Here is a 57671-nt window from a genome sequence, read left to right as displayed (position 1 = left end):
ATCCCGCTTTTAGCATGGCTTTTTATCGTGTATTTTGGGTTAGCGAGCTGGTTTGATTTGCACATTAGCGCGGTTTTAGCGAGCGTTATTGTTTTTAGCTTGTGGGGTGGCGCTGAAATGATGGATTTAACCAGAGGGGTTTTAACTTCCGTAAGCAAACACCAAGTAGAAAGCGCTCTAGCTTTAGGCATGGATTCAAAAAAGGTGATTTTTAATATTATTTTCCCTCAAAGCTTTTTGTCTTTATTGCCCTCAAGCCTTAATTTATTCACGCGCATGATCAAAACCACAGCCTTAGTCTCTCTCATTGGAGCGATTGATTTGTTAAAAGTGGGCCAGCAAATCATAGAGCTTAACCTCTTACGCATGCCCAATGCGAGCTTTGTGGTTTATGGCGTTATCTTAATGTTTTATTTTAGTTTATGCTATAGTTTGAGCCTGTATAGTTCCTATTTAGAAAAAAAATTCCAACACATTAGAGGGTAAAATGAGCGTGATTTTAGAAACCAAAGGGTTAAAAAAAACCTATCAAAACCATTTGGTTTTAGACGGCATCAATTTCACTTTAAATAAGGGTGAAGTGGCAGTGATTTTAGGGCCTAGCGGGTGTGGGAAAAGCACTTTTTTAAAGTGTTTGAACGGGCTTGAAAAGATTGATGGAGGTGAAATTCTTTTTGAAAACACTAACCTTAATACGCCAGCCACTAACTGGAATCAAATGCGCCAAAAAATAGGCATGGTGTTTCAAAATTATGAATTGTTCCCGCATTTAAATGTGTTAGATAATATCTTACTCGCTCCTTTAAAAGTGCAAAAACGATCCAAAGATGAGGTCATTTCTCAAGCCGTAGAGCTTTTAAAACGAGTGGGTTTGGAGCATAAACAACAAGCTTACCCTAAAGAATTGAGCGGTGGGCAAAAACAACGAGTAGCCATTGTGCGTTCTTTATGCATGCGGCCAAAAATCATGCTTTTTGATGAAGTAACCGCCTCTTTAGACCCTGAAATGGTTAAAGAAGTTTTAGAAGTGATTTTAGAACTAGCCACAACGGGCATGAGCATGGTGATTGTAACGCATGAAATGAAATTCGCGCAAAAAATCGCTCATAAAATCGTGTTTTTTGATAGCGGTAAAATCGCTGAAGAAAACAGCGCTAAAGAATTTTTTAACCACCCGAAATCTCAAAGAGCGCAAAAATTTTTAGAAACTTTCCATTTTTTAGGGAGCTGTTAAATAAAGTTTGCTAAAAAGATGATTTTAATTTCAAAAAAAGGTGTTTTTATGAAAACGAACGGGCTTTTTAAAATGTGGGGGCTATTTTTAGTTTTAATCGCTTTAGTCTTTAGCGCATGTTCTGATAGCCATAAAGAAAAAAAGGACGCTTTAGAAGTCATTAAACAAAGAGGGGTTTTAAAAGTGGGGGTTTTTAGCGATAAGCCTCCTTTTGGATCTGTGGATTCTAAAGGGAAATATCAAGGCTATGATGTAGTCATCGCTAAACGCATGGCCCTTGATTTATTGGGCGATGAAAATAAGATTGAGTTTATTCCTGTAGAAGCTTCAGCTAGGGTGGAATTTTTAAAAGCCAATAAAGTGGATATTATCATGGCTAATTTCACGCATACTAAAGAAAGAGAAAAAGTCGTGGATTTCGCTAAGCCGTATATGAAAGTCGCTTTGGGGGTGATTTCTAAAGATGGGGTCATTAAAAATATAGAAGAGTTGAAAGATAAAGAGTTGATTGTGAATAAAGGCACGACAGCGGATTTTTATTTCACTAAAAATTACCCCGATATCAAACTTTTGAAATTTGAGCAAAACACAGAGACTTTTTTAGCCCTTTTAAATAATAAGGCTACCGCTCTAGCCCATGACAACACTTTATTGCTCGCTTGGGCGAAACAGCACCCTGAGTTTAAACTAGGCATTACAAGCCTTGGCGATAAGGATGTGATCGCTCCAGCGATTAAAAAAGGCAACCCTAAGCTTTTAGAATGGTTGAATAACGAGATGGATTCCCTCATTTCTAGCGACTTTTTAAAAGAAGCTTACAAGGAAACTTTAGAGCCTGTTTATGGCGATGGAATCAAACCGGAAGAAATTATTTTTGAATGATTTCTTTAGGCTTTGAATTCTTGACAGGGTGCGTTTTTATTGCTAAATTAGCAATTTTGTGATCTTTTTGTTTTTCATTTTGGGATATATTTGTTTGATTTTACATTGAAAGGATTTGTTGATGAGTTATTTTTATAAGCGTTGTTTGAAATTTTCATTAATTGGGTTGCTAGGGCTTTTGAGCGTTCAGCTTGACGCTAGGAGTTTTGTTGATGGGGATTTAGACATTCAAAAATTCAGTTATGAGGATTCTCTGCTTAAAAAGGGAGATCCTAATGGCGTGCATAAGGTTCAGGTGCGAGATTATAAGGGCAAAATGCAAGAAGCTGAGATCCACTCAGAAATACGCATTGCGGTTAAACCGGGGGTTAAAAAAGAAGTTAAAAAAGGCAAAATTTATAGCGCTCAAATCAATGATGGCATGTGCTATGCTTTTAGAATGCTCCAAACCGGCGATAATACCACAGGTCTTGATTCTAAAGAGTTCCCCAAGCAAAGCCGTGAAAAAAAGGGGCGAGTGATCACTTTAATCGGTAAAGATGAAGTGCCTTATCTTATTTTAGAAACCGATTGCCAAGTGGGTGATATTGCAAAGATCTCTTTGGTGGGTAATTTTGATGGCACTGGGTTTCTTACGGAATATAAATTCAAAGACGCTAAACCCATTTACTAGTCTTTATTCTTCGCTTCATTCTTAAAATCTCTTAATCTTTTGTAATTAGGGGATTTTTTTATTCATTAGCAGTGTTTTTGATCGCATCTTAAAAATTTTAAAAACCCTGTTTGTGTTTTTGCCTCAAGTTGTTAAAAAAGCTCTGTCCTCATCAAATACTGACAATTAAACCCTTTTATGGAGCACTTGCTTGATTAAAGTCAAGTTCTTTATTACTGATTTTTAAAACAAGCTAAAAGAAAGGAAAGAAGAAAGAAACCCCCCCCTTTTTTTTAGGAGTTTTCTTCTTGCTTATACCCTTTAAGCGCAAAGAAGAGAATATAAAAATAGCACAATAACGGCACACCATAAGCGTAGAGCAAATTTGATTCGGTTGCTGTTAGCATGTCTGTAACCGCGCCTTGAATGGGGGGGATTAACGCCCCTCCCACAATCGCCATGCTAATCACCCCAGAAGCCTTAGAAGTGAGATGCCCTAAATTGAGCGTAGCCAAAGAAAAGATTGTAGGGAACATGATAGAGTTGAAAAAGCCCACAAAAGTCAGAGCGAATAAAGCGATCTTGCCTCCAATGAGAATAGCCAAAGCGATAAGCACGATAGAACTTAAGGCGTTGAAAGCCAGGTATTTATTAGGGGCAATTTTATTCATCAAAACACTGCCTAAGAAACGGCCCACCATTGCGCCTCCCCAATAATACACCAAGTAATGCGCGCTTGATTGAGGGTCTAAATTCAAAAGCTTTTCAAAGCTTAGCACCAAGAATGATCCAATCGCCACTTCTCCCCCCACATAGAAAAAGATCCCCAAAGCCCCAAAAACAAAGTGTTTGTGCGAAAACAGGCTTTTTTGCGTCGTTTCTTTAGGCATTTCTTTTTCCACATCAGGCAATTTCAAAAGATACATGATGAGCGCTAAAAGAAGCGAAAACACCGCCAAGCCCAAATAAGGCATTTGAACGCTTTTAGCGTCCGCTAATTTGTCTATCAAACTTGCATTATCGCCCATTTTAGTCGTGCTAAAAATCAACAAACTCCCAAAAATAGGCCCTAAAGTCGTGCCAAGCGAATTGAACGCTTGGACTAAAACCAGGTTTCTGGCTTCTTTACCTTTAGAAAGCAAGGTTACAAAGGGATTACCGGCAGTCTGTAAGCACACAATCCCGCTCGCTAAAATAAACAACGCTCCTAAAAAAAACCCATAGGATCCAAAATGCGCCGCCGGATAAAACAACGCGCACCCCGTCGCTGTGATCACAAAGCCAAGCACCACGCCAAAAGGGTAGCCGATTTTACTGATCACATTCCCAAAAACGCCTCCCATGATGAAATACGCCCCAAAAAAGCAAAATTGAACGAGTGAAGCTTCAAAATAGGTCAAGTCAAAAATGGGTTTTAAATGCGGGATTAAAATATCGTTTAAAACCGTGATGAAACCCATTAGAAAGAATAGCGCTGTCAAACTCCCCAGCGCCAAAGTGTTAGAAGTTTTTTGCATACCTTCTCCTTTTTTATTGAGTTGATATAATAATAATGATATTACAATTATTTTAAGATAATAATCTGTCTAAATAAAGAAAAAGAGGCATGAAATGAGTAAAAAATGCAAAGCCCCTTAAAAAGAGCTTAACGAAAGATAAATACAGAAACAGAAATGATGCAGAGAATGATGATGCCTGAATTGAGCACTTTGAAGTCTTTTTGAACCAATTTGATGATACTATAAGACAAAAAGCCAAAGGCTAATCCATCGGCAATGGAGAAGGTTAAGGGCATCATCACCACGGTTAAAAAAGTGGAAACGCTAATGGCCATGTCTTTAAAATTCACCCCCTCTAACACGCTAAACATCAAAACCCCTACTACCACCAGCACCGGATAAATCGCATTGCTAGGAATAGCTTTTAAAAGAGGCAAGCAAAAGAGCGTTAAAACAAAAAATAATCCGGTAAAAACCGCTGTCAGCCCTGTGCGGCCCCCCTCTTCAACCCCACTCGCACTCTCTATAAAAGCGGTCGTGGTAGAAACGCCCACCACCGCGCTCCCTAAAGAAGCTACCGCATCCGCTTCCAAAGTCTTTTCCAATTCCTTATTTTTTTCTTCATCATTGAAAAAATCAGTCTTGTGGCCAATCCCTGCAAGCGTGCCTAAAGAATCAAACAAATCGGTTACAAAAAAAGTGATGATGACTGGCACTAACGCTAAAGTGAAAGCCCCACTCGCATCAAAAAAAATGCCCTTAAAATCTAATTGAAAGGCGATAGGGCTAATGCTAGCGGGCATGGAAAAAAACTCGCTAGGGTAAGGGGCTAGCTTTAAAATCCATGCGAGAATGGAAGTGATTAAGACCGCTATAATGAAAGAACCCCTGATTTTGAGCGTGTAGAGCGCGAAAGTTAGAATGATCCCCACAACCCCCAATAACACATGCGGATCGCCAAAATCGCCTAAGGTTACAAGCGTAGCCTTATGGGTAACGACAATATGCATTTCTTTAAGACCAATAAACGCGATAAAAGCCCCTATCCCCGCGCTCACCGCACGCCTTAAATCGCTAGGAATGCTTCGCATGACCCAACTTCTAAATTTAGTGAAAGACAAAATCACAAAAATCGCTCCCGAGAGCGCTACGATGCCTAAAGCGCTCTGCCAAGGGAGTTTTAGCCCCTGAACTAACCCAAAGCTAAAATAAGCTGACAGCCCTAAGCCCACGCTCATGGCTATTGGGGTGTTTGCCCATAACCCGTTAAACACGCTCGATAAGATAGTGATAATGGCAGTCGCGCTCAAAAGGGCTTCATAAGGCATGTTGGCGTGAGAAAGGATAAGAGCGTTTAATGGCACAATGTAAATCATGGTGATAAAAGTCGTTAAACCCGCTCTAAACTCGGTGGCAATGTTCGTGTTGTGTTCTTTAAGCTTGAAAAACCCCATGTTAGATAACTCCTTACTATTTGGTATAGATTAATTTAATAAGGGGCTTTGGGGTCATGCTAGCGCTATTTTATTTTAAATTGCCTTAAGATGCTTGATTGTGTTGTTTCAATCAAAAGAAGTGAGTAAAAAACCCTTTTTTTAAAAAAACTCCGCTAAAAAATAATCGTTTTTAATAAAAATCGCAAAAAAGCTCATCTTGTAAGGTAATTTCACTCTTTAATGGTTTTTGAGGGAGCGTTTTTTTAAATTTGAAAAGATTGTTGCAAAACAAACGCCCCATAAGAGCGATTATGGGGATAAATTCTAAAAAGGAGTTTGCCATGGAAAACTAAAAACGAAAAATAAAAATGGCACAAACATTATACCTTAAAATTTCTTTTTTTAGGTTTAATAACTATTTTTTTGAAAATTTTTAGCTTTAGAGGTTTTTTAGAAGTTTAACCCCCCCTTTTTTTAAAAAGAGAGTTTTTAATACGCAAACACATAATTGAGATACACGCTATAAAGCCTCCGGTATTCTAGTTTAGCGCCTAAAAAAGAATAATAATTCGTGTTAATGGTAGGGATTTTCACGCCCAATTCCATGCCATGTTGAGCTGCATGATGGCTATCTTTTTTCTTAGGTCTAGCGAGATTGGTTCTCAAGCCCAAATTGAATAAAAATTGGAAGTTAGCCGTATTCACTTTAGCGCTATAGACATTGCTGATGGTTTTTAAATTCACGAATTGAGAATTAAGCCATGAAGTCCCTGCTAAGGCGATTCCTCCAAAAAGCCCAAAAGAAATCTGGTTATTTTTACCTAAAAAGTTGGTGTTTTTATCGTTGATGAAATTAAACAACAAATCACTACCCACCCCATAAGTCCACACATCAGAAGCCGAGTTAAAGAAATTGGATTTGATATAGGCGTGGTTGTAATCAAAGAAACCATAATACCTTAACCCCCATCTTTTCTTTTCTCCAAAAAATTGCTTATAACCCACTTGCACCCCAAGGCCGTTCATCGCCCCGTTATTGGTTTGAGAGCTAATGATGCCCACTCGTTTGAAAGGGTTATGACCGAGTTCTTGAACAATAGTGTTGGCTAGGTTTTGCGCTTGATTGATTTGAGGCGTTTGGCTAGAAAAAGAAGCGTTGCTACTTTCTAGCGAAGTTAGAGTTTGTTTCACGCCCGCGCAACCTTTCCCCCAAGTGGTATTAGAAACGCTTTCACTTGAAGCATTCGCGCTGCATTCTTCTATATAGTTTTTAAGAACTCCTGTAGAAATTCTATTGAAATCGCTCCCCACTTGATTGGCTAGTTTTAAAACCGCTGCTTGAGATTGAGCGTTTTTGAGCATGCTTTGAGCCAAAGCAACACTATTAGGGGAGTTAAGGTTAAAGTTATTGGGTTGCGCGATGCTTTTTAGTGGGGTAGTATTAAGCTGTTGGGTTTCTTGAACGATGTTTTGAGCGTTACTAATCATGTCTGAAATAGCGCTAAATTCCGTGCCAAAAACGCTGCACGAATTTTGGTTAGCGCCTGTTTGCCATGAAGGGGTGTTTGCGTTATTAGTTCCACCACTAGCACTATCACTGCTTTTCCCTTTCAACATCGGGCAATTGTCTTGAAGGGTGTTGATGATGGTTTGCGCTTGGGTTAAAAGGTTTTGCGCATCGTTAATATAAGTATTCTTTGTTTCAATTGTAGCATCAGCAGCATTGTTGTTGTTATTATTGACATTAATGTTTTTAGCGTTGGTTGCTGTTTTAATGGTTACTTCCACCGTTTTTTTTGTATCGCTTAAAGCAGGGAGACCTTGTTTCAAAGCGGCTTGGATGATTTGATACGCTTTGTTGAGCGTTGCAAATTGTTCAATGGACAGATGAGAATTTTTGCCCGCTTTAAGAGTCCCTAAACTATTGCTACCGCAAGTGATCGAATTTGAATTTTGTCCTGGTTGGTTGTAAAAAGTTTCCGTGGTGTTGTGATTGGGTTTATCCGTATAGCCTCCGCATATAACCGCATAGGCTATGCTATTCCATAACCCCACCGTGGATTTTAGCGCTAAAAGCGTGGCTTGATAGGCAGGGGAATTGGTTGTTGTATCAACTAAATTTTGCGCGCTTTTATTTAAATGGTCAATCGCTTGATTAATGGCCGAAGCGCTGTTTGTATTAATCGCTTCTGGATTGGAGTGGCTGTGATTAGCCAAAAGCTTGTTCAAGTTTTCATAAGCGTCTGAAAGTTTTTGCACCTTGTCGGCGTTTTTCACTTTTTGAACCGCTTCACCGATTTGATAACCCACGCTTAAAAAAACGCCGTTGTCTTCAGCGTGCAGTAATGATGCCGCAAGAGTTAGAGAAAGCAGAATCGTTTTTTTCGTTTTTTTCATAAGATGTTCCTTAAAGTAATGTTTTATTGCAAAAATGTATCAAAATGAGAATTTATTTACAATACATTTAATTTTACCACAAATTTATTGGATTTCAAAAAAAGTTTTAGGGTGTTTTGATGCACTCAATCAAGCTTTTAAGAGTGTTTTTATTTGATTGGGATTTGGTTTTAGAAAGATTGTTGTAAAATAAACACCCCCATAAGTGCAATTATGGGGATAAATCCATAAAAGGAGTTTGTCATGGCTACCAAACATGGCAAAAACTCTTGGAAAACATTATACCTTGAAATTTCATTTTTGGGGTGTAAAGTTGTTGTTTTATTGAAGCGATAGTTTTGTAAAACGAAGTTTCTGTAAAACGATAGCTTTAGTTTTTCCAAAGTTCCCTTAAGGCTTTTAGCTTCAAGGGTTTTCCTTTAAAGCTTATCCTTAACTTATGGGGGCAACAAAAAAGGCTAACTCATCATCTCTAAAGCCAGAGTGATCATGTTATCAAAGCTTTCTACCCTTTCTTTAGGGCTTAAGGCTTTTTTAGTGATCAAGTGATCCGAAACCGAGCATAAGCATAAAGCCTTAGCGTTTAGTTCCATCGCCGTGGCGTATAACCCTGCCGCTTCCATTTCAATAGCCAAATGGTTGTATTGGGCCATCAAATCAAAAGCATGCGTTTCAAACGAATAGAAAAAATCGCTTGAAAAAACATTACCCACTTTCAAATCAATACCCAAACGCTTTGCTGTTTGATACGCTCTTAAACTCAATTCAAAATCAGGCGTTGCACTCAAATCGTGGTTTAAAAAACGCACCCGATTGGTTTTAGAATCCGTTGAAGCTCCAGTGGCCATGATAATGTCTTTCAAGCCAACTTTTGGACTAATCGCCCCGCAAGTGCCAATCCTTAAAAGCTCTTTAACCTGATAGGTTTTAATGAGCTCCGTTACATAAATCGTGCATGACGCAATGCCCATGCCATGCCCCATTAAAGAAATCCCCTTACCCTTATACTTCCCGCTAAAGCCTAGCATGTTACGCACATTCGTGATCTCTTTGGCGTCTTGTAAAAATTTTTTTGCAATGTAGCTCACCCTTAAAGGATCGCCGCATAAAAGGCATTGAGGATAAAAATCGCCGACTTTGGCGTTGATGTGAGGGGTCATGGTTGTCCTTTAAAGTTTAATAAGTTTTTGCCATAATCTAAGGGGCTTAATCCCAAAAAATAAGCGATACTTTGCCCAATATCCGCAAACGAATCGCTCTTGCCTAAAAAGGCTGGTTGTAAATCTTTATGATAGAACAAAACAGGAATGTATTCTCGTGTGTGATCGGTGCCTTTAAAGCTGGGATCGCACCCATGATCGGCGCAAAGAATGAGCAAATCGTTTTCTTTTAAATTGTCTAAAATCTCTTTTAAACGCGCATCAAAATACTCTAAAGCGTTAGCATACCCGCTAATATCGCGCCTATGCCCATAATCGCTATCAAAATGCACAAAATTCGTAAAAATCAAGCTGTTGTTTTTAGCGTTTTTGACTTGCTCTAAAGTAACATCGCATAACTCCATCAAACTACCGGCTTTGAACTTTTGAGTGATCCCCACATGAGCGTAAATATCAGCGATTTTTCCAATGCTAATGACTTCGCCCTGCTTTTCTTCAATGAATGTTTCAAAAAGCAATTTTTTATGGGGCTTTATCGCATAGTCTTTGCGATTAGCGGTGCGTTTGAAACTCTCTCTATTGGCGCCAATAAAAGGCCTTGCGATCACTCTAGCGATCTTTAAAGGCTCTAGAATTTGAAACACTTCTTCACAAAGAGCGTATAAGTTATCCAGCCCAAACTTTTCTTCATGTGCAGCGATTTGAAACACCGAATCCGCTGAAGTGTAAAAAATGGGGTATAAAGTTTCTAAATGCTTTTCGCCTAAATCTTTAATGATTTCTGTCCCTGATGCGTGGCAATTCCCTAAATAGCCTTTAATCTTAGTTTTACGCACAATTTCATCTAAAATCTCTTTAGGAAACGAATGGGTTTTGTCTTTAAAATACCCCCATTCAAAAAGAACGGGCGCGCCCATCATCTCCCAATGTCCAGAAATCGTATCCTTAGCGCTAGAAAGTTCTTGTGCATAAGTGTAAGCCCCTATTAAATTGGGTTGGGATTGAAAGCCTAAGGGCAATTTATTTGTGGCTTTTAGAGCGCTCAAGCCTAAACCCAAACTCTCTAAATAAGGCAGTTTCAAAGCCCCCTTACGATCGTTAGAATCAGCTAGGTTGTTGAAACAAGCCTTAGCGATATTGCCTAAAGTGTTCGCCCCTAAATCGCCAAAATCTCTAGCGTCTTCACTAGCCCCTATACCAAAAGAATCCAATAATAAGATTACCACTCTTTTTTGCATGCCTTATCCTTTTAATTGGCGCTTAACCCTATGAATAACCCGGCGATAGTCGCGCTCATGAAATTAGAAAGCGTGCCTACAAGCACCGCTTTTAAAGCAAGCCTGGCAATGAAATCTTTCTTTTTAGGCACTAAACTGCCAAGCCCCCCAATGAGCATAGCGACTGAACTTAAGTTAGCAAACCCGCACAACGCAAAAGTGATGATCGCTTTAGTTTTCTCGCTCAAGATTAAAGGAGGGTTATCGCCCAAATAAGGCAAAAATTGCATATAGCCCACAAATTCATTGAGCGCGATTTTAATGCCTATGATTTCCCCGGCAATCCCGGCCTGACTCCACGGAATGCCTAGCATAAAAGCTAATGGCTTTAAGAGCGTGCCTAAAATCAACCCTAAAGACAAATGTTCCATGCCTAAAAACCCCCCTACAACCCCTAAAAGCCCGTTAATGAGCGCGAGCATCCCCACAAAGGCTAAAAGCATCGCCCCCACATGCAAGGCTAAATGAAGCCCTGTGCTTGCCCCATTAGCGATAGCTTCTATAATATTGACATGCTCTTCTGCAGAAATATCTGCATGGCTAGAAATGGTTTCGTTTTGCGGGTAAATGATTTTAGCGAACAACAACCCCCCAGGAGCGGACATAAACGAAGCGGCGATTAAATAAGGCAAAGGAATGCCCATGCTCGCATACCCGGCTAACACAGGCCCCGCAACGCTAGCCATGCCCACGCACATGACCGCAAAAATCTCTGAATCGCTCATGCTTTTCAAATAAGGTTTAATGACTAAGGGCGCTTCGGTGTGCGCTACAAAAATATTAGCCGCTGCACTCATGCTTTCTGCTTTAGAAGTGCCTAAGCATTTTTGCAACGCCCCACCGATGAGATTGATAAATAAAGGCATGATTTTTAAATAATATAGAAGTGAAATCAAGCTAGCAAAAAAGATAATGATCGCTAAAACATTGATCGCAAAAATAAACCCTCCTATCCCTTGATCGCCCTTAGCGTTTGGAGCGAGATTGCCAAATAAAAAACGCACCCCCTCATAGCCGTAAGAAATCACGCTTTGTATGCCGCTGGCTAAGCCTTGCAACATTTCCCTACCCAAAGGCACATATAAAGCCAACGCCCCTAAAGCCACTTGAATCACAAAGGCGCTGACAATCGTGCGATAATTTATAGCCCTTTTATTGCCAGAAAACACCCAAGCAATAAGAAAAAGCACCGCCATCCCTACAACACTAAAAAGAGAGCTAAAAATCATCGTCAAATCCCTAAAGAAATTAAAAGATGCAACGCTATTGTAGTTTAGGTTTGCTAAAAAAAAGATTAAACGGATATTAAATGAAGTTTAAATCAAAATCATGGTGTCAAGAGGGGGACTTGAACCCCCGACCTCCGGCTTATGAGACCAGCGCTCTAAACCAGCTGAGCTACCTTGACAAAAAAAATAAAAGAATAAGATTATACAAAAAATTTTCTTAAAAATCCATTAAAATTACATTAAACTTTTATTATCAATCCTACTTCCTCAAATTGATGACAAAAGTTGGGCATTTTCTTGTAAAATAACCCGCATGTTTAAGAAAATTTTTCCATTAGCGTTAGTGTCGTCGTTGCGGTTTTTGGGGCTTTTTATTGTTTTGCCGGTCATTAGTTTGTATGCGGATAGTTTCCATTCAAGCAGTCCCTTGCTTATAGGTTTGGCGGTGGGCGGAGCGTATCTCACACAAATCATTTTTCAAACCCCCATGGGCATTCTTAGCGATAAGATAGGCCGTAAAGTGGTGGTTATGGTGTGCTTGTTGTTGTTTTTAGCTGGCTCGTTAGTGTGCTTTATAGCGAATGATATTGTTTGGCTCGTTATTGGGCGCTTCATTCAAGGCATGGGGGCTTTAGGGGGAGTTGTTAGCGCGATGGTGGCTGATGAAGTGAAAGAAGAAGAGCGTACCAAAGCGATGGCCATCATGGGGGCGTTTATTTTCATTAGCTTCACCATAAGCATGGCCATAGGCCCTGGGGTTGTGGCGTTTTTGGGGGGGGCAAAATGGCTCTTCTTGCTCACGGCGATCTTAACCTTATTGAGTTTGTTGATGCTTTTAAAAGTCAAAGACGCCCCTAAAATTTCTTACCAGATCAAAAACATAAAAGCTTATCAACCCAACTCTAAAGCCTTGTATCTTTTGTATCTAAGCTCTTTTTTTGAAAAAGCGTTCATGACGCTTATTTTTGTGCTGATCCCTTTAGCCTTAGTGAATGAATTCCATAAAGATGAAAGTTTTTTGATTTTAGTGTATGTGCCTGGAGCCTTATTAGGGGTTTTAAGCATGGGAATAGCGAGCGTTATGGCTGAAAAATACAATAAGCCTAAGGGGGTGATGCTTTCTGGCGTATTGTTGTTTATTGTGAGTTATATGTGCTTGTTTTTAGCCGACTCTAGCTTTTTAGGGAAATATTTATGGCTTTTTATTGTTGGGGTGGCGTTTTTCTTTATTGGCTTTGCCACCTTAGAGCCTATCATGCAATCTTTAGCGTCTAAATTCGCCAGAGCAAACGAAAAAGGCAAGGTTTTAGGGCAATTCACTACTTTTGGCTATTTAGGGAGCTTTGTTGGGGGCGTGAGCGGGGGGTTGAGTTATCATCATTTAGGCGTTTCTAACACAAGCTTAATTATTGTAGCTTTAGGGTTTATTTGGGGACTATCACTCTTTTTACTCCATAACCCTTCCAAGCAAAAAAATGTCTATTTCCCCTTAGACGCTTATAATGAGGAACAATTTGAAACTTTAGGGGACAAAATCATTGAATGGTATGTTAATATTAGCGAAGAAATCATTATTGTGAAATATAATTCCGATCACATTAGCGAAGAAGAAATCATTCGCTTAGCACGAAACTTTAGAAAATAAACATAATTAAGGATCAAAAATGGCCTATGAAATTTCTAAAAAAGTCTTGCACATTGTAGGCAAGACAAACGCCACTTACAAACTCATAGAAGAAGGCGATAAAGTCTTATTAGGATTGAGCGGGGGCAAAGATTCTATCATGCTTGCGTGCATCTTAGCCAGGATGCAAAAACATGCCCCTTTCAAATTTGATTTTAAAGCGGTTACCGTGCATTATGGTTTGGGCGAAGATTTGAAATGGTTGAGCGATTTGTGCCAAGAGCAAGGCATTGAGCATGAGATCATTTACACCCAAATCGCTGCCACGATCAACGAAAAACGCCGTGAAAAAAGCTCGTTTTGTTCGTTTTGCTCTCGTTTGAGGCGAGGGACTTTGTATTCTAAAGCCTTAGAAGAAGGCTATAATAAAGTCGCTATCGCACACCATTTAGACGATGCGGTGGAGAGCTTTTTTATGAACTTCACTTATAACGGGAGTTTGAGGAGCATGCCCCCCATTTATAGGGCTGAAAACGGCTTGTTGGTGATCCGCCCTTTGATTAAGGTTCGAGAAGCCAGTAGTATCCATTTTGTCACTTCTCAAAATATTCCGGTTGCTCCTGATTGCAACTGCCCAGCCAAGCAGCCCACCTCTGATAAGCCCCCTATCGCGCGATTAGCCACCAAAAATTTCTTAAAAGAAATGCAAAACTTACACCCTCATTTCTTTGACAGCTTAGAAAATGCGTTTAATAATGTTCAAGCGAACAGCTTTAGCGACGCTAAGTATTTAGACGCTTAAAGCTTTAAGCTTTTTTGTTGAGTATTTTGATCGCAATGGTGAATAACACCCCTTCAAAAATAGCCGCCATGAGCAATGCGTAGTAGGTGTTTTGTGAGATCGCTTGCGCTTTTAAGCCTACCGCCGCGGTGGTTACTAAAAAAGTTAAAGGCATAGAAGCCCCTAAAGCGAATGAAAATAAATGCTTGGCTTCTTTAAAGTATTTGCGCCACAATAAGGTTGAAGTGATCAAGTGCAAACTCAACATCGCTATGACAATCAATATCCCTTGAAGGATCAAATGCGGGTTTAAAAACACTAATTTTAAGTCTAAAGTAGAGCCTACATGGATGAAAAACAAAGGCACAAAAAACCCAAAACCCACATCATTGAGCTTGTGGATCAATTCTGATTTATGAGGGAAAAAAGTAGAAACGACTAACCCTGCTAGAAACGCCCCTAAAACCATTTCTATTTTGAGCCACACCACGATCGCAACCAAGGAAAAAAAGAGCATGAGCGAAAAACGCACATCTTGGTTAAACTGACTGCTTTTAGGCATCACAAAAAGCTTTAAATGCGGGAACCACCAAAACAAAGTCTTAAAGATTTGAAACGCCACGATAATTAAAATTAAAAAAACAATGAGAATGCCTAAATCTTTAATCAAATCCATGCCCAAACCATGCGAATACACCCCATCCACGACCACCAAACCAAAAATGCTTAACAATTCCCCAATAACGCCCACTTTCAAAACCAAATCAAGCCACAAAATCTCTTTACGATAATCTTTGACTAAAGTCATGATCATACCCAAACTGATAATAGGGAAAATCACCATAAAAATAGGTTCTAAATTAAGGCTAAAAGTAAGAATGAACGAAAGCGTGTATAAAATCAACAGATAAGCAAAAATGCGTTTTAAAAGAGAAACCCCTAATTTTTTAAACAAATAAATCTCCACTTCCAAACCGCATAAAAACATTAAAAATAAAAAGCCAATTTCGGACATGATTTCAAAGCCTTTAGTTGGCTCAATAAAACCCACATACGCCCCAACAGACCCAAATAAAATCTCCACGACCGTGATGGGCAAACGAGAGATTCTAGACATATAGGGAGCTATTACGATTAAAAGCATAATGAGCGCGAAAGTGAAAAATTCTGCATGCATGTCTTAATTTTACCTTATTTATTGGTTAAGTTTTCAAAGCGATAGGGTTTTTCTCTTTATAAGTGGTGAAAACCCCTTTTTTGATTTCGTAATAAGTTACCCCTAACGCTACTAAAAACGCTAAAAATTGCGCGATAGGGTAAGTTACCCAAACGCCATTAATCCCATAGAAATGACTTAGTATGGGCAGTAAAATAACCATAAACCCCAGCGTGTGCGAAAGGGTGATAATAAACGAACTTTTGGTGCGTTGGATGGATTGGAAAAACACCGCGCACAACAAAGTCATGCCTAAAAAAACATAGCCAACATAATAAATATTCATCGCTCTTTTAGTCTCTTGCATAAAAAGGGGGTCTTGTTCGCTTGGCTGCAAATAAAGCTTGATTAAAAATTCATCTAAAAAGTAATAAACGCTATAAAAAAGAATCCCCACACAAAACGCCGCTTTCAAACCAAAAACAAACACCTCTTTCACGCGCTCTAAATTTCTAGCCCCATAGCTAAAGCTCGCGATCGGTTGGATGCCTTGAGAAATCGCAAACAAAGTCGTAAAAAAGATAATCGCATTATACATAACGATCCCATACATGCTCACAAACCTTTCCCCAGCCGTGTGCATGATAGCGGTATTAAACAACAAAATCATAATAGAAGCGCTAAATTCCGCCGTGCTTTGAGGCACGCCGCTTTTAGCTGAAGAAATGACCGAAGACAAGGAAAATCGTTTGATGAAATACAACTGCCCTTTTTTGCGCCAAAAATGCTGCATTAAGACTAAAACCCCTATCGCATGCCCTATCACGGTGGCTATCGCGCTGCCTTGAACCCCCACTTCCAACACAAAAATAAACCAATAGTTGAAAAAGATATTCGCTAACGAGCCAATCAGCATCGCCACCATCGCTAAAATGGGGCGTTTGTCATTCACCACAAAAACATCCGCCAAAGGGTGCAAAACCATAAAAACCGCGCCCATTAAAATGATTTCAATGTAGCGTTTGGACATGCTCAATAAAGCGTCATTGCTCCCAAAAAAACGCGCGATATTTTCGCTAAAAGGCAATAACGCCATGCTCAAAATAAGGGCGCTTAGAGCGACAAAATAAAACACGCTGCTAAACACAAGCCTAGCCCTATGGGTTTTATTTTGACCTAAAAAATACCCCACAATACTCGCTGCCCCAAAACCAAAAAGCAATTCATACGCAATGAGTCCTGGAAAAATAGGCCATGCGATATTGACCGCAGCGATAGCTTCTTTACCCAGTTTCTTGCCCACAAACATGCCATCTATCATAGAGTAAGTGGAAAGTGAGATCATAGAAAAAGCTAAAGGGATAAAATAATAAAAAAAGAGCTTTCTTATCGAATCTTTATGCAAATCAATCTTTTTTTTGAGCATTTAAACCACACACCGCTTAAAATTTATGACAAATTTTTCTATTTTAACATAAAAAAAGAGGCAATCTGTCCGTTAGCGCAGTTGGATTCAAGCCGTATCATTAAATTTTAAAAATGGTTTTTAACGCGAAAGGGATTTTCCTTATATTAGGTTAATCCTTTTAACGCTCTTTATGTTTTTTTAAACTTTATCGTAATGAATCTAAGCCAAAACAGCGCCAACAAACCTAATGCCCCACCCACAAAGCCAATATACCCTAGCCCTAATTGGTGGATCACGATACTGCCAAACAGCGCTCCTGATCCAATCCCTACATTATAGCTCCCCGAAAAAATCGCGCTCGCGACATCTGTGGCATCCGGGGCGAGCTGCAACACCCTCATTTGCAACGCAATGGTGAGTGAAGTGATCCCTATTCCCCACAAGAAAATCTGCAAAAAGATCACCCACTCTAAGTTTTTAAACACAAAAAGCAAGAGTTGCGGGCAAATGACTAAAACCATTGCAAAAGCGATGAATTTTCTTGAATTTTTCGCGTACAAACGACCGAATAAAAAACTCCCCGCCACGCCCGCTAACCCAAAAACAAACAGCATTAGCGTCGTAATGTCAGGAGAAAATTGGCTGATTTGAATGATAAAAGGCTCAATATAACTATAAGTGGTGAAATGCCCAGAAATAACCATGATTACAAGCAAATAAATCCCCACTAAAAGCGGGCGTTTCATTAATATAGGGACACTTGCGAGCGTGCCGGCGTTTCTACTGGGTAAATGCGGGAGCAATTTCCACATAAGTAGCATTATAAGAGTCGCAACGCCCCCAATCACGCCAAAAGTGGATCGCCAATCTAGAATTTGCCCAATGATCCTCCCAAGCGGCAACCCTAAAATCATCGCTAACGAACTCCCTAACGCTAACAGCCCTAAGGCCTGTTGTTTTTTATTTCTTGGAGCGACACGAATGACTAAAGAAGCCGTGATGGACCAAAAAATAGAGTGGGCAAAAGCGATACCCATACGAGAAAGGAGTAGCACCCAAAAATCCCATGCTAACGCTGAAAGGATATGGCTGAGAATAAAAAGGGCAAAAAGAAAAAGCAATAAGCGTTTCCTTTCAATCTTAGCGCTAAGCAGCATCAAGGGCAATGAGCCAAGAGACACCACCCACGCATAAGCAGTGATCATAAGCCCCACTGTTGCGCTCTCCATTTCAAAACTTTTCGCAATATCTGATAAGAGCGCGACAGGGACAAACTCCGTGGTGTTAAAAATAAACGCCGAAAGCGAAAACACAAAAACCCGCATTAAGGCGAACTTTTGATACGATTGTTTGGTTATCATCATTTAAATCTTAAGGGGTTAAATTTTATTCCATTTGAAAACTTGAAGTATAAGACAAAAATTTTAACCGCTTGTAAATTGGGAACTGGTTAAAACAAATATTTCGCTCCATAGGTGCATTAATTCAATGGAGTTGTTACCATATAAAACAGAATTTAAAATCATTTCCAACTTTTAACCAATCTGTTTTTTGTAACTGCGGTCATTGTTGATTAAGCGCTAGAATTAATTGCTTATTAATATTTTAGAATTTTAGAATAAAGGATAATTAGAATGAAAAAAACTTTTTTGATCGCTTTAGCGTTAACCACTTCTCTTATAGGCGCTGAAAACACCAAATGGGATTATAAAAATAAAGAAAATGGCCCGCACCGCTGGGACAAATTGCACAAAGATTTTGAAGTGTGTAAAAGCGGCAAAAGCCAATCGCCCATTAACATTGAGCATTACTACCACACGCAAGATAAAACCGATTTGCAATTCAAATACGCCGCTTCCAAACCTAAAGCGGTCTTTTTCACTCATCATACTTTAAAAGCTTCGTTTGAGCCGACTAACCACATCAATTATAGAGGGCATGACTATGTGTTGGATAATGTGCATTTCCACGCCCCTATGGAGTTTTTAATCAACAATAAAACCAGGCCTTTGAGCGCGCATTTCGTGCATAAAGACGCTAAAGGGCGCTTATTAGTCTTAGCGATTGGGTTTGAAGAAGGGAAAGAAAACCCCAACCTTAACCCTATTTTAGAAGGCATTCAAAAGAAACAAGGTTTTAAGGAGGTGGCTTTAGACGCTTTCTTGCCTAAAAGCATCAATTACTACCATTTTAACGGCTCTCTCACCGCTCCCCCTTGCACAGAAGGGGTGGCATGGTTTGTCATAGAAGAGCCTTTGGAAGTTTCTGCCAAACAATTGGCTGAAATCAAAAAACGCATGAAAAACTCGCCCAACCAACGCCCCGTCCAGCCTGACTACAACACCGTGATCATTAAAAGCTCAGCTGAGACCCGCTAAAGACCCGCTAAAATGAAAACCCTCTCTTTATAAAGAGAGGGATATAAAAATCATTCTTCATGAAACACCGCATAAAAATTGCAACCGCTTGTATTTTGTAAAACGCTCAAACGCTAAAGACGATTGGGATTCCTACTAAGGAGTTTAAAAAAGGCTCTGTTCTAATTGGGTAATATAGAGTCTTTAAAATACCATAAATAAGCTAAAACGATTTTATGGTGTTTTCTTATGCCTACATCCTTTTACTATAACCATAACCCACTTTTTCTGCTTTCTTTTCAGTATTAACAGATGCTTCTATTTCTTTATTAACATCAGCAAATATTTTTTGAACGAACAAAAGGCTTTGAGAGGTTGAAAGGTGGGCTTGTGGGTCTGGTTTTAAACTCCTCATTTCAAGCATTTTAGCTTGAGCTTTAGAGCGTATTTTTAGATTTTCTTTTTGCCATTCTTCTGTAACGTTAAAATCTCTAGGATCTAGTTCTAAATAAGCGATAGAACTTGGTTTATAAAAATCCACTTGTTTAGCGATAGCTTTTTGTGAATAGGGCAGAGATTCCAGCTCTTTTTGCAAATAAGTTATAAGCTCTTGCGCTTTTGATCCTCTTTGAGAGCGGGGTTGTTTAGAGTTTGGGAGGTGTTTTGGCTGGATAGGGGTTTGATTGGTTTTTGTGGGTTTAGGGGTTTTGCATTCAGCTTCTATTTCTATAGCAATACCACCCTTAATTCCTACTTTTTTAATAAAGAATTGATTATGATTTTCTTGGCAATTTTGTTCTGCGTATTTAATGAAATCTTTCTGTGTATTAATTGTCTTTTGTTTTTCTTGTTCTGTCTTTTGTTGTTCTTGTTCTACTTTTATTTGATTGTTAGTCTCTATATTGCTTGTCTTTTGTTTTTCTTGTTCTACTTTTATTTGGTTATTAGTCTCTATATTGCTTGTCTTTTGTTTTTCTTGTTCTACTTTTATTTGGTTATTAGTCTCTATATTGCTTGTCTTTTGTTTTTCTTGTTCCAGTTCTATCCCACTCTTGTTTGCTCTATCCCTAGCATTTTCAGCTTCCTTTTGAGTTTCAGCCACTTCCTTTTTGGATTGGTCATCAGCAAAACACACATTCATAAGCATGGCTGTTATCGTTGTTACACCTATTGCTGAATTAAACCATGAGTTAGGATGCGTTTTTAAATAATCATCCGCAGTCTTAACATTCCCGCATATCCAATTGCTTTTTTTAATTTGTTTTTTTATCGAGTCTTTTATCGCCTCCCAAAAAGCAATCCCCATTATAGACACTCCCACATTCTTAAAAACTTTCTTTTCTTTTGCCGTTTTTACTAATTTCATCATCATTGTTGCAAGCATTACTAAAACCCTTATAATAGGCATTTAAATCCTTTCAAAAAAACAATCTCACTTTTCAAAATCTTATTATTGTAGTATATATAGCCATATTTAATCGCTATTAAACAATTGGTTTGAAAAATTGTGAGGGTCAATCCAATCAGATTTTTCTAATCCATTCCAACAAAACTTGATACAAGTTTTCCTTATACCTTAAACTCATACCCTTTTAAATGGAATAATAGGCAATAACTCGCTAGTTAAACATTCACTCTCTGCTTGAGTGTAAGCCTTTATCATTCCTTTTGACCTACCAAATATTAGCATTTCTCTCAATCAAGCCTTGAGAAATTCAATTACACCCTTGTTTAACATCGCAAGCCTAGTAACTTAAAGCTCTTTTTTAGAGATTGGGCTAGATTGATCCTTATCCTTAATTCAAGCGCATGCGCATTCATCTTTGTTATCTTTGAATAAACTCAAGCGTTCTTAATGTAATGCATGGCGATTTTGAGCGCGTTGGTGGCTGCCCCCACTCTTAATTGATCCGCCACGCAAAAGCCGTGCAAGGTTTTCTTATCAAACAAATCCTTCCTCAAGCGCCCTATAAAGACGCTATCCGTGTGGCTCGCTTTTAGGGGCGTGGGGTAAAGATTATAACTGGGATCATCGCAAACAACCACGCTAGGGGCGTTTTTTAAAACTTCATAGACTTCTTTGAGATCGAATTCTTTTTCAAAAGCGATACTCAAACTCTCGCTATGGCTCCTTAATACCGGCACGCGCACGCAAGTCGCGCTAATAGGGAAATCCACGCCCATGATTTTGTGGGTTTCATGCACCATTTTTAGCTCTTCTTTCGTGTAGCCATTCTCCTTAAAAACATCAATATGAGCGATCGCATTGAAAGCGATCGGGTAAGGGAAAGCCCCGGCTTGCAAGACCTGGTTTAAATCAATGGCGGGGTCTTTTTCCAAGCATTCTAAAGCGGTTTTTAACTCTCTTTTCAAGCTCTCTATCCCCTTATTCCCTGCCCCGCTTACGGCTTGATAAGTGCTAACCACCACGCTTTTTATCTTAAAATGAAGGTGCAAGGGGTTTAAGATTTGCGTCATTTGAATGGTGGAGCAATTGGGGTTAGCGATGATGTTTAAGGGAGCGTTAAAAATTTCTTTGGCGTTGATTTCAGGCACGACTAAAGGCACTTTTTTATCCAGTCTAAAAAAACTCGTGTTATCAATCACTAAAGAAGTTTTTGAAGCGCTTGTAGCGAACTCTTCGCTCACGCTCCCCCCAGCGCTAAAAAAGGCGATGTCTATTGCTTCTTTTTCAAAAACTTCATGCGTGGTTTCTAAAATTTCATGATCTTTATTGAACGCTTTGATCTTTTTACCAGCGCTTCTAGCGCTAGCGAGCGGGACAAACTTTTTAATAGGAAAAGAAGAATGTTCTAAACCCTTAATCAACTCTTGCCCTACCGCCCCACTGGCCCCGACAATAGCGACATTATAAGTCTTCATCGTTTTCTCCAATGATTTCAAGGGCTTTTAAAAAGCTCAAACAATTCAACTGCATGCCTGAATGCATGTTTTTTAAGCTTAAAGTTTCGCTTTTAAATTCTTCTTCGCCAATGATAGCCACAAACTCATGCCCCTTATGATTGGCGTAAGAAAAGGGTTTTTTGATTTTTTGGGCTTCTGGATAGACTTCGCTAAAAACACCGCTTTGCCTTAAAGACTCGGCTAAGCGGTTGGCGTAAGAAAAATATTCTTCATGCATGCAAGCGATTAGCACTTTAGCTTGGGTGGAACGCTCGTCTAATAATTGCATTTCGCTTAAAGCCACGATCAATCTATCAATCCCAATAGAAGCCCCTACCCCTTGCAAATTTTCTTTAGAAAAATTTTTAGTCAAATGATCGTAACGACCCCCTGAACACACGCTCCCTAAAGACTTCATGTCATTAAGCGTGGTTTCATACACAATCCCTGTATAATACCCTAATCCCCTAGCGATAGAAAAATCAATTTTATACAGGTTTTGAGAAATTTGCAAATCCCCTAGCCACTGGTATAGCTTTTCTAAATCCTGTATGCCCTGTTTTAGATTTTCATTATAGTCTTTCAAATAAGCAATTTTTTCAAAAAATTCCGCATGGCTTGAATCGTTTTGTTTGATTTGAATTAATTCTAAAAGCTCTTTAATGGTGTTTGAATTTAGATCGCACTCTTTTTTTAATTCTTCTTCAACCCCATTTAAGCCAATCTTTTCTAGTTTATCCACAATGCGCAGCACTTCATTCACTTGAGAAATCCCAAAATATTCGCATATCCCGTTCAAAATTTTTCTGTGGTTGATAGAGACGCAAAAATCTTCTAAATCCAAGGCTTTTAAAGAAGCGATAATCACTTGAATGATCTCAGCATCGCACACCAAGCTCTCGCTCCCTATAAAATCAAAATCGCATTGCGTAAATTCTCTATAACGCCCTTTTTGCGCCCTTTCACCCCTAAAGACATTGCCTATAGCGTAGCGTTTAAAGGGCATGCCTAGCGTTTGGTGGTGCAAAGAAACAAAGCGCGCTAATGGCACGGTCAAATCAAACCTTAACGCCACATCTCTATCCCCATGATCTTTAAAACGATAGATTTCTTTTTGAATATCACTGCTCGCATCAGGTAGTAGCGTTTCAGCGTATTCCAAATGGGGGGTTTCAATCGGCACAAAACCAAAACTTTGAAACACGACTGAAACTTTAGCGAGCAACTGGGCTTTTTGTATCGCATCTTTAGGCAAGCGGTCTTTAAACCCGCTCAACACTTTAGGGGTAATCATTCCATTTCCTTGTATTTGTATGTTAAAATTTTAGCTTAAAATCTTTAAAAAAGGGCTATTGATGAGCATGATCACACCCAAACGCATGCGTATTTTATTGCGTTTGCCTAATTGGTTAGGCGATGGGGTGATGGCAAGCTCGCTTTTTTACACCCTTAAAAACCACTACCCTAACGCGCGTTTTGTCTTGGTGGGCCCACAAATCACTTGCGAACTTTTCCAAAAAGATGAGAAAATAGAAGCCGTTTTCATAGATGACACCAAAAAATCCTTTTTCAGGCTGCTAGCCACTTACAAACTCGCTCAAAAAATAGGGCGTTGCGATATGGCGATCGCTTTAAACAACCATTTTTATTCCGCTTTTTTGCTCTATGCAACAAAAACGCCCGTTCGCATCGGTTTTGCTCAATTTTTTCGCTCTTTTTTCCTAAGCCATGCGATAACTGCTGCCCCCAAAGAGTATCATCAAGTGGAAAAATATTGCTTTTTGTTTTCGCAATTTTTAAAAAAAGAATTGGATCAAAAAAGCGTTTTACCCTTAAAACTGGCCTTTAACCTCCCCGCTCACACCCCAAACACCCCTAAAAAAATCGGCTTTAACCCTAGTGCAAGCTACGGGAGCGCTAAAAGATGGCCAGCTTCTTATTACGCTGAAGCCGCTGCTGTTTTGTTAGAAAAAGGGCATGAAATTTATTTTTTTGGGGCTAAAGAAGACGCTATCGTTTCTGAAGAAATTTTAAAATCCGTTAAAGGTTTGTTGAAAAACCCCTTATTATTTCATAACGCTTATAATCTGTGCGGGAAAACCAGCATTGAAGAATTGATAGAGTGCATCGCTACTTTAGATTTATTCATCACTAACGATAGCGGTCCTATGCATGTGGCTGCTAGCGTGCAAACCCCCTTAATCGCTCTTTTTGGTCCCACTGATGAAAAAGAGACTAGCCCTTATAAAGCCCAAAAAGCCATTGTATTAAACCACCATTTAAGCTGTTCGCCTTGCAAGAAACGAGTCTGCCCCTTAAAGAATGAAAAAAACCATTTGTGCATGAAATCCATCACGCCCCTTGAAGTTATTCAAGCCGCTCACACTCTTTTAGAAGAGCCTTAACGCCCTTTATGTGCTTTTTAAAAAACACAGCTATATTTATTGAAAAAATTGAAAAATCTGCATGCGAAAATTTAAAGAGTGGTAAAAAGTGATAGGATAATATCCAAAAAAGCGTTTTTAAAAACGCTTTTTTGAGTCAAAGCCATTAGGCCACTGAGTTTTTAGGTTTTTTAGCGTCTTTTTTATCTTTGTGAGCCACGACTAATTCTGTGCTAAATTTAGGTTTTTTAGCGTCTTTTTTATCTTTGTGAGCCACGACTAATTCTGTGCTAAATTTAGGTTTTTTGGCGTCTTTTTTGTCGTTTTGAGCGTATGCAGAACTCACTGCCAAAACTGATAATAAAACACCTGTCAAGATTTGCTTTTTCATACGAAAACTCCTTGTGATGATCTTAAAAGCGAGAGAATTATATTTCTCAAAAGTAAACGAATAGAAACCAATCAAATTTTTGATTGGTTTGGTGGTTTTGCTGCCTTAAAAAAGCTACAATACAAAAAACTTGATAAATTATCTTTGGTTTTAGAAAGTTTGACAAAAATTAAGATTGCTGTTATACTAAAAAACAATATGAAATCAAGGAGTTTGTATGCAACAGCGTCATTTAGGCCCTTTAAAAGTGAGCACATTAGCTCTAGGGTGCATGGGTATGACTTATGGGTATGGGGAAGTCCATGATAAAAAGCAGATGGTTAAACTTATCCATAAGGCTTTGGAATTGGGTATTAACTTTTTTGACACTGCAGAGGCTTATGGGGAAGATAATGAAAAGCTTTTAGGCGAAGCGATCAAGCCTTTTAAAGACAAGGTTGTGGTAGCGAGCAAGTTTGGGATTTACTACGCAGATCCTAATGACAAATACGCAACCATGTTTTTAGACTCCAGTCCTAACCGCATTAAGAGTGCCATTGAAGGGAGTTTGAAACGCTTAAAAGTAGAATGCATTGATTTATACTACCAACACCGCGTTGGATACTAACACGCCCATAGAAGAAGTGGCAGAAGTTATGCAAGCTCTTATTAAAGAAGGAAAAATTAAAGCTTGGGGGATGAGTGAGGCAGGGTTATCTAGCATCCAAAAAGCCCATCAAATTTGCCCTTTAAGCGCGTTGCAGAGCGAATATTCCTTGTGGTGGCACGAACCTGAAAAAGAGATTTTAGGTTTTTTAGAAAAAGAAAAAATTGGCTTTGTCGCTTTTTCGCCTTTGGGTAAGGGGTTTTTAGGTGCGAAATTTGAAAAAAATGCCACTTTCGCTAGTGGGGATTTTAGAAGCGTTTGTCCTAGGTTTAATCAAGAAAATCTAGCCAAAAATTACGCCTTGGTGGAATTAATCCAAGATCATGCACACGCTAAAGGCATTACACCAGCCCAACTGGCTCTCTCATGGATTTTGCACACGCAAAAAATCATTGTCCCTCTCTTTGGCACCACCAAAGAATCTAGGCTCATAGAAAATATAGGGGCTTTGCAGGTTTCTTGGAGTCAAAAAGAATTGGAGATTTTCCAAAAAGAATTGACTGCAATCAAAATAGAAGGGGCCCGCTACCCTGAAAGAATCAATAAAATGGTGAATCAATAAAAGTATTGGGTATTTATAATTGCATTGGCTCTTTTAAAAGAGATGCATTGGCTCTTTTAAAAGAGATTGAGCGTTATTTTCTGTTTGTCAGTGTGTTTTTATCCCCCTAACAAACTTTTTAAGGCATTTTAGCAAGGCTTTGTTTTAATAAAAAATTGATTATAAAAATTTGAAAAATACCAAAAAGCGTTTTTTAAGATTGAATACAAAAGAGCTTGTTATTAGTCAAGCGGAATTTCTTGTAAGGCGGTCTATGAATTAGGGGATTTTTAAAGAGCATTGCTACAAAACACCCCCTAACCCCTTAAGAAAACGAATTCCACCATGAAATAAAATCTAAAACGATTAAACAAAGTAACCAAAACCCCATTTTTTAAAAAATTAAAAAATTTTAGTTACTCCTATTTGACAAGAATAGAGTCAAAAAATAATTTTATAGCAAACTAAAAAAGGTCATTAAAAGAGATAAAAACACTCAAGAAGTCTTTTTAAATCCAAAAGAAAAAAGTTTAAATAGTGCCTATAACACCCCCTAAAATAAGAGAGCGTTATAATCAAATCAGCCTTTGCGCTTTTCTACAATTTCCTTAGCGATATTGCTAGGCACTTCGCCATAATGATCAAACTCCATAGAGTAAGTCCCACGCCCTTGAGTGGCTGATCGTAAATCCGTAGAATAACCAAACATTTCCACCAACGGCACAAAAGCGTTCACGATTTTCAAACCTAATCGGTCGTCCATAGAATTGATTTGCCCTCTTCTTCTATTCAAATCGCCAATCACATCGCCCATGTATTCTTCAGGGACTTCCACTTCCACTTTCATCATAGGCTCTAGTAAAACCGGGTTAGCCGCGCGACTCGCTTCTTTAAACGCCATAGAGCCAGCGATTTTAAACGCCATTTCTGAAGAATCCACATCATGGTAGCTCCCATCATAAAGGGTAACCTTAAAATCCACCACCGGATAGCCTGCCAAAACGCCATTTTGCATCGCTTCTTGGATACCTTTATCCACCGCAGGGATATATTCTTTAGGGATCACGCCCCCAGAAATTTCATTCACAAATTCATACCCACTGCCAGGCTCTTTAGGCTCAAGCTTGATAAACACATGCCCGTATTGCCCACGACCACCGCTTTGCTTAGCGTATTTATGTTCTTTGCTTACGCTGGAACGGATAGTCTCTCTAAAAGCGACTTGCGGCTGACCGATTTCAGCTTCCACCTTAAATTCTCTCTTCAATCTATCCACGATGATTTCTAGGTGCAATTCACCCATGCCACCGATGAGGGTTTGCCCGGTTTCTTCTTGAGTCATCACCCTAAAACTTGGATCTTCTTCAGCGAGCTTGCCTAACGCCACGCCCATTTTTTCTTGGTCTGCTTTCGTTTTAGGCTCCACAGCGATATGAATGACTGGCTCAGGAAATTCCATCCTCTCTAAAACGACCGCATTCTTTTCATCGCAAAGCGTGTCCCCAGTTAGCGTGTCTTTTAAGCCCACAAACGCGCAAATCTCACCCGCATAAACTTCTTTAATGTCTTCCCTCTTATTGGAGTGCATTTTAAGCAGTCTTCCCACGCGCTCTTTTTTGTCTTTGGTGGAGTTATACACATAGCTACCGGACTCTAGCTTGCCACGATACACGCGCACAAAAGTGAGTTGGCCCACAAAAGGATCCGTCATGATTTTAAACGCCAAACCGGCAAACTCGCCATCATCGCTGGATTTCACAAAAACTTCTTCTTCGGTTTTTGGATCAATCCCCTTAATATCCACAACCTCTGTGGGCGCTGGCAAGTAATCAATGACCGCATCCAATAAAGTCTGCACGCCTTTATTTTTAAAAGAAGAACCACAAAGCATAGGGATAAGGCTCATGTTCAAACAACCTGTTTTAATGCCTTTTTTGATTTCTTCAACGCTTAATTCCTCACCGCCCAAATACTTTTCCATTAAGGCTTCATCTTGCTCGGCTACGGCTTCTACAAGCTTTTCTCGGTATTGTTTAGCCTTTTCTAACAAATCGCTAGGGATTTCTTCCACATCGTATTTGGCTCCCATGGTTTCATTATTCCAAACGATCGCTTTCATTTGGACTAAATCAATCACGCCAATGAAAGTGTCTTCAGCCCCAATAGGGATATTAATAGGCACAGGATTAGCTTTCAAGCGAAGCTTAATCTGGTTTTCTACATTATAGAAATTCGCCCCAATCCTATCCATTTTATTGACAAAAACAATCCTAGGCACGCCGTATTTATTCGCTTGACGCCACACGGTCTCGCTTTGAGGCTGCACGCCCCCAACCGAGCAAAACACCGAAACCGCGCCATCTAGCACGCGCATGGATCGTTCCACTTCAATAGTGAAATCCACATGCCCTGGAGTGTCAATCAAATTGATTTGGTGATCCTTCCAAAAGCAAGTCGTTGCCGCAGAAGTGATAGTGATCCCTCTTTCTTTTTCTTGCTCCATCCAATCCATTGTCGCCGCACCGTCATGCACTTCGCCAATCTTATGGCTCACGCCTGTATAGAATAAAATCCTTTCGGAAGTGGTGGTTTTCCCAGCATCAATGTGAGCGGCGATACCGATATTCCTGATCCTGTTTAATGGGGTTTTTCTAGCCATTCTAACTCCAATTACCAGCGGTAGTGCGCAAACGCTTTATTCGCTTCTGCCATTTTATGCACATCTTCTTTTTTCTTAAAAGCCGCGCCTTTATCGCTAGCCGCATCCATAAGCTCGTTAGCCAATCTATCCACCATCATTCTTTCATTGCGTTTTCTGGTCGCTTCTAAAATCCAACGGATAGATAGCGACTGCTGGCGGCTCGCCCTCACTTCTACCGGCACTTGATAGGTAGCCCCACCCACTCTTCTGCTGCGCACTTCCACTAAAGGACGCACTCTTTCTAGGGCTTTTTCAAACACTTCAATCCCTTTTTCACCGCTTTTTTCTTCAATCTTATTAAAAGCTTTGTAGATGATTTTTTCCGCTACGCTTTTCTTGCCGTCGAACATCATCTTATTGATAAACTTAGTAACCACTTTGTTCCCATAAACAGGATCGCCCAAAACCTCCCTAACGGGTGCTTTTCTTCTTCTCATGTTTTTGTTTTCCTCTTATTTTTTCTTGTTGTCTGTTGCTTTCTTGTCGGTCGCTTTAGCTTTTTTAGTCCCGTATTTAGAGCGTGAAACCGTTCTTTTATTGACCCCTGCAGTGTCTAAAGCACCACGAACGATGTGGTATTTCACACCGGGTAAATCCTTAACCCTACCCCCACGCACTAACACAATGGAGTGTTCTTGCAAGTTATGCCCTTCACCAGGGATATAACTGATCACTTCAAATTTACTGGTCAAACGGACCTTAGCGACCTTTCTTAAAGCCGAGTTAGGCTTTTTAGGGGTAGTCGTATAAACCCTAGTACAAACCCCTCTTCTTTGAGGGCATTCCACTAATGCAGGCGATTTGGTTTTTTTAACCACCTTTTTCCTTTCTTTTCTAATCAACTGATTGATAGTAGGCACTATTTTTCCTTATTCTAAAAATTTAAAACTAAAAGTTCCCCCATTTTACCCTAATTTTTCTTTTAAAAATCTTAACCGATTTCTTATATCAAAATTTAGAGTTATCCTCAAGCGCTCTTAACACGATTTTTTTATTCTTATACATGCCCGTTCCCACAGGGATCATCCTTCCTAACACCACATTTTCTTTCAAGTCTTCTAAAAAGTCTTTTTTCATAGCGATACTGGCTTCTGTTAAAACTTTAGTCGTTTCTTGAAAAGAGGCCGCTGAAATGATGCTATCGCTCCCAATAGCCGCTCTGGTGATCCCTAAAAGCACCGGTTCAGCAATCGCTGGCTCGCCTTTTAAAGCGATCACACGAGCGTTTTCTTCTTTGAAGAGTTTTTTACTGACTAAATCCCCTTCAATAAACTTGCTATCCCCGCTGTCTAAAATGCGCACTTGCCTTAGCATTTGAGAGACAATGATTTCAATGTGCTTGTCGGCAATGCTTACCCCCTGCCTGCGATACACTTGCTGGACTTCGCTCACAATGTATTTATAAAGCTCTTTTTCGCCACTGATCCTTAAAATATCATGGCTTGAAATTACTCCATCCGTCATCGCCTCTCCTGCATGCACAAATTCATCGGCATGCACTAAAATTTGCTTGCCTTTATCCACAAAATAATCCATGGAACGGCCATCTTTAGAAGTTACGATGATGTGTTCTTTATTGCGAATGGGTTTGCCAAAACTCACAATCCCATCAACTTCAGAAAGGATCGCCACATCTTTAGGCTTGGGTTTTCTCGCTTCAAAGAGTTCAGAAACCCTTGGGAGACCCCCGGTAATATCTCTAGATTTAACGGTCGCTTTAGGGATTTTCGCTAACACTTCAGCCTGCTCCACGCTAGAGCCATCGCTAATGGCGATAGAAGTTTTTGGCTCTAGGAAATAACGCACCTCTTCGCCATTAGCCCCCTCTAAAAACAAGCTTGGTTTGTATCCGCTTGGAATGTAATCATTCACCACTAGGCTTGTGATACCGGTATTTTCGTCTTCTTTTTCAGCGACCGTAACCCCTGCGATAATATCCACAAAACTCACCTTGCCCTTAAAGTCCGCAATGATAGGGGTGTTGTAAGGATCCCATGTGGCAATCGTTTTGAAAGTGTTAGTCGTGGGTTTAGAAATAAGGCTATTAGCGCTCACTTCACTATTATCATCAATCAAGATCTCAGAACCCCTAGCGATATAATGGCGAGCGGCTTCCCTACCATTATCATCAGCTACCACCGCAAACAAGCCTTTTTCGCTCACCATATCGCCCTTTTTAATCCCATGGGTGCGCTCTAAATGGTTAGCCTCTAAAACATAGTATTTGATCACGCCTTTTTCTTTTGCATACACATCTTGCGCGATAGGGTCATTATCCTTGACTAGCAATTCGCTCGCGTAAGGGATGCGATTAGGCACATTCCAGCCCTCTTGGATAATATCAGCGATACTTCCTCCCTTATGCACCTTATGCCCACTAGCATAAGGCAAATACACTTTCCCCTCAATCTTACCGCCAACGCCGGCTAATTCGCTCGGCTTGACAATATCGCTTCTTCTTAAAACGAACTTAGCTTCTTGATCGCCATTTTTCACGCTCACAACGACTTCTTCATAGACCGTTTCAATGCGTAATTCCCCATCAAAAGGCGCTTTAATCTTAGGCTCTACCACTAAAATAGAAGCGTTACGGCGGTTAGCGATAATGTTTTTACCCTCTTTATTCGTGTAAGTCCTAAGATTATAAAAACGCACAAAACCTTCTTTGCTCGCTACGATTTCGCGCTCATCCTGACTCCTGCTCGCTGTCCCGCCCACATGGAAAGTCCTTAAAGTGAGTTGCGTTCCAGGCTCCCCGATAGATTGCGCGGCTACCACGCCCACCGCTTCACCCGGATAGCTCATCTTGCCTTCGCCTAAATTCAAGCCATAGCATTTCGCGCACACGCCCTTTGGTGCTTTACAAGTTACTGGGGTGCGGATCGTAATGGATTTAATCCCGGCTTCAACCACCTTTTTAGCGCCCTCTTCATCAATCAAAGTGTCTGCATAAAGCAAGATTTCATTCGTAATGGGATCGATCACATCTTCTAATAAAACGCGCCCAAAAATACGCTCTTCTAAAGGTTCAATCAGCTCACTCCCCACCGCAATATCCGTGATTTCAATCCCTTCATGCGTGCCGCAATCATCAGACACCACCTTGACATTTTGCGAAACATCAATGAGTTTTCTTGTCAAATACCCCGCATTGGCGGTTTTTAGCGCTGTATCCGCTAAGCCCTTTCTAGCACCATGCGTGGAGTTAAAGTATTCTAAGACATTCAACCCCTCTTTAAAGTTAGAAATAATGGGCGTTTCAATGATACTGCCGTCCGGCTTTGTCATAAGACCCCTCATCGCTGAAAGCTGACGGATTTGCGCCGCGCTACCCCTTGCGCCGCTATCTGCCATCATATAAATAGAGTTAAAGCCCTCTTTATCTTTTGCGATAGCGCTCATCATTTCCTTACTCATTCTGTCATTGACTTCAGTCCAAGTGTCAATGATTTTATTGTAACGCTCTTGGTCAGTAAGCAACCCTTGATCGTATTGTTGCTGGATTTTTTTAACCTCTACTTTGGCTTTTTCCACCATTTTTTGCTTGTCTTTTGGCGTGATAATATCTTCCATAGAGATAGAAATACCAGCCTTAGTCGCATACCTAAAGCCAAGCGTTTTTAAATTATCCAAAAAGGTTGCAGTAATACCGATACCGCCGACTTTATGCACATAATCCACAAGCACGCCAATATCTTTTTTCTTCATGGGTCTGTTCCACAAATCCGTAGGGATAAAATCAGGCAAAATGGACTTAATGATCATGCGTCCTGCGCTCGTAGCGATAATATTCCCTTGATCTAAAACCCTAATCTTTGCGTGGATGTCTAATTCTTTCGTGTCAATAGCGGTGATGATTTCATTCACGCTAGAGAAAAGCTTATGTTCGCCCTTGACCCCGCTCTTTTCTAAAGAAAGATAATAAAGCCCTAAAACCATATCCTGGCTAGGAATGGCTACGGCTTTACCGCTAGCGGGTAAAAGGATATTCATAGAGCTTAGCATAAGCACCTTGCATTCAGCGATCGCTTCCTGGCTTAAAGGCACATGCACCGCCATTTGATCCCCGTCAAAATCGGCGTTGAACGCTGAACACACTAACGGGTGCAATTGGATCGCTTTACCATCAATAAGCTTTGGATGGAACGCTTGAATGGATTGCTTGTGCAAGGTAGGAGCGCGGTTGAGTAGCACCGGATACCCCTCTGTGATTTCTTGCAAGCACTCCCACACTTCATTGCTTTTTTGTTCAATCATGCGTTTAGCTTGTTTGAGCGTGGTGGCATAGCCTCTTTCTTCAAGCTTGGATAACAAATGCGGTTTGAAGAGTTCCAACGCCATGTTTTTAGGCAACCCGCATTCATCCATTTTAAGATTGGGCCCAACGACAATCACGCTCCTGCCTGAAAAATCCACGCGCTTACCTAAAAGGTTTTGCCTGAAACGCCCTTGCTTGCCTTTAATGATCTCGCTGAGCGATTTTAAAGGGCGCTTGTTAGCTCCTTTAACCGCATTGGTGCTGCGGCCGTTATCAAAAAGCACATCCACCGCCTCTTGTAGCATCCTTTTTTCATTGCGCACAATGATTTCTGGCGCCCCAAGCTCCATCAAGCGTTTCAAGCGTTGGTTGCGATTGATGACACGACGATACAATTCATTCACATCGCTGACTGCAAATTTCCCCCCATCTAGAGCGACTAACGGCCTTAAATCCGGTGGCAATACCGGTAAAACCGTGAGCATCATCCATTCAGGCCTGTTACCAGAATTTAAAAAGCTTTCTACCACCTTCAAACGCTTGATGAGTTTTTTCTTTTTGGCGTCTGAATTAGTGTCTTTCACTTCTTCTTTCAAACTTTGCAATAAAGCGATCAAATCAATTTCTTCTAATAAATCCTTGATCGCTTCGCCGCCCATTTGCGCTACAAAGCCCCTGTCTTCGTATCTTCGTGAGATATTTTGATACTGCTCTTCGTTCAAAATATCATACTTCATTACAAGTTTAGTGCCTTCATTGTCATAAGCGGCTTCGCCTGGCTCTTTAACGATATAAGATTCATAATAAAGCACGCGCTCCAAGTCTTTCATTTTAACGCCTAAAAGCGTGCCGATACGGCTAGGCAAGGAATTGACATACCAGATATGCGCTACAGGAGTGGCCAATTCAATATGCCCCATTCTAAAACGCCTGACTTTAGAGTGCGTGATCGCTACGCCGCATTTTTCGCATGTGCCAATATCTTTGAAGCGAGGCTTTTTGTATTTACCGCACAAGCATTCATAATCTTTAGTAGGACCAAAGATTTTCATGCAAAACAAGCCGTCTCGTTCGGGTTTTAGGGTGCGATAATTGATCGTTTCTGGCTTTTTCACTTCCCCATAGCTCCACGAATGGATTTTTTCAGGGCTGGCTAGAGTGAGCTGGAAAGCGCTAAAGTCTTTGGGTCTGTCATCTTCTTTAATGACAATGGGTTTAGGCATCCCGTCTTCATCCATTTCATCTCCAAAGATATTAATGTCTAAAGCGAGCGATTGCAATTCTTTAGTCAAAACATAGAAAGTCTCAGGGATTTCGCTCTCGCCCACTTGCTCACCTTTAGCGATAGCCCTATAAGCGTTCTCTCTGCCTCTAATATCATCGGATTTAATGGTAAGCATTTCTTTTAGAGTATGTGCTGCGCCATAAGCTTCCAAGGCCCATACTTCCATTTCCCCAAACCTTTGACCCCCAAAGAGCGCTTTACCCCCAACAGGTTGGTGCGTTACTAGGCTATAAGGGCCTGTGCTTCTGGCATGGACTTTTTCATCCACTAAATGGTGGAGCTTGATCATATACATATAGCCCACATTCACGCGCTCTCTCATTTTCTCGCCTGTGCGCCCGTCATACAGATCCATTTTGCCATCCATGGCGATCTTGGCTAATTCAAACAGCTTGTAAAATTTTTCTTGCGAGATGCCTTCAAACACAGGGATAGCCATCTTAACGCCCTTGCTCCAATCTTTAGCGTATTCCAAAAGTTCTTCATCAGAGCAACTCTCAAGCACATGGATTGTCAAGGGGTCTTTTTCATTAATGGCGTTAGCGATTTCTAGCATTTTAGCGCGCAATTCTTTGGCAAAATCTTTGGTTTTATCCTCTAGCATGTTAGCGATTTGTTTCCCAAATTCTTTCCCCACTAAGCCTAAATGCATTTCTAAAATCTGCCCGATGTTCATGCGGCTTGGCACGCCTAAAGGGTTTAAGACAATATCCACAGGCTCGCCATCAGCGGTATAAGGCATATCCGCAACCGGCACGATATTAGACACAATCCCTTTATTCCCATGCCTTCCTGCCATTTTATCGCCCACTTTAAGCTTTCGTTTTGTAGCGATATAAAGCTTGACTTTTTTGATCACGCCATTAGGCAAAATATCGTCTTTTTCTAAAATAGAGAGCTTTTCTTCATGCTCTTCACCCAAAACTTTCTTTTGCTCTAAGAAATTATTTTTAGTGATTTCATAGTGGTTTTGCACTTCTTTAGAATACTTTTTCGCCAAACTAGCCAAAGTGAAGCGGTTGATTGAAGCGATTTCTTCTTTAGGGATTTGATCGCCTTCTTTATAATCCTTGCCGTTATGGCTGAAAGGCTCTTCTAAAATCGCTTGAGAAAGGAGCGAACTGACGCGCAACAATTCTTCTCTATTGAGCATGGTCAAGCGGTCAAAATGCTCCATATCAAGCTTGGCTTTTTCTTCTTCATACGCGCTCAAAACCCGCGCGTCTTTCTCATAGCCTTTTTTAGTGAAGACTTTCACATCAATCACCGTGCCTTCCAAACTGGGGGGACAATACAAACTCTTATTGACCACATGCCCGGCTTTATCCCCAAAAATAGCCCTTAAAAGCCGCTCTTCAGGCGTGCTTTTAATCTCGCCTTTAGGAGAAGTCTTGCCCACTAAAATCATGCCAGCGCTCACATAAGTGCCGACTTTAACGATCCCGCTTTCATCAAGATGCGCGAGTGCTTCTTCTTTCACATCAGGAATATCAGCGGTAAATTCTTCCGCGCCATGCTTAAGCTCCCTAGCGTCCACTTCTTTTTCATAAATGTGGGTGGAAGTGAAAACATCATCTTTAGTGATGCGCTCACTCACCACGATCGCGTCTTCAAAATTGTAGCCATTCCAAGGCATGAACGCCACGCGCACATTTTTCCCTAACGCCAACTCGCCTCTATCCATGCTAGGGCCATCAGCGATGATTTGCCCGGCTTCCACTTTATCGCCCACTTTAACGATAGGGACTTGATTGAAACTGGTGTTTTGGTTGGTGCGCAAGTTTTTTTGCAAAGAATACGCATCAATATAGGCTTCTTCTTTGCCTTCGCCTAAAATATAAATGTTTTTAGAATCAATTTTTTCTACAACGCCTGCGCGATTAGCCTTGATCGCTCCCCAAGAATCCCTAGCGATAATTTTTTCAATCCCCGTGCCTACAATGGGAGCGTCGCTTCTTAACAAAGGCACGGCTTGGCGCTGCATGTTAGTCCCCATTAAGGCGCGGTTGGCGTCATCATGCTCTAAGAAAGGAATGAGCGATGCGGCGACCCCTACTAGCATGCTAGAGCTTAAATCCATTAAGGTAACTTTGCTTTTTTCGTTTAAAACGATTTCGCCTTCCACGCGCGTTTCAATCAAATCGCCCAAAATATTACCCTCTTCATCAATGGGGGTGCTTGCGGGAGCGATGATGTGGCTGTCTTCTTGAATAGCGGTCAAATAAATCGTCTCGCCCACCACTTTGCCATCCACAACCTTTTTATAAGGGGCTTCAATAAATCCTAAATCATTCACTCTTGTGAAAGTGGAAAGGGTGTTGATCAGACCGATATTTTGACCTTCTGGGGTTTCAATGGGACAAATTCGGCCATAATGCGTGGGGTGCACATCCCTGGCTTCAAACCCCACCCTATCTTTCACCAATCCCCCTTCACCGAGTGCTGAAAGGCGTCGTTTGTGCGTAACCTCACTCAAGGGGTTAGTTTGATCCATAAATTGCGAGAGCTGACCGCCCATGAAAAATTCCATGATGGTGCTGGTGATCATTTTAGAATTAACCAAGTCATGGGGCATGAGCGAATCAAAAGCCCCACTCATGGTAGTGAGCTTGTCTTTAATGGTCTTTTGCATTTTCACCAAGCCTGAATGCAATTCATTGGCTAGTAATTCCCCTACCGCTCTGATCCTACGATTGCCCAAGTGATCCCTATCATCAATCTTGCCCTGATTGTTTTTGATTTTCATGAGGTATTTAACGGTGGTGATAATATCTTCATGCGTTAAAGTCGTAATGTAATCAGGCACATGCAAGCCTAACTTGTGATTCATTTTCATGCGCCCCACCATGGTCAAATCATAGCGTTCAGGGTCAAAGAAAAGTTTTTTGACAAACTGCTTAGCCACTTCAGTCGTAACAGGATCGCCTGGTTTCATAACCTTATGGATACGAATCGCTGCTAGAGCGTTTTCATCATCAATTTTTTCCGTTTGCTTGAGCAATTTCAAAGACTCATAATCGGCCAAAAAAGAATGGATAATGGAAGCGTCATGCCCTAACGCTAGATCGTTGATGATCACAAATTCTTGCACGCCTAAATCGTGGATTTTTTCTAATTTGTTTTTATCTAGCTGAGTGAGCATGTCCAATAAGACTTCTTTCCCCACCATAACAGGCTCAGCTAAATGACGATTGAGTAAAATATCCATAGGGTATTCCACCCATTCTAGATGGTTTTCTTTAAGCTCTTTAATCTTTCTTGAAGTGAGCTTTTTTCCTGCTAAAAGAATAACCTTGCCTTGAGGATCTTTCAAGTCAAATTCCATTCTTTGATTGGCGTCTAATGAAGCAAATGGGATCAAATATTTATCGTTTTCATAACGCACTTTCACAAGCGGGTAGAACATTTTAATAATGTCTTGTTTTTGATAATCCATTGCCCTGAATAAAATAGTAACAGGCACTTTACGGCGTTTGTTGATACGAGCGTATAAAACATCTTTAGAATCGTATTCAAAATACAGCCACGAACCCCTATCAGGGATGATTTGCCCTGTGTAAATGAGCTTGTTTAAAGAAGTGCTGGATTCTTCTTCTTTGAAAATCACACCGGGGCTTCTGTGGAGTTGATTGACCACCACGCGCTCCACCCCATTAATGATAAACGAAGTGCGTTCTGTCATTAAAGGGATCTCACGAATGAAAATGCTTTGCTCTTTAATATCCTTAATGCCGTTCTTTTCGCCACTTTTGGTGTCTTTTTCCCACAAAATCAAGCGCACTTTAATTTTGAGCGGGATAGAATAGGTAATGCCTCTCTCCATCGCCTCTCTAACGGTGTATTTAGACTTGCCAAATTCGCAACCCGCGTATTCTAAAGTGATGCGGTTATGCTCATCTTGGATAGGGAAAATGGATTTAAAAACCTTTTCAATCCCACTCTCTTTACCATCTTTAGAATACAAGAAAGAATCGTAGCTGTCTCGTTGCAATAATAATAAATTAGGAACTTCTAAATCTGTTGGGGTTTTTGTAAAATCAGCTCTCAAGCGGTTTTTTAGGGGAATTTTTTTTGACATATTTCAAGCCTTTGATCAAAAATTTTGAGTTATTAATGCATTAATTCAAGTAAGCATTGCAAAAGGATCTTTAAACTTTAGAACCATCCATGATAAAAATACCAAACCCACCTGCAATACTAACCACTTTAGGCCACACGCTCACAAACAAAATCATGGAGCAAAATCATCTGCCACACTAGAGCAGAGAAAGGCACAAAAGGCCTTTCTATTGTTTAAGTCTTACTTGACTTCAACCTTAGCGCCTACTTCTTCAAGTTTCTTCTTGATGGTTTCAGCTTCTTCTTTATTCACGCCCTCTTTAAGCACATGAGGGGTTTTTTCGGTAGCGTCTTTAGCTTCTTTTAGGCCAAGCCCGGTGATTTCACGAACCACTTTAATCACCTTGATTTTTTCAGCACCGCTATCGGCCAAAATCACATTAAATTCGGTTTTTTCTTCACTCTCAGCCGCTGCACCGCCAGCTACAGCCGCACCCGCTACGACCGTTGGAGTCGCGCTCACGCCAAATTTTTCCTCAAACATTTTAACCAATTCAGAAAGCTCTAAAACGCTCAATGAACCAATATACTCTAACACTTCTTCTTTTGAAATTGCCATAATCCAATCCTTCAAATTTTTTTTAAATTAAGCCGTAAGGCTCTTAGTTTTCTTCTTTCGCTTTACGCAAATTGTCTAAACCGGTCACAAAATAGCGTGCTGGAGCCGTCCAAACAGAAAGCAACATTCCCATAAGCTCTTCTTTGCTCGGGAGTTTTGAAACCGCTTCCACATGAGCTACGCTAACGCTTTCTTTATCAAACAAGCCCGCTTTCAACACAAAGTGATCTTTATGCTCTTTTTGGAAATCAAACACGAGTTTAGAGAGAGCGATTTGATCATCGCCCCACAAAAACACATTGGTTTCTTTCAAATCCAAATCAGTGCAACCCGCTTCTTTCATGGCAATATGAGCAAGCGTGTTTTTAATCACTTGCACTTTAATGCCTTGAATGCGAGCCTTATTCCTTAAAGCTTCCAACTTTTTCACGCTAAGACCCTTGTAATCGCAAATCAAAAGGGCTTTGGCATCTACAAATTGCGACTTTAAGTTAGCGACTAGCTCTACTTTATGCTGCCTTTGATGTTGTTTTTGCATCTTTTCCTCCTTTCTAGACTAGACCTCTGCAAGATTATCTTTTTAAAAAAGAAATTTTAAGCTTTTTAGCTCTTACGATCTTCAGCCTAAGATTAAAAACTCCCCTAACGCTATTTAATATCCATCAATTCTTGTGCGTCCAAATTCACTGAAGGCGACATGGTGAGCGAAAGAGCGGCGTTTCTAATATACTTGCCTTTTGCGCTACTGGGTTTTAGGCGGTTGATCGTTTTAACCAACTCAAGCATGTTTTCTTTGATTTTTTCTTCAGGAAAACTCGCTTTGCCAATAGGGGCATGAACATTGCCCTTTTTATCCACCCTGAAATTCACTTGACCGCTTTTAGCGTTACTGACCGCTTTAGCAATATCCATCGTAACGGTTCCGGTTTTAGGGTTTGGCATCAAACCTTTAGGGCCTAAAATCCTACCCACTTTACCGACAACCGCCATCATATCAGGCGTTGCGATCACCATGTCAAAATCAATGCGGCCATTTTTGATTTCTTCAGCCAAATCGTCTCCGCCAACGACATCAGCCCCAGCGTTTTTGGCTTCATCTTGTTTAATGTCTTTTGCAAAAACGGCCACCCTCACTTTTTTCCCTGTTCCATGAGGAAGCACCACCGCACCGCGCACCATTTGGTCCGCATGCCTTGGATCAACCCCTAGTCTTAACGCTACTTCCACGGTTTCATCAAATTTGGCTGAAGCGAGAGATTTAACCACCTCTACGCCTTGCTCTACGCCATACGCTTTATCGTTTTGAATTTTAGAAAAAAGTTTTTCCAATCTTTTAAATACTTTTTTTGCCACGATTCTAATCCTTAAAAATTTCTTTCAATTCCAACAAAACCCAATCAATCCACAACTTCTACGCCCATGCTCCTAGCGCTGCCCATAACGATTTTTTTGGCCGCTTCCATGGTGCTTGTATTTAAATCTTCCATTTTCAATTGCGCGATCTCTTCCACTTGCTTGTGGGTGAGCTTTGCGATCTTATTTTTGAGCGGGTTGTCAGAACCTTTTTCAACCCCAGAAGCTTTTTTGATCAAATCCGTTACCGGAGGCTTTTTAGTGATAAAAGTGAAACTCTTATCTTGATAAACCGTGATAATGACCGGGATATTAAAACTCCCCATGTCTTTAGTTCTCTCATTAAAAGCCTTACAAAATTCCATGATATTAACCCCTCTTTGACCCAACGCTGGCCCTACGGGAGGTGAAGGGTTTGCCTTACCGGCAGGGATTTGAAGTTTGATTTCTCCGACTACTTTTTTAGCCATGTTGTCTCCTTAAAAAGTTATATAATTTTTTCCACTTGCGAATGCAAAATCTCTATTGGAGTGTTCCTACCAAAAATAGAAACATTGAGCTTGAGTTTGCGGTGTTCCACATCATACTCTTCCACCGTAGCGGTAAAGTTTGCAAAAGGGCCTTCCACCACGCGCACCACTTCGCCTTGCTCAAAAAAGATTTTGGGCTTGGGGGCTGCCCGGTTATTCATTTTTTCTAAAATATGCCCAATATCCGCTTCACTCAATGGGGTTGGCTTTTTGTTTTCTCCAATAAAACGGCTCACTCTTGGCAAAGATTGTATCTTATGCCACAAAACCGTATCTAAATCCACCTTAATAAACACATATCCAGGATAAAGGCTTCGTTCCGTTACCTTTGTCTTGCTTTTTTTAGAAACCTCTATAATATCTTCAGTAGGTACAATGATCTCTTGTATCCTATCTCTTATATCATGGTCATTCGCTAAATTCTCAATCGCTTTCTTAACGGACTGCTCGCTCCCTGAATAAGTTTGTATGGCATACCAATCCATTATCATTCTCCTTAATTTAAAGCCACCAACCTATAAAACACTAGAGACAAAAGCCCCTAGAGAAAAATCCAACAAAGCTAAAAATAGCGTGATAGCACTCACCACCACTAAAACAGAAACAAGCGCGTTGCGTATCTGCTCTTTAATGGGAAATATCACTTTAGAAAGCTCTTCTCTAGCCAATCTGTATTGCATGAGCCATTTATCCATAGTCTCTTGTTGCCCTCACTTAAACTTAATACATTTAATTAAAAGAATTTTCAATTTTATCCAAAATAGCTTAAACTAAAATTAAAAAACTTAAAAAACAACCCAATTGAAACAAAAATTTGATAGAATAAATTAGTAGATGGCAGGCCAGGAGGGACTCGAACCCCCAACAACCGGTTTTGGAGACCGACGCTCTACCATTGGAGCTACTGACCTAACCTCCCCTCCCTTTAAATTGCAACGCAAAAGAAAGAGCTAACTCTTCAATTTGATTTCTTTATGAAGAGTGTGCTTATTTTCCCTTGGGCAGAACTTTTTAAGCTCCAGTTTTTCAGTGTTAGTCTTGGCGTTCTTAGTGGTGCTGTAATTGATGTCTTCACAATCAGAACACTTCAACCCTATTTTAACTTTCATGATAACCCTTTATTAGCGACCTTTATGGTAACTTTTTACTTCCATATGAGTAAGATTATTCAATAATATTGCTCACAACACCAGCACCAACGGTCCTACCGCCTTCACGAATCGCAAATTTGGTTCCTAACTCTAACGCAACAGGGCTAATCAACTCCACGGTGATTTTCACATTATCGCCAGGCATAACCATCTCCACGCCTTCAGGAAGAGTGATAGAGCCAGTCACATCAGTCGTGCGCACATAGAACTGTGGGCGATAGTTGGTAAAGAATGGTGTGTGTCTCCCGCCTTCTTCTTTAGAAAGAACATAAATTTCCCCTTCAAATTTCTTGTGCGGAGTGATAGAACCTGGTTTGCACAGAACCATACCGCGTTCTACTTCTTCTTTTTTAGTTCCTCTCAAAAGCACGCCCACATTATCGCCGGCTTCACCTTTTTCCAACTCTTTCCTAAACATTTCTACACCGGTTACAGTCGTTTTTTGTGTAGGTCTGATACCAACGATTTCCACTTCATCGCCTACTTTCACCACGCCTCTTTCAATCCTGCCTGTAACCACAGTCCCTCTACCCGCAATAGAGAACACATCTTCAACCGGCATCAAGAAAGTTTTTTCAGTGTCTCTTTCTGGAGTAGGGATATAGGCATCCACTTCAGCCATGAGCTTAAGCACTTTTTCACCCCATTCACCCACATTGCCAGCCTTCGCTTCTTCTAAAGCTCTTAAAGCCGAACCCGCTATAATAGGAGTGTCATCACCAGGGAATTCATACGCACTCAACAATTCGCGCACTTCCATTTCTACAAGCTCTAACAATTCTTGGTCATCTACCATGTCTTGTTTGTTTAAGAAAACAACAATGTGAGGCACGCCTACTTGACGAGACAATAAGATATGCTCTCTGGTTTGAGGCATAGGGCCATCAGCTGCAGAAACAACCAAAATCGCTCCGTCCATTTGCGCCGCACCGGTGATCATGTTTTTTACATAGTCAGCGTGTCCTGGGCAATCCACATGTGCGTAGTGTCTGTTTTCAGTCTCATATTCAATGTGAGAAGTAGCGATAGTGATCCCTCTTTCTTTTTCTTCAGGGGCGTTATCAATATTATCATAGTCTTTCATTTCTGCAAGACCTTTCAAAGAAAGCACCGCTGAAATCGCTGCACTCAAAGTCGTTTTACCATGGTCTACATGCCCAATGGTTCCAATATTAACATGCGGCTTAGTTCTGTTAAACTTTTCTTTTGCCATTTGTATTTCTCCTTAATTTTATTGAAATGGATTTTAGAATTATACTAAACAAAATCCTAAGTATTCCTAAATGCTACCACAAAATTTAAGACATTTTTGTCTTATCGCCATTCAAGAGATTATAAACTGGAGCCTATAAGCGGAATTGAACCGCCGACCTCTTCCTTACCAAGGAAGTGCTCTGCCTCTGAGCTATATAGGCGTCTCAAAACTAAAATGTTATCCTAAAAATGGAGCGGGAAACGGGACTCGAACCCGCGACCCTCAGCTTGGAAGGCTGATGCTCTAGCCAACTGAGCTATTCCCGCATCTAAAAAAACAAAATGGTGGTGAGACGTGGATTCGAACCACGGAAGACATAGTCAGCAGATTTACAGTCTGCCCTCGTTGGCCACTTGAGTATCTCACCAAAAACTTTACAAAATAACATTTTAACTGGAGCTGGCTAAGGGACTTGAACCCCCGACCTGCTGCTTACAAGGCAGCTGCTCTACCAACTGAGCTAAGCCAGCAACTAAAATAATCAAAGACTTGGGATTATAGCAGTTTTATACTTGACTTGTCAAGAAATGATGACAGAAAGCTAAATTATTCGTATGGCACAGAGCATGGTTAAAATTAGCTATAATCTAGCTCAATTTGGCTTAACACAGCTCAAAGCTCATTACATATAAAAGAATTTATGGACACTTAAATTATGGCGAAAAAAAAACATAAAATTTCTACTTTAAAATACTTTTTGCGTTCTTTAAAGCAAATCTACATGCTCATCACTTTCAAGGAAAAAATGGTTTTTTTCTTGCTTGTGCTGATGGCGGTTTTTTCTTCTTTTGTGGAAGTGATGTCCCTAACCCTCTTAATGCCTTTTATCACTCTCGCTTCCGATCCTAGCAGGGCTTTAGACGATAAAGATTGGAAAATGGTCTATGATTTTTTCCATTTTTCATCTCCCGTTCGCCTTATGTATTTCTTTAGTTTTTGCTTAGTAGGGATTTATTTGTTCAGGATGTTTTATGGGGTGTCTTTCACTTATTTGAAAGGGCGTTTTTCCAATAAGAAAGCTTATCAAATCAAGCAACAACTTTTTTTACAGCACATTAAAAGCAACTACCTCTCCCACCTTAACCACAACTTGGATTCTTTAAGAGATATTATCAATAATAAAGCGGATGGCATGTTTATGAGCTTTAACGCTTTTTTGAATCTACTCACTGAATTAACCGTGATCGTTTTTTTCTATTCCACGCTATTAATCACTAACTGGAAGTTAACGCTTATATTCACTCTAATCATCTCTATACAAATTTTTATCATCACTAAAAAAATCACCGTTCTTATTCAAAAAAAGGGCGAGATAGCGGCAAAATCTAGGGCGCAAACGCTTAAAGTTTTTTCCAAATTTTTCAGCAATTTCAAAATCACTAAACTCAAAGACAACCACGAAGAAGCCCACAAGCTTTTTGGAGAAAATAGCCGTAAAGCCCATGACACCGAGATTATTTATTCTACTTTGCAAGTAGTCCCCAGGTATTCATTAGAAACGGTGGGCTTTAGCTTGTTGATTTTAGCGGTCGCTTACATTTTATTCAAATACGGCGAAGCTAAAATGGTGCTCCCTACCATTTCTATGTATGCTCTAGCGCTTTATCGCACGCTCCCTTCTGTTACTGGCGTTTTGAATCAATACAATGAAATCGCTTACAACCAGCTTGCGACTAACATTGTTTTTAAAAGCCTTACTAAAACCATCGTTGAAGAGGATTTAGTCCCTTTAGACTTTAATAAAAAAATCACTCTCCAAAACATCTCATTCGCTTATAAGTCAAAACACCCGGTTTTAAAGAATTTTAATCTCACCATTCAAAAAGGTCAAAAAGTCGCTCTCATAGGCCATAGCGGGTGCGGAAAATCCACGCTGGCGGATATTATTATGGGGCTTACCTACCCTAAAAGTGGGGAAATTTTTATTGATAACACCCTTTTAACCAACGAAAACAGGCGCTCATGGCGTAAAAAAATAGGCTATATCCCCCAAAATATTTACCTTTTTGATGGCACTGTGGTGGATAATATCGCTTTTGGAAGCGCCATAGATGAAAAACGCTTGATTAAGGCGTGCAAAATGGCTCATATTTATGATTTTTTATGCGAGCATGAGGGCCTTAAAACCCAAGTGGGCGAAGGGGGCGCTAAGCTTAGCGGCGGTCAAAAACAGCGCATAGGCATCGCGAGAGCCTTATACGATAACCCTGAAATTTTGGTTTTAGATGAAGCCACTTCAGCCCTAGACAATGAAACCGAGAGTAAAATCATGGATGAAATCTATCAAATCGCTAAAAATAAAACCCTAATCGTTATCGCCCACCGCTTAAGCACGATTGAACGCTGTGAAGTCATCATTGACATGAGCCAACACAAAGACAATCTCGGCTAAAGCTGGCTTTACTCTTGTTTGAAGTTTTGCAAATCAAACCCCTTAAAGCTCTCCAAATACTTCCCTTGATAGCCATCTTGCCCCACTAAATTTTTCAAAACCTTGCTGTTGTAACCCAAAAACGCCACTTCATTAGCCTGAGCGCTTTCATGATCATTGACGCTATCGCCTATCATTAGCATGCGGCTTGGGTTATAGGCATATTTTTGAATGATATTAGCGATGATCTTGGGTTTATTAGGCGGACTCCCTTCAACGCTCCTAAAATACTTAGTAATCCCTAAAAACTCGCACAACACTTGCAATTCGCTATGCAAGGCCGCTGAAGCGATATGGAAAATGTAATTTTGATAATGCTTATCAATAAACGCCATCACTTCGCTATTCAAATGCTCCCTATCAAAAAGCTTTTGTTCTATAATAGCGCCAAACTCTAGGGCTAATGCATCCACTTCTTCTTGAGCGATAGGGGTTTTTAAAATCTCGTTATAAAAATATTGGATTTTTTCATTCCTTGAAATCCCCCCACTTTGATAATGATAAACTTCAAATTGTTTCAAACTCTCTTTACTATCGTTGCCATGCTTTTGAAACAACGCTTTAAACCCTTCATTTTTTAAATGCATGCTGTCAAAAATCACGCCATCAAAATCCCATAGAACCACTTCAAGCGCCATGATTTCCCCTTTTTTATAGGCTTATTTGGTTTCATTTTACCTTATTCAAGCGGTATTTAAGCGATTATTTTTATCATTATTGGAGTATCTTGGATTGGTTTTAATCAAATACCGCCCGCTAAAGCCTTATTTAAAACTCTAACGCTCTTTAGACTTTTAACTTAAAGCTCTTTTTTAAAGGTTGGGTTGTTTTGACTCTTATTTGATAAGAACATGCAAACATTCTTTGGTGTGTGCGGCTTTATGGACGCGTTTGTTATCCGCTTTAAAACGCATGTAAGTTGTGGTAGTTAAGGAGTAAGCGCCGTATTTTTTTAAGATATTTTTAATCTCTGTCTCGCTCATAAGCCCTTCATTGTTATAGCTTAAAAAGATATATTTGAATCGCGCTTTTTTGATTAAATTTTCAAAAGCGTTTAAGATTTGAGAACGAGAGCAAAAAGAGGATTTCTGGTAACTGGGCAAGCCGGTTTTGCCTTTTGGAGCAAAGGGCGTATAAGCAGCAATCGTGTTCAATAAATGGTAATTCGCCCCGTATTGTCTCGCATTGTAAGGAGGGTCTAAATACAAAATATCCCCTGAAATCTTTCCAATCAAATCATTAGAATCCTGCTGATACACTTCATTAGCGTTTAAACTCACATCAAAATGAGCGCCTTTTAAGATGAGTTCTTTTTGAGCGCTTTTTTTAAGGCGTTTTAAAAAAGCCCCATAAACTGAAGCGGTGTTAGCCACCTTGTCCGCGCTCTCTAATAACGATGCGAGCAAAAAATAATACGCGCAATTATCAATGTTTTGAGAAAGTTTAAGCTCTTCAATTTTTAAACGCACCGCATCAATTTTTTGAGCGTTTGTTTCGCTAAAATACTGCCTTGAACTCCCCCCTAAAGAATAATGCGAATAAATAAAGCCTTTTTTTAAAGCAACGCTATTAAGCCTATCAATAAGCTCTTCTTTATTGGGGATTTCTTGAATGTTGCCGATATAATTTTGATTCAAAACAAAGCTATAATATTCCAAATCATTAGAAATAACCTTATTAACGGCTTTTTTAAACGCACGCCCCACAATGCCCGTCCCAGCGAACAGATCACAAAAAATCGCGCCAGAGAGATTATTACCTGCAACCGCATGGATATTTTCCTTAATAAAGGGAATGAGCTTGTATTTAGAGCCGATGTAGTTCATTGCAACCGCTATAAAGTAGTTTTTTGATGGTATCCATTTTGATACCCTTCATTGTATATCCTATCATTACAAGTTTTCCTGTATTGTATGGGGTCATATTGATAGCAACCCACACAGCCGTCATATTCAGCCTCCCCTTCATAAAAAGGATAATGATTGCCAGGAATTTTTGTTGCGTCAAATCTATAGCCAGTCTCTTTGCATTCTTTACAAATCTGGCGTTTCTTATCATTACAAGCTTTGCATAAAGCCTGAAAATCATCAAAAGCTTGTGTGCTTAAATCAGAAACTCTTGAATCATCCTTGCGGCCGTCTTTATGATCCACTTCTATTTGAGTGTTTTCAGAGTTGCCACGCACACCACACATCGTGCAACATTGTTGCTTATAGTGGTTTTTAATGTCTTGACAGATACTTTGGTTAAAAACACATTCGGTATTGTAGCCATTCAAGCGTATTCTATCAATAAAATTCCCTAGAGTTTGCCCTTTATCAAACTCCAAATTAAATTCTTTAGCTAAAGATGAGTTATTCCTACCAACTCCCCCCATTACCTAGCTGTAATCCTTGGTATTTTCCTACAAATTCTCTAACGCTTACCCAACGACTCACCCTGTTTTATCAGGTTGTGCGAGTTCCAAAAATAACTCTTTTTTACTTTTATTCATCTTTAAAATTCTCTCTATAAAAAATTCTAATCAATTTACCTCAAAATAACCCGCATGGTGCAAACTCCAACCGCTTATTTAAAATTAACGATCTTTTGTGATGGTTTTGGCTTTAGCGCCTACAGCCGTAGAACCCGTGGGTAAATCTGAAAGCACCACCGCATTAGCCCCAATCCTCACATCATCGCCCACGCAAATCGCACCCAAGACCTTAGCCCCTGCCCCCACTACCACTCGGTTGCCTAAAGTAGGGTGGCGCTTGCCCTTGAACTTGCCCGTGCCCCCTAGGGTTACGCCATGATAAATAGTAACATCATCCCCAATCTCTGTGGTCTCGCCAATCACCACACCCATGCCATGATCAATAAAAAGCCCCCTCCCAATCTTAGCGCCCGGGTGGATTTCTATCCCAGTGATAAAACGCGCCAACTGAGAAAACGCGCGTGCAATAAAATAAAACCCTTTCTTGTGCAACGCATGCGCTAGGCGGTAACAAAGCAGTGCATGAATGCCCGGATAAAGCAAGAGCACCTCCCACTTATTCCTAGCTGCCGGGTCTTCTTGCAAGACACGCTCCAGGCTATAAGACAAATCCAGCATGATAGAGTCTCCGGTTAAAATATATTTGGATCAACATGACTTAAGCAGATTTTTCTCATCCATTCTAATAAAATTTGATGCAAATTTTTCTTGCCATTATACCCAAACTCACACTCCTTTTAATGGAGTAAAATCAATAGAGTAAAACGCTCTCTTTTTTAATTTTTTTAAATTCTCTTAACAATCCTTTAAAAAAGGCTTAAAAAACCCACTAATCCACATTGATTTGGCATTTATTTGGGATAAAACTATTTTAAACGAAAAAATTTTAAACGAAAAAGATAAAAAGCAGATTGAAAAAAATTACTAGTAGTGGTGCCGAAGGTCGGACTCGAACCGACACGGGATTGCTCCCACCAGATTTTGAGTCTAGCGTGTCTACCAATTCCACCACTTCGGCACATCATATAGAGCAAAGAGTGAGATTATACCCACTTATTCCTTAAAAAAACTTAATGGTGCACTGGGCGAGACTCGAACTCGCACGAGATTGCTCCCACCACCCCCTCAAGATGGCGTGTCTACCAATTCCACCACCAGTGCTAAAAATTTAAAATAAACGAATATTATAGCTAAATCATGCTTTTTAAGCAATGATTTAGCCCAACAAAACCCTTAACTTAAGAATGGGTTACTATAAATAGCGATAATAGCAAACACTAGAGTATAAATCACTTGCGCTTCAATCATCGCCATGGCTACGAACATGGTGGTGAGCAATTTACCGCCCACTCCTGGGTTTCTCGCTGTGCCTGTAATGGTCGCTGCGGCCGCATTCCCCATGCCGATCGCCCCACCAAAAGCGGCAATCCCTAAACCGATCATTGCCCCTAAGATAGAATAAGATTTAATCATATCCATCCCACCCATTCCACCATCATGAGCGAAAGCAACGCCCACTAAAGCCAGAAAAAATAACGCTAAAAATTTCATTTTCGCACTCCGTTTCAAAAATTGGGCTTGATTTTCATTTCGAATCGTTCCTCTACTTTCAAAAATACAAGCAAGGATTTATTTTAATACAAACTAGCTTAAAAACGCTTTTAAAAAACGCTTTTAAAAAACGCTTTTTAAAATTTTAAGCCAAATCCAAGGCGATTTTACCCTTATTGAAACTAATCACCCTACACCTAATACTATCGCCTTCTTTTAAAACCACTTGACACCTCTCCATGTTTTGTTTTCTTAACAAGCCTTCGCCTCCCTTAGGCAAGCTTAAAAACGCCCCAAAATCCACGATTCGTTTCACTTGAGCTTCTAGCACCTCATCAATAGCGTATTGCTCCAATTCTTGATCTAAAGAATGCAAGTAGTTTAAAATAAATTCCTTAGTTTTAAAAACGCGCTCTTTATTCCCCATGATTTTCACTTCACCGCTTGGTTTATTCAAATCAATTTTAACCTCAAACTTTTCCACTATCTCTTTAATCACACGCCCCCCTTGACCGATAATTTCTACAATTTTATCTGGCACGACATTAAAAATTTCAGTCGTGGGCAAATGGGAAAAATTGATCACGATCTTTTCTTTCGCTTCATGCATGATTTTTAAAATGTGTTTGCGTGCTCTTTTGGCTTGGAGTAAAGCTTGGTATAAAACCTCTAATTGGATACCGCTCATTTTGGTATCCATTTGCATAGCCGTAATGCCTTCTACATTCCCGGCAATCTTAAAATCCATATCGCCTTCGGCGTCTTCTAAACCGCTAATATCGCTTAAAATGGCGTGATCTTGCCCTTCGCTCACCATGCCCATAGCCACCCCAGCGACTAAATCGTAAATTTCCACACCGCTTGCATAAAGGGCTAAAGACCCTGCACACACGCTCGCCATTGAGCTTGAACCATTGCTTTCTAAAATCTCAGAAACCAATCGTATCACCTGCTCTTTATTTTTAATACTCGTTTCTAAGGCTCTTTTAGCCAAATTCCCATGCCCTAATTCGCGCCTTGAAGTCGCGCCAATAGAGCTCGCTTCGCCCACGCAAAAAGGAGGGAAATTATAATGGAACATGAAGCGCTCTTTGATAGGGGCTTTATGCTCCAAACTCTCATGGGTTTGAGCGTCATTATCCGTGCCTAAAACCCCTACCACTAAGCTTTGAGTTTGCCCCCTAGTGAATAAAATGGAGCTATGCGCCATAGGGAGCAAATCGCTCTCTATCAAAATGGGCCGCACTTCTTCTAACGCGCGCTTATCCGGGCGGATTTTATCTTGAATAATCATGCGCCTTATCTCAGTTTTTTTCACTTTTTCTAAAGACAATTCAATCTCTTCTAAACTGAATTCTGAGTGGGCTTCGCTGATTTTTTTAGCAATTTCATTGAAAACATTTTCTCGCTCGCTCAAAGCAGAACTTTCAATGCCTTTAATGATTTCATCAAAATACTGATTTTTCAATAAATCTAACAGCCTTTCATTAAAAATTATTCCTTGACTTTCTTTGAAAAGCAGCTCGTTTTGGTGAGGTGTGAAAACCTCTTCATAAAGCGTGCAAGTTTCTTTCAAACTTTTTTGAGCAAATTCTAAAGCTTTTAGCATTAAAGGCTCTTCTAAAGCGTTTAATTTTTGCCCCAAAGAGCGCATTTCTATCATGTTCAAACTCTCTTTCGTTCCAGACACGAACAAATCCAAACTGGATTGATTCAAAAGGCTTGTGTTAGGGTTGATGAGAAATTCGTTATCCACCCTAGCGATCCTGCAAGCGCTCACGCTTTTAATGGGAGCGATATGGGCCAAAAAGAGAGCGGCTGAAGCAGCGTTTAAAGCAGAAACTTGCAAGTCATTTTCAATATCATGGCTTAAAACCATTAAAGTGATTTGGGTAGGGTAGCGGTAGTCTTTAGGGAATAAAGGGCGTAAAGTCCTGTCTATGAGCCTAGAAGTTAAGATTTCAAAATCTTGCGCTCTGCCTTCTCTTTTAACAAAACCGCCCGGGATCTTTCCGGCTGCATAAGATTTTTCTAAAAACTGCACCACTAAAGGCAGAAAATCTTCACTCACAGGCTCTCTTTCTATGCACACGCTCGCTAAAATGATGGTTTTCCCTAAGCGATATAAAAGAGAGCTAGTGGCTTGTTTGGCCACTTGTTTGAGAGCGAATTCTTCGGTTTTGTTACTGGAATTGATGGTGATAAAATCCATATTTAATGTTCCTTTTTTAAATTAGGCGCGTTGTTAGCGCCCAAGTATTTTTCAATTTCTTCATTGCTTAATCGCTTGAGTTCTTTATAATGATGCTCCACAGAGACAAAACATTCAGGGCGGTACACGCTAATCACCCCATCGCACAAACTTTCTAAGCCTTGAGCGACATTTTGCGCGAGAATGGGGGTTAAAATATAAATGTCTTGGCATTCTTTTTTCAAGCAAGTTTGCACGCCTAACCCTGCTCTAAACCCGGTTTCAATCCCCCTATCTACGATAAAAATATTTTTATCTTTTAAGCTTTTGATCGCATTGCCTTTGCGATACTGATAAATGTGAGACAAAATGTCTTCTTCATAAGCTCGCTTGGCTTCCCCATAAACATAGTCTAAAGTGATGTCAAAGGAATTAATCAAGCTTTCATGCATCACTATATCCATGCTTTCACTCACTAAAGCGATCTCGCATTTTGAGTTTAAAGGGGCTAGGATAGGTTCTAAAAAAAGTATATCATAAGTCGCTCCAAATTTTTGCGCTAAAGCGTGAGCTAAATACAGAGCGTTAAAACTCAAAGCGAGCATGATGGAATCTTTTAAATCAATGTGGCGCGTGTGGATTTCATTAATCAATTTGTTTAAAGCGTCTTCTTCATTAATAAAACGCATGCCCTCTATATCGGTGATATGGCTAAAGTCCGTATTCAAATCTATTCCTTTTTTACTTACGCTGTAAAGAGCGGTAAGTTACATTGGTTTTAGTGATCGGTGAAAAGTCTAATTCTAGCTTAACATAGTTATTTTCAAACACTCTTATAGGTTGGTTGGGATCGCCAGTAAGGATAGGGCGTCGTTGGTTGACGAATTGAAAGCCAATCCCAAAACAACGGATTTTTTTATAAATCCCCACATTCCAATTTAAAACCACATTGTTTCTAATATCATAACCCACATCCGCGCTCATGGAAAAATAGCCAAAGTCGTTGCTAAAACCCGCCTTTAAATAATCCGCAGGATTTTCTACAATGCTATTAATCCCACTGCTAAAATTGTTTCTTAAAAAATAAGAGAGGTTAAAGCTTAAAAACTTGCGTTGGTAATTGGCGTTCACAGAGATTTCTTCTAAGCGGTTTTGATAAAACGAATAAAAGACATTCCCAAAGATATTCAATCCTGTTAAGGGCGAAAACCCGATCTTGCTCTCTAATGGCATTCTAAAGGGCGAAACTTTATCGTCAAGATTGATGAGTTGCGATATTTTAAAATACAACAATTCTTGCCCTCTTAAGCCATAAAGGTATTGCGTTAGGGTTAAATCCACCGTCTTATTGCTCGCATTGATAGGTAAAATACTGCTAGGATTCCACACCGAGTCATACAAACGCCCTTGATAATCATAATCTCTCAATAAAGGCGAAGTGTAGCTGTTTAGAGCTTGCGCGCTTAAAGCATACATGTTTTGAGAAAACAAGCCGTTTTTAAAGGTGTAATAAGGGATGTTGAAAATCGCTTCTAGTTGGATCGTGTGGAAAAGCTTGTTGTATTCTCTGGCTAAATCCGTATTGACATACATGGAAAAATTTGAAGACACAAAGTTCCCAAATTCCCTTGATTCATTAGGGATCGTAGGCACGAAAGAATTTTTAGATTGCATTAAAGCCACATTAGATAGTTGGAGATCGTTCCAAAGCCCTAAAGATAAATACTTTTTAAACAAAGAAAATTGCAAGCCCACCGGCACATTCAAAGCGTTTTGCACATAGCCATAGCCGATCTCTCTTGCGGTGTTTCTAAACTGATAATCCACCGAATACAACAAATTTTTAAAATACAAAGAATTTAAATATTTATGGTATTGCAAATTAGGGACAGATTGGAAAGTGCGGTTATTGTTGATTTTATTCAGGTTTAAAAAATACTTGATATTCAAGCCGTAATAATTGTTTTCTGTTTGCAAATAGTAATTCGCCCTAGACATGTGCGTGGCGTCTGTGATGCGCTTATTGACCTTTTCAAAACGCACATAGTCCAAATCGTTCATGTATAAAAAGTCAATGTAATGCCCGTTGTCAATATTAGACTTAAGATGGAAGTATTTTTGTAAAGTGTCCCTGCTAGAGCTTAAAAATTCAAACCCGTAGATATTTTGATTCCTCAAATCATAGCGTTTGACGTATTGGGTGTAATTCCTAAAATAGCGCGTATTGAATAAAAACCTGTCGTCTTTAGAGTTGATGTAGCGCGCTTCAAAATTCAAGCCAAAACCCCTTTTATAGCGGATTTGTGGGGTAAAGGTCATATCCCATGAGTTTTTGGGGGCTAAATAAAAGGGTTGCAAATAAATAAAGCCGTCTAAATTGGAAGTGCCAAACTCAGGGTATAAAAACCCGGTGGTGCGCTTGTTGCTCGTGGACATGAAAATATAAGGCAAATACAATACAGGAATATCGCCGATATAGATCTTAGGATTCCACATTGACAAATGCGATTTTTGCATGTTGAATGAGCCTGAAGTCGCATTGACATGCCAAATGGGGTTATCAATGCTGCACCCTGAAGCGCTCATGTTTTTAACCTTATATTTTTGATCCTTCCCGCTAGCAATATCCGCGCTCACCCAAATCCCGCTCACGCTGTCTTGGACATAAAAGGGGAAAATGATTTCATATTTTTCATTCAAGCTCAATTTCACATAATCGGTTTTAACGAGCAAACCCTCGCCCCTATAAACCTTGATATTCCCCTCTAATAACGCTTCTTTGGTTTTAGTGTCATAACGCACCTTATCCGCTAGAATATACACATCATAATTCAATAGAATCGCATTCCCTGAGGCGGTTATCACATTGTCTTTAGCGCTCACTTTATCCGCAAGGATTTCAAAAATCTTATGGTTTTGTTTGTCAAATCGTTGCATAGCGATTTCTTTAGCGTCTAATGCGCCCAACAAAAAAAAGACCGCCAAATACAACCAATAAATCATGATTAAAACAACACCAAAAGACTTTTGCTTTTTTCTTCATGCCACGCCCTATGATAGGGGTTTTTAAACGCAACAAGCCATAAAAAGGGGCATAGAAAAACCACGATCTTTAACCCTAAACGCTTCAATAAAATAGCCCTACTGGGGCAATCTGCCAAATAAATATCAATAATTTTAATCCTAAAAACCAATTTAGCCAAACTCATCTTGCACAAACACACAAAAAAGATTTCATAAACGCCATACAAGACGATAAAACCCATCGCAACAAACGCGCCATGATAAATGGGGTTAGTCAGCCAATATAAAGAATGCAAGAAATCGCACGCGCCTAAAAGATCGCTCAATAAAAACGCTACCAACAAACCATCAATTAAAAACGCTAAGATGCGCCAATACAAGGGGCATAAACGCATTTTTTCACGCATAAGGAGTGTTTCTATGATTTCAGTTTCTTCTTTTTCTAAATTTGGAGAGCGCATTCAAAAACAAACAAGACAAACCCCCTTCATTTGTCTTAAACTTTAACCTTTAAGAATATTCTTTCAAATCTAACACCTTAAAACCAATATCCTTGCGATAAAACATGCCTTCAAAATGCACCTTTTGAGCGATCTCGTAAGCATGGTTTCTGGCTTCTAATAAGGATTTTCCCCTACCAATGGCAAAGATCACCCTCCCCCCACTGCTTTCAAACACGCCATTATCCTGCTCCACCTCCCCTAAAATCAAATGACCCTTTTTTTCATCAACCGGATCAATATAAAGGGTTTGCTTGGGCGAAGAGCTAGTGGGGTAATTCCTAGAAACAAGCGCGACACTCATCACAAATTCTTTAGAAAACACCAATTCAAGAGAATGCAATTCCCCTTTGGCTGTGGCTAAAAACAAATCTAATAGCGGATTTTCTACAAGGGGTAAAATCGTCTGGCATTCAATGTCTTTAAAACGCACGCTAAAATCCAATAAATACGGCTCTAAAACGCCCTTTTCTTCTATGATTACAATTTCAGCGAGTAAAACCCCTTTAAAAGGCGTGTTGTCAGCTTGAAGTTTCTCTAAAGTGGGTTTAAAAATATGATTTTTTATCTTCTCTTCTAATTCATTAGAGAAAAAGTTTGCAGGAGCGATGGCCCCCATACCTCCTGTATTGACCCCGTTATCCCCCTCTAATAAGCGTTTGTAGTTTTGGCAAAAGGGCAACAAGATAAAATCATCATTGGCTATGAGCGCTGTAACTGAAAGCTCAAACCCCTCTAAAAAAGGCTCTATGATCACAGGCTCATTGCTTTGTTTGAAAGCGTCTTCAAGGATTTTTAACGCTTCTTCTTGATGATGGACAATGCTTGTGTTTTTATTCAACGCTTTAATGACTAAGGGGAAGGAAGCGTTTTGAATGTAATTGAGGGCCTCTTTTAAGTCGTTTGTTTCAAAGTAAGACGCGCTTTTGATACCGCACTCTTTAACAAAAGCTTTCATGTAGCTTTTGGAAGCCTCTAATTTCGCCGCTTCTTTAGAAGCCCCAAACACTAAAATACCCGCTTTTTCTAGCATCTCTGTAAGCCCTAAAATCAAAGGCTCTTCTTCTGAAATGATAGCTAAATGGATCTGTTTTTTCAGGGCCAATTCCACGATATGCTCGTAATGTTCGCATTCCAGATTCTCGCCTAAATCTTGAGTGCCACCATTACCCAAACAAAAATACAAAGCATTCACTCGCTCATCTTGCTGAAGCCTTTGAGCCAAAGCATACTCTCGCCCCTTATTCCCCACAATTAAAACATTATAGTTATTGTTATCTTTCATGTCTTCCCTAAAATGTGGTTGTTTTTCAACCCAGATGACCGCTACTTTTACATGCGCATAAGTTCAACAAACCTACACTATTAAGGCTAGGAGGATCTTCTTAGGGGCAGATTTAAAAAATGCCATCACACAAAAACCACTACCTTAGCCTAACTTATTTTTTCAACGAACTTGCCATCAATAAGAAACACGAATCATCCAGGCGATGTTTACAATTATACTTAAATTTTAAAGAAATTCCATGCAAAACTATACAGCATAAAAAACACAATCAAAAGATAGAAAACGAGAGAAGTTATAGTCGTGGGTATGGGCGGTAAGGTTTCAATTGCGTTCGAATTTCTAATTTTTTGCTCTTAATCTTTTAGAAAAAATTCAAATTCTAAGGATCTATCTTTTCGTTAGGGTTATTGGAGCGATTGGTTTTATCGCATTTAAATGAAAAATTTTTGCCGTCAAACGCTCTAAGGACAAGACCTGATTGTTTGCACAATTCCAATGCTTTGTTAAGCTTTTGATTTCTTATCTCTTCCAATTGTTTAATATTCGTATCAAGATAGGCTTCATAGGTTTCTTCTGTCATTATAATTACTCCAAATGTTAAAATCATATAGCCTTTATCTTGATGATAGGCTTTAAGCCTAACAAAGATCACTAAAGCATAAACACCTAAAAGCGCCAATAACCAAAGAGTTATTTTGCTTGTTATGTATAATGCTTTTTTCACTTCAATGCCTAAACATAGGATTATCAAAATAATCAAACATTTTAGTATTGTTTTGTGGCTGTGTATTTTGATGATTGGAGTTAAGAATGTTGTTTGTAGGGTTTTCTAAGGGCTTTTTTGTAGCCGGTTCATCGCATTCAAACGAAAAATTGGTGTTATCAAATTTTTTAAGAACACGATTTTGTTGTTTGCAAAATTCTAAAAACTTTTGAAAATTCTCTTGAGATTTTTTCTTGCTCTTCTTTTTGCCTACGCTGTTCTTTAAGTATTTTTCTCTTAAAAGTTCTGTATGCCATCTTGAGATTTCAGTATCTCTT

At 39.9% G+C, this 57671-nt stretch carries 45 protein-coding genes, 8 tRNA genes and 3 pseudogenes (1 of these 56 running past the window's edge); 10 read left to right on the top strand and 46 right to left on the bottom strand.

The window, feature by feature from the left end:
- The 4 genes from QT76_RS04675 to QT76_RS04660 all read left to right on the top strand — a co-directional run.
- Positions 1 to 486, top strand: partial view of an amino acid ABC transporter permease gene (locus tag QT76_RS04675; RefSeq protein ID WP_033616783.1) — the 3' portion only. The gene continues 186 nt to the left of window position 1, outside the view; 486 of the gene's 672 nt are visible here — the last part of the coding sequence; its start codon lies off the left edge, out of view; the stop codon is at positions 484 to 486.
- A 1-nt stretch (position 487) separates the two neighbouring features.
- On the top strand, positions 488 to 1234 hold the full coding sequence (locus tag QT76_RS04670; RefSeq protein ID WP_033616782.1) for an amino acid ABC transporter ATP-binding protein: 747 nt from the start codon (positions 488 to 490) through the stop codon (positions 1232 to 1234).
- Between the two features lie 48 nt (positions 1235 to 1282).
- On the top strand, positions 1283 to 2116 hold the full coding sequence (locus QT76_RS04665; protein ID WP_033616809.1) for a transporter substrate-binding domain-containing protein: 834 nt from the start codon (positions 1283 to 1285) through the stop codon (positions 2114 to 2116).
- A gap of 121 nt (positions 2117 to 2237) precedes the next feature.
- Positions 2238 to 2789: a hypothetical protein gene (locus QT76_RS04660; protein ID WP_000120141.1), complete on the top strand. Its 552-nt coding sequence runs from the start codon at positions 2238 to 2240 to the stop codon at positions 2787 to 2789.
- A gap of 272 nt (positions 2790 to 3061) precedes the next feature.
- Here the strand turns inward: QT76_RS04660 and QT76_RS04655 are convergent, their stop codons facing one another.
- The 8 genes from QT76_RS04655 to QT76_RS04625 all read right to left on the bottom strand — a co-directional run bounded on the left by QT76_RS04655 (position 3062) and on the right by QT76_RS04625 (position 11945).
- Positions 3062 to 4285, bottom strand: a complete 1224-nt coding sequence (locus QT76_RS04655) for a sugar MFS transporter (RefSeq protein ID WP_033616781.1) — start codon at positions 4283 to 4285, stop codon at positions 3062 to 3064.
- A 128-nt stretch (positions 4286 to 4413) separates the two neighbouring features.
- Positions 4414 to 5721 (bottom strand): NCS2 family permease, encoded by a 1308-nt coding sequence (locus tag QT76_RS04650; RefSeq protein ID WP_033616780.1) that lies wholly within the window; start codon positions 5719 to 5721, stop codon positions 4414 to 4416.
- Positions 5722 to 6192: 471 nt separating this feature from the next.
- The gene (gene sabA, locus QT76_RS04645) at positions 6193 to 8100 is read right to left on the bottom strand and encodes a Hop family adhesin SabA/HopD (RefSeq protein ID WP_033616779.1); all 1908 of its coding nucleotides are present in this window, start codon (positions 8098 to 8100) and stop codon (positions 6193 to 6195) included.
- A gap of 170 nt (positions 8101 to 8270) precedes the next feature.
- Positions 8271 to 8483 carry a hypothetical protein gene (locus QT76_RS08665; protein WP_001869126.1) on the bottom strand — a complete coding sequence of 71 codons (213 nt, stop codon included), beginning with the start codon at positions 8481 to 8483 and terminating at the stop codon, positions 8271 to 8273.
- Between the two features lie 75 nt (positions 8484 to 8558).
- Positions 8559 to 9260, bottom strand: coding sequence for a purine-nucleoside phosphorylase (gene deoD, locus QT76_RS04640; protein WP_033616778.1), 702 nt, complete (start codon positions 9258 to 9260; stop codon positions 8559 to 8561).
- Complete coding sequence (locus tag QT76_RS04635) at positions 9257 to 10498, bottom strand: phosphopentomutase (RefSeq protein ID WP_033616777.1); 1242 nt, start codon at positions 10496 to 10498, stop codon at positions 9257 to 9259. Before QT76_RS04635 ends, deoD begins: the two co-directional genes overlap by 4 nt.
- An 11-nt stretch (positions 10499 to 10509) precedes the next feature.
- On the bottom strand, positions 10510 to 11766 hold the full coding sequence (locus QT76_RS04630; RefSeq protein ID WP_033616776.1) for a NupC/NupG family nucleoside CNT transporter: 1257 nt from the start codon (positions 11764 to 11766) through the stop codon (positions 10510 to 10512).
- Positions 11767 to 11867: 101 nt separating this feature from the next.
- A tRNA-Met gene (locus QT76_RS04625) sits at positions 11868 to 11945 on the bottom strand.
- A gap of 173 nt (positions 11946 to 12118) precedes the next feature.
- Here QT76_RS04625 and QT76_RS04620 point away from each other — a divergent pair.
- A complete protein-coding gene (locus QT76_RS04620; protein ID WP_324286863.1) occupies positions 12119 to 13411 on the top strand; it encodes an MFS transporter in 1293 nt (430 codons plus the stop codon).
- A gap of 19 nt (positions 13412 to 13430) precedes the next feature.
- Entirely contained in the window at positions 13431 to 14192 is a 762-nt protein-coding gene (locus QT76_RS04615; RefSeq protein WP_000312892.1) for a tRNA 2-thiocytidine(32) synthetase TtcA, read from the top strand.
- Positions 14193 to 14196: 4 nt separating this feature from the next.
- Here QT76_RS04615 and QT76_RS04610 read toward each other — a convergent pair whose 3' ends face one another.
- The 3 genes from QT76_RS04610 to QT76_RS04600 all read right to left on the bottom strand — a co-directional run bounded on the left by QT76_RS04610 (position 14197) and on the right by QT76_RS04600 (position 18099).
- A complete protein-coding gene (locus tag QT76_RS04610; RefSeq protein ID WP_000542826.1) occupies positions 14197 to 15348 on the bottom strand; it encodes a cation:proton antiporter in 1152 nt (383 codons plus the stop codon).
- 25 nt (positions 15349 to 15373) lie between these two features.
- Positions 15374 to 16753: an HP1184 family multidrug efflux MATE transporter gene (locus QT76_RS04605; protein ID WP_033616774.1), complete on the bottom strand. Its 1380-nt coding sequence runs from the start codon at positions 16751 to 16753 to the stop codon at positions 15374 to 15376.
- Between the two features lie 170 nt (positions 16754 to 16923).
- The gene (locus QT76_RS04600; protein ID WP_033616772.1) at positions 16924 to 18099 is read right to left on the bottom strand and encodes a sugar transporter; all 1176 of its coding nucleotides are present in this window, start codon (positions 18097 to 18099) and stop codon (positions 16924 to 16926) included.
- A gap of 270 nt (positions 18100 to 18369) precedes the next feature.
- Here QT76_RS04600 and QT76_RS04595 point away from each other — a divergent pair, with 270 nt between their 5' ends.
- Entirely contained in the window at positions 18370 to 19113 is a 744-nt protein-coding gene (locus QT76_RS04595) for a carbonic anhydrase (protein ID WP_033616771.1), read from the top strand.
- A 232-nt stretch (positions 19114 to 19345) separates the two neighbouring features.
- Here QT76_RS04595 and QT76_RS04590 read toward each other — a convergent pair whose 3' ends face one another.
- The 3 genes from QT76_RS04590 to hisS all read right to left on the bottom strand — a co-directional run bounded on the left by QT76_RS04590 (position 19346) and on the right by hisS (position 23290).
- Positions 19346 to 20500 carry a DUF874 family protein gene (locus tag QT76_RS04590; RefSeq protein WP_033616770.1) on the bottom strand — a complete coding sequence of 385 codons (1155 nt, stop codon included), beginning with the start codon at positions 20498 to 20500 and terminating at the stop codon, positions 19346 to 19348.
- Between the two features lie 434 nt (positions 20501 to 20934).
- The gene (gene asd / locus QT76_RS04585; RefSeq protein WP_033616769.1) at positions 20935 to 21975 is read right to left on the bottom strand and encodes an aspartate-semialdehyde dehydrogenase; all 1041 of its coding nucleotides are present in this window, start codon (positions 21973 to 21975) and stop codon (positions 20935 to 20937) included.
- Positions 21962 to 23290 (bottom strand): histidine--tRNA ligase, encoded by a 1329-nt coding sequence (gene hisS, locus QT76_RS04580; RefSeq protein WP_033616768.1) that lies wholly within the window; start codon positions 23288 to 23290, stop codon positions 21962 to 21964. The genes asd and hisS overlap by 14 nt, the downstream gene beginning before the upstream one ends.
- A gap of 61 nt (positions 23291 to 23351) precedes the next feature.
- Between hisS and waaF the strand changes: the two genes are divergently transcribed.
- Complete coding sequence (waaF, locus tag QT76_RS04575) at positions 23352 to 24401, top strand: lipopolysaccharide heptosyltransferase II (RefSeq protein ID WP_033616767.1); 1050 nt, start codon at positions 23352 to 23354, stop codon at positions 24399 to 24401.
- A 145-nt stretch (positions 24402 to 24546) separates the two neighbouring features.
- Here the strand turns inward: waaF and QT76_RS04570 are convergent, their stop codons facing one another.
- Positions 24547 to 24771 (bottom strand): hypothetical protein, encoded by a 225-nt coding sequence (locus QT76_RS04570; protein ID WP_033616766.1) that lies wholly within the window; start codon positions 24769 to 24771, stop codon positions 24547 to 24549.
- Positions 24772 to 24988: 217 nt separating this feature from the next.
- On the opposite strand from QT76_RS04570, the pseudogene QT76_RS04565 reads away from it, so the two are divergent.
- Positions 24989 to 25979: pseudogene (locus QT76_RS04565) on the top strand (aldo/keto reductase).
- Between the two features lie 559 nt (positions 25980 to 26538).
- On the opposite strand, the gene fusA reads toward QT76_RS04565, so the two are convergent.
- The 17 genes from fusA to QT76_RS04480 form a co-directional block, all read right to left on the bottom strand.
- On the bottom strand, positions 26539 to 28617 hold the full coding sequence (gene fusA / locus QT76_RS04560) for an elongation factor G (RefSeq protein ID WP_000101836.1): 2079 nt from the start codon (positions 28615 to 28617) through the stop codon (positions 26539 to 26541).
- 11 nt (positions 28618 to 28628) lie between these two features.
- On the bottom strand, positions 28629 to 29096 hold the full coding sequence (gene rpsG, locus QT76_RS04555; protein ID WP_001254357.1) for a 30S ribosomal protein S7: 468 nt from the start codon (positions 29094 to 29096) through the stop codon (positions 28629 to 28631).
- A gap of 15 nt (positions 29097 to 29111) precedes the next feature.
- Positions 29112 to 29519 carry a 30S ribosomal protein S12 gene (gene rpsL, locus QT76_RS04550; RefSeq protein WP_001142321.1) on the bottom strand — a complete coding sequence of 136 codons (408 nt, stop codon included), beginning with the start codon at positions 29517 to 29519 and terminating at the stop codon, positions 29112 to 29114.
- Positions 29520 to 29607: 88 nt separating this feature from the next.
- On the bottom strand, positions 29608 to 38280 hold the full coding sequence (locus tag QT76_RS04545) for a DNA-directed RNA polymerase subunit beta/beta' (protein WP_033616765.1): 8673 nt from the start codon (positions 38278 to 38280) through the stop codon (positions 29608 to 29610).
- A 222-nt stretch (positions 38281 to 38502) separates the two neighbouring features.
- Positions 38503 to 38880, bottom strand: a complete 378-nt coding sequence (gene rplL / locus QT76_RS04540) for a 50S ribosomal protein L7/L12 (RefSeq protein WP_001018228.1) — start codon at positions 38878 to 38880, stop codon at positions 38503 to 38505.
- 43 nt (positions 38881 to 38923) lie between these two features.
- Positions 38924 to 39418 carry a 50S ribosomal protein L10 gene (gene rplJ / locus QT76_RS04535; RefSeq protein WP_033616764.1) on the bottom strand — a complete coding sequence of 165 codons (495 nt, stop codon included), beginning with the start codon at positions 39416 to 39418 and terminating at the stop codon, positions 38924 to 38926.
- Positions 39419 to 39528: 110 nt separating this feature from the next.
- Positions 39529 to 40233: a 50S ribosomal protein L1 gene (gene rplA, locus QT76_RS04530; RefSeq protein ID WP_001085838.1), complete on the bottom strand. Its 705-nt coding sequence runs from the start codon at positions 40231 to 40233 to the stop codon at positions 39529 to 39531.
- 44 nt (positions 40234 to 40277) lie between these two features.
- On the bottom strand, positions 40278 to 40703 hold the full coding sequence (rplK, locus tag QT76_RS04525; RefSeq protein ID WP_001085997.1) for a 50S ribosomal protein L11: 426 nt from the start codon (positions 40701 to 40703) through the stop codon (positions 40278 to 40280).
- 17 nt (positions 40704 to 40720) lie between these two features.
- Positions 40721 to 41248, bottom strand: coding sequence for a transcription termination/antitermination protein NusG (nusG, locus tag QT76_RS04520; protein WP_000384125.1), 528 nt, complete (start codon positions 41246 to 41248; stop codon positions 40721 to 40723).
- A 30-nt stretch (positions 41249 to 41278) separates the two neighbouring features.
- Positions 41279 to 41458, bottom strand: a complete 180-nt coding sequence (secE, locus tag QT76_RS04515; RefSeq protein ID WP_000362130.1) for a preprotein translocase subunit SecE — start codon at positions 41456 to 41458, stop codon at positions 41279 to 41281.
- A gap of 140 nt (positions 41459 to 41598) precedes the next feature.
- Positions 41599 to 41674: transfer RNA gene (locus QT76_RS04510), tRNA-Trp, on the bottom strand.
- 39 nt (positions 41675 to 41713) lie between these two features.
- Positions 41714 to 41872: a 50S ribosomal protein L33 gene (rpmG, locus tag QT76_RS04505; RefSeq protein ID WP_000865159.1), complete on the bottom strand. Its 159-nt coding sequence runs from the start codon at positions 41870 to 41872 to the stop codon at positions 41714 to 41716.
- Positions 41873 to 41927: 55 nt separating this feature from the next.
- On the bottom strand, positions 41928 to 43127 hold the full coding sequence (tuf, locus tag QT76_RS04500; RefSeq protein ID WP_001040574.1) for an elongation factor Tu: 1200 nt from the start codon (positions 43125 to 43127) through the stop codon (positions 41928 to 41930).
- A 127-nt stretch (positions 43128 to 43254) separates the two neighbouring features.
- Positions 43255 to 43329: transfer RNA gene (locus QT76_RS04495), tRNA-Thr, on the bottom strand.
- Between the two features lie 29 nt (positions 43330 to 43358).
- Positions 43359 to 43435: transfer RNA gene (locus tag QT76_RS04490), tRNA-Gly, on the bottom strand.
- Between the two features lie 16 nt (positions 43436 to 43451).
- Positions 43452 to 43536: transfer RNA gene (locus QT76_RS04485), tRNA-Tyr, on the bottom strand.
- Positions 43537 to 43563: 27 nt separating this feature from the next.
- A tRNA-Thr gene (locus tag QT76_RS04480) sits at positions 43564 to 43639 on the bottom strand.
- A 185-nt stretch (positions 43640 to 43824) separates the two neighbouring features.
- On the opposite strand from QT76_RS04480, the gene QT76_RS04475 reads away from it, so the two are divergent.
- The gene (locus QT76_RS04475; RefSeq protein ID WP_033616763.1) at positions 43825 to 45561 is read left to right on the top strand and encodes an ABC transporter ATP-binding protein/permease; all 1737 of its coding nucleotides are present in this window, start codon (positions 43825 to 43827) and stop codon (positions 45559 to 45561) included.
- 8 nt (positions 45562 to 45569) lie between these two features.
- On the opposite strand, the gene QT76_RS04470 is transcribed toward QT76_RS04475, so the two are convergent.
- The 14 genes and pseudogenes from QT76_RS04470 to QT76_RS04400 all read right to left on the bottom strand — a co-directional run.
- On the bottom strand, positions 45570 to 46238 hold the full coding sequence (locus tag QT76_RS04470) for an HAD family hydrolase (RefSeq protein WP_033616762.1): 669 nt from the start codon (positions 46236 to 46238) through the stop codon (positions 45570 to 45572).
- A 198-nt stretch (positions 46239 to 46436) separates the two neighbouring features.
- Entirely contained in the window at positions 46437 to 47426 is a 990-nt protein-coding gene (locus tag QT76_RS04465) for a DNA adenine methylase (RefSeq protein WP_033616761.1), read from the bottom strand.
- Between the two features lie 8 nt (positions 47427 to 47434).
- A pseudogene (locus QT76_RS04460) lies at positions 47435 to 48094 on the bottom strand (HNH endonuclease).
- An 84-nt stretch (positions 48095 to 48178) separates the two neighbouring features.
- Entirely contained in the window at positions 48179 to 48694 is a 516-nt protein-coding gene (cysE, locus tag QT76_RS04455) for a serine O-acetyltransferase (RefSeq protein ID WP_033616760.1), read from the bottom strand.
- Positions 48695 to 49007: 313 nt separating this feature from the next.
- Positions 49008 to 49094: transfer RNA gene (locus tag QT76_RS04450), tRNA-Leu, on the bottom strand.
- 56 nt (positions 49095 to 49150) lie between these two features.
- A tRNA-Leu gene (locus QT76_RS04445) sits at positions 49151 to 49237 on the bottom strand.
- Positions 49238 to 49309: 72 nt separating this feature from the next.
- On the bottom strand, positions 49310 to 49627 hold the full coding sequence (locus QT76_RS04440) for a F0F1 ATP synthase subunit C (protein ID WP_000669967.1): 318 nt from the start codon (positions 49625 to 49627) through the stop codon (positions 49310 to 49312).
- Positions 49628 to 49772: 145 nt separating this feature from the next.
- Complete coding sequence (locus QT76_RS04435; protein ID WP_033616759.1) at positions 49773 to 51839, bottom strand: polyribonucleotide nucleotidyltransferase; 2067 nt, start codon at positions 51837 to 51839, stop codon at positions 49773 to 49775.
- A gap of 2 nt (positions 51840 to 51841) precedes the next feature.
- Positions 51842 to 52546 (bottom strand): phosphoribosyltransferase, encoded by a 705-nt coding sequence (locus tag QT76_RS04430; RefSeq protein ID WP_001879751.1) that lies wholly within the window; start codon positions 52544 to 52546, stop codon positions 51842 to 51844.
- A 13-nt stretch (positions 52547 to 52559) separates the two neighbouring features.
- Positions 52560 to 54821 (bottom strand): LPS-assembly protein LptD, encoded by a 2262-nt coding sequence (locus QT76_RS04425; RefSeq protein WP_033616758.1) that lies wholly within the window; start codon positions 54819 to 54821, stop codon positions 52560 to 52562.
- A 2-nt stretch (positions 54822 to 54823) separates the two neighbouring features.
- The gene (locus QT76_RS04420) at positions 54824 to 55303 is read right to left on the bottom strand and encodes an RDD family protein (RefSeq protein WP_033616756.1); all 480 of its coding nucleotides are present in this window, start codon (positions 55301 to 55303) and stop codon (positions 54824 to 54826) included.
- 49 nt (positions 55304 to 55352) lie between these two features.
- A complete protein-coding gene (gene purD, locus QT76_RS04415) occupies positions 55353 to 56627 on the bottom strand; it encodes a phosphoribosylamine--glycine ligase (RefSeq protein WP_000654424.1) in 1275 nt (424 codons plus the stop codon).
- Positions 56628 to 57009: 382 nt separating this feature from the next.
- Positions 57010 to 57354: a hypothetical protein gene (locus tag QT76_RS08390; protein WP_033616755.1), complete on the bottom strand. Its 345-nt coding sequence runs from the start codon at positions 57352 to 57354 to the stop codon at positions 57010 to 57012.
- Between the two features lies 1 nt (position 57355).
- Positions 57356 to 57671, bottom strand: a pseudogene (locus QT76_RS04400) (hypothetical protein); the annotation flags it as partial.

The organism is Helicobacter pylori SA37A (assembly GCF_000476015.1).
GTDB classification, from domain to species: domain Bacteria; phylum Campylobacterota; class Campylobacteria; order Campylobacterales; family Helicobacteraceae; genus Helicobacter; species Helicobacter pylori_DB.
This window is presented reverse-complemented; position numbering and strand designations above follow the sequence as displayed.

Excerpts from the sequence above, each read along its gene's own strand:
- QT76_RS04670 (WP_033616782.1), top strand. The coding sequence starts at position 488 with ATGAGCGTGATTTTAGAAACCAAAGGGTTAAAAAAAACCTATCAAAAC.
- QT76_RS04665 (WP_033616809.1), top strand. The coding sequence starts at position 1,283 with ATGAAAACGAACGGGCTTTTTAAAATGTGGGGGCTATTTTTAGTTTTA.
- QT76_RS04660 (WP_000120141.1), top strand. The coding sequence starts at position 2,238 with ATGAGTTATTTTTATAAGCGTTGTTTGAAATTTTCATTAATTGGGTTG.
- QT76_RS04655 (WP_033616781.1), bottom strand. The coding sequence starts at position 4,285 with ATGCAAAAAACTTCTAACACTTTGGCGCTGGGGAGTTTGACAGCGCTA.
- QT76_RS04650 (WP_033616780.1), bottom strand. The coding sequence starts at position 5,721 with ATGGGGTTTTTCAAGCTTAAAGAACACAACACGAACATTGCCACCGAG.
- sabA (WP_033616779.1), bottom strand. The coding sequence starts at position 8,100 with ATGAAAAAAACGAAAAAAACGATTCTGCTTTCTCTAACTCTTGCGGCA.
- deoD (WP_033616778.1), bottom strand. The coding sequence starts at position 9,260 with ATGACCCCTCACATCAACGCCAAAGTCGGCGATTTTTATCCTCAATGC.
- QT76_RS04635 (WP_033616777.1), bottom strand. The coding sequence starts at position 10,498 with ATGCAAAAAAGAGTGGTAATCTTATTATTGGATTCTTTTGGTATAGGG.
- QT76_RS04630 (WP_033616776.1), bottom strand. The coding sequence starts at position 11,766 with ATGATTTTTAGCTCTCTTTTTAGTGTTGTAGGGATGGCGGTGCTTTTT.
- QT76_RS04615 (WP_000312892.1), top strand. The coding sequence starts at position 13,431 with ATGGCCTATGAAATTTCTAAAAAAGTCTTGCACATTGTAGGCAAGACA.
- QT76_RS04610 (WP_000542826.1), bottom strand. The coding sequence starts at position 15,348 with ATGCATGCAGAATTTTTCACTTTCGCGCTCATTATGCTTTTAATCGTA.
- QT76_RS04605 (WP_033616774.1), bottom strand. The coding sequence starts at position 16,753 with ATGCTCAAAAAAAAGATTGATTTGCATAAAGATTCGATAAGAAAGCTC.
- QT76_RS04600 (WP_033616772.1), bottom strand. The coding sequence starts at position 18,099 with ATGATGATAACCAAACAATCGTATCAAAAGTTCGCCTTAATGCGGGTT.
- QT76_RS04595 (WP_033616771.1), top strand. The coding sequence starts at position 18,370 with ATGAAAAAAACTTTTTTGATCGCTTTAGCGTTAACCACTTCTCTTATA.
- QT76_RS04590 (WP_033616770.1), bottom strand. The coding sequence starts at position 20,500 with ATGCCTATTATAAGGGTTTTAGTAATGCTTGCAACAATGATGATGAAA.
- asd (WP_033616769.1), bottom strand. The coding sequence starts at position 21,975 with ATGAAGACTTATAATGTCGCTATTGTCGGGGCCAGTGGGGCGGTAGGG.
- hisS (WP_033616768.1), bottom strand. The coding sequence starts at position 23,290 with ATGATTACCCCTAAAGTGTTGAGCGGGTTTAAAGACCGCTTGCCTAAA.
- waaF (WP_033616767.1), top strand. The coding sequence starts at position 23,352 with ATGAGCATGATCACACCCAAACGCATGCGTATTTTATTGCGTTTGCCT.
- QT76_RS04570 (WP_033616766.1), bottom strand. The coding sequence starts at position 24,771 with ATGAAAAAGCAAATCTTGACAGGTGTTTTATTATCAGTTTTGGCAGTG.
- fusA (WP_000101836.1), bottom strand. The coding sequence starts at position 28,617 with ATGGCTAGAAAAACCCCATTAAACAGGATCAGGAATATCGGTATCGCC.
- rpsG (WP_001254357.1), bottom strand. The coding sequence starts at position 29,096 with ATGAGAAGAAGAAAAGCACCCGTTAGGGAGGTTTTGGGCGATCCTGTT.
- QT76_RS04545 (WP_033616765.1), bottom strand. The coding sequence starts at position 38,280 with ATGTCAAAAAAAATTCCCCTAAAAAACCGCTTGAGAGCTGATTTTACA.
- rplL (WP_001018228.1), bottom strand. The coding sequence starts at position 38,880 with ATGGCAATTTCAAAAGAAGAAGTGTTAGAGTATATTGGTTCATTGAGC.
- rplJ (WP_033616764.1), bottom strand. The coding sequence starts at position 39,418 with ATGCAAAAACAACATCAAAGGCAGCATAAAGTAGAGCTAGTCGCTAAC.
- rplK (WP_001085997.1), bottom strand. The coding sequence starts at position 40,703 with ATGGCTAAAAAAGTAGTCGGAGAAATCAAACTTCAAATCCCTGCCGGT.
- nusG (WP_000384125.1), bottom strand. The coding sequence starts at position 41,248 with ATGGATTGGTATGCCATACAAACTTATTCAGGGAGCGAGCAGTCCGTT.
- secE (WP_000362130.1), bottom strand. The coding sequence starts at position 41,458 with ATGGATAAATGGCTCATGCAATACAGATTGGCTAGAGAAGAGCTTTCT.
- rpmG (WP_000865159.1), bottom strand. The coding sequence starts at position 41,872 with ATGAAAGTTAAAATAGGGTTGAAGTGTTCTGATTGTGAAGACATCAAT.
- tuf (WP_001040574.1), bottom strand. The coding sequence starts at position 43,127 with ATGGCAAAAGAAAAGTTTAACAGAACTAAGCCGCATGTTAATATTGGA.
- QT76_RS04475 (WP_033616763.1), top strand. The coding sequence starts at position 43,825 with ATGGCGAAAAAAAAACATAAAATTTCTACTTTAAAATACTTTTTGCGT.
- QT76_RS04470 (WP_033616762.1), bottom strand. The coding sequence starts at position 46,238 with ATGGCGCTTGAAGTGGTTCTATGGGATTTTGATGGCGTGATTTTTGAC.
- QT76_RS04465 (WP_033616761.1), bottom strand. The coding sequence starts at position 47,426 with ATGAACTACATCGGCTCTAAATACAAGCTCATTCCCTTTATTAAGGAA.
- cysE (WP_033616760.1), bottom strand. The coding sequence starts at position 48,694 with ATGCTGGATTTGTCTTATAGCCTGGAGCGTGTCTTGCAAGAAGACCCG.
- QT76_RS04440 (WP_000669967.1), bottom strand. The coding sequence starts at position 49,627 with ATGAAATTTTTAGCGTTATTTTTTCTGGCTTTAGTGGGCGTTGCTTTC.
- QT76_RS04435 (WP_033616759.1), bottom strand. The coding sequence starts at position 51,839 with ATGGATTTTATCACCATCAATTCCAGTAACAAAACCGAAGAATTCGCT.
- QT76_RS04425 (WP_033616758.1), bottom strand. The coding sequence starts at position 54,821 with ATGATTTATTGGTTGTATTTGGCGGTCTTTTTTTTGTTGGGCGCATTA.
- QT76_RS04420 (WP_033616756.1), bottom strand. The coding sequence starts at position 55,303 with ATGCGCTCTCCAAATTTAGAAAAAGAAGAAACTGAAATCATAGAAACA.
- purD (WP_000654424.1), bottom strand. The coding sequence starts at position 56,627 with ATGAAAGATAACAATAACTATAATGTTTTAATTGTGGGGAATAAGGGG.